The sequence below is a fragment of the Mesorhizobium sp. M0491 genome (genome assembly GCF_040321265.1).
In the GTDB taxonomy this organism is placed as follows: Bacteria; Pseudomonadota; Alphaproteobacteria; order Rhizobiales; family Rhizobiaceae; genus Mesorhizobium.
In genome coordinates, this window is record NZ_JAMYRE010000023.1 from 55756 (window position 1) to 111684 (window position 55929).

Genomic DNA, 55929 nt, shown 5'->3' on the forward strand with positions numbered 1-55929 from the left:
CGCTATCGTGCTGCACAGTTCGTTCCATTCGCAGCCGCCGCAGGCCTTGCGTACAAGGCCAGCCGAAAACGCCTGCCGCATCCGGGCTAAGGTCCCCGTGTCGAGATCGAGGTGGGTGCCGACACGGATTGGCCGCGCCAGCAATTCCTCTACATCCAGCGCGGCGAGCCGGTCCCGCTCGACGACACTCTCGTTGAGACAATGCGGTTCCGGCTCGTCGAGCAAGGGAGCGCAGACATCGTCGGGGCCGGAAACGAGGAGGATGCCCTCGCCCCGGCTCAGGCGCTCCGCGACGCGATCATAATTGGCGATGAAGGCGGGGCTGTATCCCTTGCCCACATAGGTGAGCAGGCAAAGGAGGTGATGGGCGCGCAGCCTGATCGTCACGGATTGGCCGGCTTCGCCTTGCCGCCGGGAAGGGCCATGAGGGTCGCGGCACCCAGCGCTGACTTGAGCAAGCCGCCGACGATGAACGGCAGGAAGCCGAAGGTAACGGCCTGTTCGGCTCCAATCATGACGGCAAGCCATGCTGTGCCAAGCACAAGGCAGGCAAGGTTGCCAAGCAGCATGGCGACGAAGGCAAGCATCACCCTTTTGCCGTTCCAGCCGCGTTCGGCCAGCCAGCCGACCAGTGCGCCGACAAGCGGGAAGGCGAAGAGATAGCCACCCGTCGGCCCGACGAAATGCGCCGCACCCGCTGCCCCTCCGGACAGAACCGGAAAGCCGACCGCACCCTCGACCAGCCAGGCGGCGATGGTGAGCGCGCCAAGCCGCCAGCCATAGAGGGCGCCGATCAGTGTCACCGCAAAGGTCTGCATGTTTACCGGGACCGGCACCATCGGCACCTCGATATAGGACGCCAGCGCCAGGAACAGCGTGCCAAGCACGACGGCTCCAACCTGCCAGGCAAGAGAACGATCCTGGAGCTGGAGCGGACTGAACGACGGCTTGCCGGGTGAGAATGCGACGTCTGTCATTGGGATTCCTTCGATCGATTGCAAATTATAGATAATTTCTGTTTTCGATCTATTATCGAATCCACACTTCCCTGGGGATTGCAAGCCCTGGCTTTGGCGGAGGCCGTCTAACCTACTATGGCGAAGGCTTCGCGCGTCGTTCCGGAAGCCGTCCTGACCGGCTTGCGGCCAATCCATTGGACGTGCCGCCCCAGTGTGACGGCCGCGGATTCGGTGTTTCCCTGCCGCAAGGCGGTGAGGATCGCGCGATGGTCCTGATCGGTGCGCGTCTCCCACTCCGACCGCCATGCCGCGAACAGGAAACGGGCGCTTGCCGCGTGCAGGTCGTCGATGGTCGCGAGCAGGCGCGGCATGCCGCATGGCGACAGGATCAAGCGGTGGAAGGCGCGGTTGGCCTCTTCCCACGACCTGACATCGCGGGACTTGTCGCCGGCCTTGGTCGCCTCCTCGGCGAGATCGAGAATGGCCGATGTCAGATGCGGCGCGGCGTGGCGCAGCGCCAGCACTTCGAGTGCTGCCCGCATTTCGGCGACCTCCTTGACCTCGCCCAGATCGAAAGACGCGACACGCACGCCGCGGCGCGGCTCGCCGATGGCCAGTCCCTGCGCCTCGAGACGGCGGAAGGCCTCGCGCACCGGAACATGGCTGGTTTGGAATTCCTCGGCGATATGATCCTGCCGAAGCCTGGCCCCTGGCTCGATCGCACCGGAAATGATCCGGTCCGCCAGAACCTTGCTGATGCGCACCGCGATGGTGTCGTCCGTGCCCTTTGCCATGTTTATAGATAATTTGCGGCAGGGCAGCTTGTCGAGCCAATTGCAGTCGAAATCGCGAGGCGCCAGAAGCAAGACTCAAGGCTGTGAGACGAAACCGTCGAGTGCAGGCATCGCCACGGTGATCAGGTCATGCAGCCGCTTCTTCGGCACCCCGTCGCGCGCCTGCACAGAGAGGCCAAACAACAGCGTGGTGTAGTAGTCGCCAAGCGCTTCCGGATCAGTATCCGGCTTGAGGTCGCCGTCGCGAACGCCCTTTCTCAGGCGCTCGACAATCAATGCATTGCGCGCCAGTCGGCGCTCGGCCAGCCAGTGCAGCACGTTATCGTTTTCCGTGGCGCAGTTGGTGGCGGCCGAGACGACCATGCAGCCTTTCGGCAAGTCCGGCCTTGTGTAGATTTCGATTGCATCGCGCAGCAACCGCTCGACAAACCGCCTTGCGGTCGGCTCCTCGGCAAGCGCGCTGGTGGCGAAGCTTCCTTCGCTGGTTTCGTAGAGAACAACGGCTTCGCGAAACAGATCCTCCTTCGAGCCAAAGGCGGCATAGATGCGCGCCGATGCCAGACCAAGCATGGACACGAGGTCGGCCATCGAGGTGCCCTCGTAGCCGCGCATCCAGAAGGCATCGCGCGCTTTCTGCAGAGCCTGGGCTCTGTCGAACTCCCTTGGCCGTCCCGCCATCGCCGTCTCCATTTCTTTATCGATCAACAAATAATCCGCTTGACTCCGGATTGCAAACCCAATTCTTTGTCGATCGATAAAGAATCAAAAGGAGATTGGCATGAGTTCACTCGATCAAGGGGTGCCGTTCGGCGCCACTGCGACACAGGGAGGGGTTGGCGCGAAGCGCGGCGCCACGCTGGCATTGCTCGCCTTCGCCCAGCTTATCATCGCTCTCGACATCAACATCGTCTTCGTGGCGCTGCCCGAAATCGGGGCTGGGCTGGGCTTTTCCGGCCAGACCTTGCAATGGGTGGTGAGCGCCTACACCGTGTTTACCGGCGGTTTTCTGCTGTTCGGCGGCCGCGCCGCCGACCTTATCGGTCAGCGCCGCATTTTCATCTTCGCTCTCTGGCTCTATGCGCTTTCGTCGCTGGTCGGCGGCCTCGCCTGGTCGCCGGAAATCATCATCGCTGCCCGCGCTGTACAAGGCATCGGCGGCGCTTTCCTGTTCCCGGCGACGCTCTCGCTGATCAATCGCCTGTTTGCCGAAGGACCGGAACGCAACAGGGCGCTGGCGGTGTGGGGCGGTGCCGGCGCGAGCGGCCTCACCCTTGGCTCACTGGCCGGTGGATTCCTGACAGGCGCCTTCGGCTGGTCGTCGGTCTTCTACGTCAATGTGCTGCTGGCTGGCATAGCCATCATCGCCGCATTTGCCATCATTCCACGCGATCCCAAGCGGCACCAGCGCCGCAACTTCGATCTGCCTGGCGCGCTGACCGTCACTGCGGGCGCCACATTGCTGGTCTTCACGCTGGTCCAGGGACCTGAATATGGCTGGGGTTCGCCAGCGATCGTCGCCAGCGCCGCGCTGGCAGCGATCTTCATCATCGCCTTCGCGCTGATTGAGGCGAAGAGCGCTGACCCGCTGATGCCGCTGCGGCTGTTCCGCAATCGCAGCCTCGTCGCCTGCATGACGATCACCTTCCTGTTCATGGGAACGTTCGGGGCCCTGCCCTATTTCCTCACCGTCCTGTTGCAGACCGTGCATGGCTTCACCGCGCTGGAAACCGGCCTCGCCTTCCTGGTGCCGTCGATCGCCATCGCCGCCGGCACGCAGCTCGGTGAACGCCTGGCAACGCGCTTTTCAACCCGCTCGACCCTGGTCGGCGGCATGGTCATAGGGGCGGCCGGCACGGCGCTGATGGTCCTTGGAGCATCAGCCAACAGCTTCTATCTGGCTCTCGTTCCAGGGCTGATCATCTCCGGTGTCGGACAGGGCATCGTCTGGACCGCCATGTGGATCGCGGCCGCGTCGGGCGTGGCTCACGACGAACAGGGCGTCGCCTCGGGGATGGCCTGCACGACGCTCAACATCGGCAACGCGATCGGCATGGCGACGTTGATCGCGATCGCCAACAGCCATGTCGGCGGATTGAGCGGCGATGCACTGAAGGCCGCGATAGCCGACGGCATACAGATCGCCTTCTGGCTGGCGGCGGCGGGCATCGTTGTCAGCCTGCTTGCCGCAATCGCTTTGCCGGGAAAGGCGAAGTAGCCGGCAACCGGGTGACGCCGCTCAGTTCACCCGGCTGATGCAGAAATCGATGACGTCGATCAGCGCCGATTTCTGCGGCGTCGCTTCCAGCGGCGCCAGCGCGTCGCGGGCGATCTCGCCGAAATGGCGGGCGCGTCCGATCGTGTCGGCAATGGCGCCATGGCGAGTCATCAGGCCGATCGCCTTTTCCAGACCGGCGTCATCGGTGACATTGTCCTCGATGGCACGCTTCCAGAAAGTGCGCTCGGCCTTCGTGCCCCGCCGATAGGCGAGAATGACCGGCAAGGTCACCTTGCCTTCGCGGAAATCGTCGCCGACATTCTTGCCGAGATCCTTGCTGGTGCCGCCATAGTCCAGCGCGTCATCGATCAGCTGGAAGGCAAGGCCGAGATTCATGCCGTAGGAGCGCAGCGCCGCACGATCGTTGCGGGTCGCCTGGGCAATGACGGGGCCGACCTCGGCAGCAGCCGAAAACAGTGCGGCGGTCTTGGCCTTGATGACGGCGAAATGCTCGTCCTCGGTGGTTTCGAGGTTCTTGGCGGCGGCAAGCTGCATAACCTCGCCCTCGGCGATGATGGAGGCAGCACTCGACAGGATATCGAGCGCTTCGAGCGAGCCGACATCGACCATCATGCGGAAAGCCTGGCCGAGCAGGAAGTCGCCGACCAGCACGCTTGCCTGGTTGCCCCAGATCATGCGGGCGGTCTTCTTGCCGCGCCGCATGCCGCTCTCGTCGACGACATCGTCGTGGAGAAGCGTCGCCGTGTGCATGAATTCGACGGAGGTGGCGAGCTTGACGTGGCCCTCGCCGGCATAGCCGAACATCTGCGCGGCGGCCAGCGTCAGCATCGGCCGCAGCCGTTTGCCGCCGGACGAGATCAAATGGTTGGCGACCTCCGGGATCATCTCGACGTCGGAGCCGGCCTTGGACAGGATCAATTCATTGACGCGCCCCATATCCGCCACTGTCAGATCGATCAGATCCTTGATGGAGGCGGGCTCCCGCTTCCCGTTTTCGATGTTGAGAACGACACCCACAACAATCACTCCCGTCTTGGTATAGAGCGTGCGACGGCACCCTTAGTCCCTGCATGGACTCTAGGGCGGCGGACATGGCCACGGCAAGTGGCGAATTGGCGCGGCGTCGATGACGGAATGTCAACGACCCGAGAGGGAACGGGGACCCGAGAGGGAACGGGGCTCTGCCTCGGAATCCCCTCCCCGTTTACATCAATAGCGCAAACTGCGAGTTTCATACGATGATAGAACTTGTCCGCACCAACGATGCCGTGATCATCTCCTTTGTTGAATCGCTGATGCGCGACGCCGGCATCGCCTGCTTTGTCGCCGATCAGAATATGAGCATTCTAGAAGGGTCGATCGGCCTTTTGCAGAAACGCGTCATGGTCGATGCCGACCAGGCCGACGCGGCACGGCGCATCCTCAGGGATGCCGGCATCGCCAACGAAATCCGCGGAAAATAATGTCCGCCGCGCCCGCCGCCCTTGTCCCGGATACGCCGGCCCATACGGTCGACGCTTTCCATCGCGGCCGGTTCTGGCTCGTCCAGCCCAAGCAGGGCGGCCATCGCGCCGGCATGGATGCGATGATGCTGGCGGCCTCCGTGCCATCGACCTTTGGCGGGCGCCTGGCCGATTTCGGCGCCGGAGCCGGAGCTGCCGGACTGGCGGTGCTGTCACGCTGCCCGGCGGCAGAGGCGGTGCTTGTCGAACGCGCGCCGGAAATGGCGGCCTTCGCGGCGGCGACGCTTGCCCATCCCGGCAATGCCCATCTCAGCGATCGCGCATCCGTGCTGGGCGCCGATGTCACCGTATCGGGCCGGGCGCGGGCAGCCGCCGGCCTCGCCGACAACGACTTCGACTTCGTCATCATGAACCCGCCGTTCAATGCTCCCCGGGACCGCGCCACATCGGATCGCCTGCGAAAGGAAGCCCATGTCATGGAGGACGGGCTGTTCGAGAGCTGGATCAGAAGTGCGGCGGCGGTGGTGAGGCCGCGCGGCGGGCTCGCCGTAATCGCCCGGCCCGAACAGCTCGGCGCCATTCTCGATGCGATCGCCGGCCGCTTCGGCGATGCCGAGATGCTCGCCGTCCACCCTCGTCCCGATGCGGCGGCGATCCGCATCGTCGTGCGGGCAGCGCTCGGGGCACGGGGAAAGCTTGCCATACGCCCGCCCCTGATGCTGCACGCGCAATCAGGCAACGGCCCCGACGAGCGCAGCGAAATGATCACCAACGGCCTCGCCTCGCTGTTCGGAGATTGAGCTATTCTGCCCGGCCACATTGCCGTTGGCCGGGAAATCCCTACATGCCTGCAACCTATCGACCGGAGACCGCGCCCTCGTGAAACGACTCATCAACCGCCTGTTGCCGAAATCCTGGCGCTCCACCGTCGTCACCATTCCGGTCATCCGGCTGCACGGCACCATCATGGCAGGCGGTGGCCAGTTTCGGCCGAGCCTGTCGCTGGCTTCCACCGCCGGCCTCATCGAGAAGGCGTTTTCCTACGACGCGCCGGCGGTCGCCATCTCGATCAATTCGCCGGGCGGCTCGCCGGTGCAGTCTAGGCTGATCTTCAAGCGCATCCGTGACCTGGCCACGGAAAAGAACAAAAAGGTACTGGTCTTCGTCGAGGATGTCGCGGCGTCGGGCGGCTACATGATCGCGGTCGCCGGTGACGAGATCTTTGCCGATCCGTCCTCCATCGTCGGGTCGATCGGCGTCGTCTCGGCTTCGTTTGGCTTCCCGGAACTGATGAAGAAGATCGGCATCGAGCGACGTGTCCACACCGCTGGCCAGAACAAGGCGGTGCTCGATCCGTTCAAGCCCGAGAAAAAGGAAGATGTCGAGCGGCTGAAGGCGCTGCAGCTCGAGGTGCACGCAACCTTCATCGACCTCGTCAAGGAGCGGCGCGGCACGAAACTGAAGGACGATCCGGACCTGTTCACCGGCCTGTTCTGGACCGGCATCAAGGGCCTCGAACTCGGGCTGGTCGATGCGCTCGGCGACATGCGCACTGTGCTCAAGACCCGTTTCGGGGCGAAAACCCAACTCAGGCTGATCACGACACCGCGCGGTTTCCTTAGCCGCTTCGGCCTGTTCGGCTCAAGCAAGGGCTTTTCAGCGCCCGATATCGCAGCCGCTGCGGCCAGCGGCGTGATCGATGCGGCGGAAGAGCGCGCATTGTGGTCTCGCTTCGGGCTTTGAAAACCCGGCAAAACCGTCTAGCATGAGAGCTTGAGTTTCATGCATGTCGTGTTCCCAAAAGCGGGTCGACATGCATCAACCGACCCGACCGGCCGCCTTCGCCGGCCCAGCGTGGGAGGAGTTTTGGCATGCCGCAGATCATTTTCTTCGCCGTCGTTGGCGTTGCCGCCTATTTCGGCTACCGCACCTTCATTAGGGAAGCCGAGCGCGTGACCGCCAAGGTGCGGCGCACAGAAAAGCAAACGGCCAACGGCGCGATCGGCACTTTGGTCAAGGATCCGAAGACCGGCGAATACCGGCTGGCCAAGGACTGAGCATCATCCCGCAGACGATTGTGGACACCGACATCGGGTCGCGTAGCTGGCACGCACACGCCAAAATCAATCTTGCGCTGCATGTCACCGGCAGGCGCCCTGACGGCTATCATCTGATCGAGAGCCTGGCGGTGTTCACACGGTTTGGCGACAGGGTCGAAATCGCGCCCGCCGACGGCGATGAGTTTACCGTATCCGGCCGTTACGCCCCGGCCGTTCCTCTCGACGCCAGCAATCTGGTGCTCAAGGCGCGCGATGCCCTGCGGCAGACAGCCGGGCACGAGAGAACACCGCCGGTCGCTATTCGGCTGGAAAAGAACCTGCCGGTTGCCTCCGGCGTCGGCGGCGGTTCGAGCGACGCGGCGACCGTGCTGCGCGGACTGGTGGAGACATGGGCGCTGGACATCGATGGCAGCGAGCTGGCGCGGATCGGCCTTTCGCTTGGCGCCGATGTGCCGATGTGCCTGGCGGCAAAGCCGCTGGTGGCGCGTGGCATCGGCGATGAACTGTCGATGGTGCCGGATTTTTCGGCGCTTGGCTTGGTGTTGGTCAATCCAGGCACCCCGGTGTCGACGGCGGATGTCTTTGCAGCGCTTTCCCGGCGCGACAATGAGGCCTTGCCGCCGCTGCCGCGCAGCATCGATTTTCACAGCCTGCGCAACTGGCTGGAGATCACCCGCAACGATCTCGAGCCCGCGGCGCTGGAGGTGCAACCCGCAATCGGCAGGGCGCTTTCCTGGCTGAACAAGGCCGGATCGGGGTTCTCGCGGATGTCGGGATCCGGCGCGACATGTTTCGGCCTGTTCGAAACCGGCAATGTCGCCAAGCGCGCCGCCGCCGAAATCCGCGGCCGCCAGCCCGACTGGTTCGTTGCCGCGACGCGCAGCATCGCATCGGAGGGCGCAGATGGCCAGAATTGACGAGAGCCGCTCCTTCATTCCCGTGCGCATCGCGGTGCTGACCGTTTCGGATACGCGCAGCCTCGCCGACGACAAATCCGGCCAGACGCTGGCCGACCGCATCACCGAGGCCGGCCATCTGCTGGCGGCCCGCAATATCGTCACCGACGACCGCGAGAAAATCCGCGACACGGTTCTGGCGTGGTCACAGGACAAGAATATCGATGTCGTCATCACCACCGGCGGCACCGGCTTCACAGGCCGTGACGTGACGCCGGACGCGCTGGAGCCGATCTTCGAAAAGCGCATGGATGGCTTTTCGGAAGTGTTCCACCGGATTTCCTACGACAAGATCGGCACCTCGACGATCCAGAGCCGGGCGACCGGCGGCGTCGTCAACGCCACCTTCGTCTTCGTGCTGCCGGGTTCGCCAGGCGCCTGCAAGGACGCGTGGGACGGCATCCTGAAGGCGCAGCTCGACTACCGGCACATGCCGTGCAACTTCGTCGAGATCATGCCGCGCCTGGACGAGCATTTACGGCGCGGCAAATCCGCTTCGTAAAAGCCAGGCAAAGCGTCGGTTCCACGCCGCTTTTGCAGGCAGAACAGCACCGGTGCCTTCGAAACCCCATTCCAACCCGGACCTCGGAAAAGTACCTTGTCTGAAGGCGATCATCGCCATTCACGACAAGGCAGCTACGATGACCGTGCACACCGGTGGATGCCATTGCGGCAACATACGCCTTGGATTTTCAACCGAGCTCGACCCACCGCTAACCGAAGTTCGCGCTTGCCAATGCTCGTTCTGTGTCAGACATGGTTCGCGCGCCGTTGCCGATCCGAAGGGCAGACTGGTCATCTCGGTCAAGGACGAGACGCAATTGCGGAGATATCAGTTCGGGCTGAGGACGGCCGACTATCTGATCTGCCGGGAGTGCGGTGTCTACGTCGCCGCAATCACCGGAGATGACGATGCAAGGGCGATCGTCATCATCAACGCCCTGGACGACCGCGAGCGGTTCAACCAGGAGCCGGTCCGTGTCGACTTCGATACGGAAAACAGGGCGCAGCGCCAAGCCAGACGCCGCACACACTGGACACCTGTCGAGATGAGCTTCGGATAGGCAGCTCTCAGCGGATGACCGGCTCGCCATGAAACCGTCGGCGCGACGGCGGCGATACGCCGAAGCCGACTTCCATCATCAGTCGCGGCGTGCGTGCCGGCACGGTGCCCATATGAAAGCCAAAGGGGTCCTCGACGAAGCCGAGACCGGCCTCGCCGGTCAGCGTAACCGGGCTCTGCTCGCCATAGACATCCAGAACCTGTTGCGCGGGATGGCCGACCAGAAGGGTAAGCTGATGCTTGAGGCTGCGGCGCTTGTGGCTGCCCCTGACATAGACATGCGGACCGGTGTCGGCGTCGACCGGCTTGAGGTAGAAGAAGAATTTCAGCATGCGCCAGTCGTCGAGGTCAAAATGATACTTGCCGAGCGAGGCGAGGTTCTTGTCAGCATCCGAAGCGGCACCTGTGGGAAAACTCCACCAGACCCGCGTCGTGATCAGTTTCGCCTGGCCGCCGAGATAGTGCGCGGCAATATCCAGAAGCAGCGGATCGCGCTGGATGGCAAGCGCCGCCGGGCAGTCGAGGATGCGCTCGAAAAAATGCCCGCTAAGCAGCGAGCGGCCAAGGCGTTTCTCGGCCTCGGCATGTTCCCCCGGCATGAATTCGAGACGGCGGTCGAAATTGCCGAAGCAAGGCGTGCGCCCGGCGAAGTCGGCGATCTCTTCATGGATACCAGGCGGCAGGACCAGGCCTGAGAACAGCCCGTCGGAGCGCAACGCATCGACGACCGTTCCCCGTTCGACACCGGCAAACATCGTATCCCCGGCATTGGCGACCGGGCGGGCGCGCTTTGCGCCGAGCCAATGCATGCGGCGTCCGGGCATGGTGCGCGCCAACACGAACATCGGCAGCCAGGCAGGGTTCTCACGCAGGTCCGTCAGATAGGTTGGAATACGCACGGCGATGCGCCGCAGCAGGCTGCCGTTGCGCGCAATGGCCTCGAGACTGGCCGCGCCGGATGTGTCGGGGGTTGAAAGCTTCATTGGGTCCTCGGCTATGAGAGCACCACCGATGCCGCATCGGTGCTCGCCTCTCGGCATGACCAAACCCAATTCCCGCTTGAACGGAAGATAACCCCGCGTCAAATTTTGTGCAATGCACAATGACCTGAGCAACTGCAAAAAATCACGTCGAGGAGCGGCGCTCCTGCTTGGCCGGCGCCATCCAAATCTCAGCGTCGAGCCGCTTCGTCGCGAGGCCGCGGGCGATGGCCTCGGCACTGCTGGCGCTTTTTGCCGCGGCAGCTGCCTGACGCTTGCTGATCAGCAAGCCGTCGGCCAAGGCGCGGTTTCCCGAAAAGACCCGGGCCAGGAATGGCGTGCGACTGGCTCGCGTGCGCGAAAACCGTGCCGCCATGGTTTGCCTGGCCGTATGGGCGACAACTTCATCGATCCAGCCCTCCACCAGCCGCGCGCCCGGCTCCAGGAGCAGCAACCAATCCCCCTTGGCCTGGCGGATGCCGGCAGCGACACCGCCCGTCACGTACTGACAGCCGGCATGCTCGGCCACATGATGCGTCTGATCGGTAGAGCCTGTGTCGCAGACGATGACTTCACGCACCACGCCTTCGACCGCGCCGCCAATCAGCGAGGCGAGCGTGCGGGCTAGGTCCTCCTCGTCATTGCGGGTTTCGATGAGAACACTGAGCATCCTTAGCCGAATAGCGGAAAGCGCCGGACAGCGCCAGTTTTTGCATCGCACCATAGAAAGTTCTTGCTTTGTTCTCTTCAACGAAATAGGAATAATTTCATGAGCAGAGCGATTCGACACAACAAGGACAGTCCCTGGGAGCGGGCGAAAATGGAACAGATCGTGCGCGCCGACATTGCAGCTTTCGGAGCAGGAAGAGCCGAGATGGCCAATGCGATGGTCGAGCAGAGCGGCATGCGTGTCCGTCCGGACCGCAACCGCGGCAGATCAGCTGGCATCAATCCGTCCGGCCGGTTCGAGCCGGTCAGCCGGCACGTGTTCGACGATGGCTGGAATTCGCTGGAGGAACTGCCGCCCTTCAAGACCGAAGTGCAGGTCGAGAAGCCGCGCACAATCATCACCCGCAACGAATCGCCCGACATTTCCTTCGACCGTTCCATCAACCCCTATCGCGGCTGCGAGCATGGCTGCGTCTATTGCTTTGCCCGCCCGACGCACGCGTTCATGGGCCTGTCGCCGGGTCTGGATTTCGAATCGAAGTTGTTCGCCAAGCCTGATGCGGCGCGCTTGCTTGACAAGGAGCTTTCGAAAGACAGCTACCAGCCGCGCACCATCGCCATCGGCACCAACACCGACCCCTACCAGCCCATCGAGAAGCAATACCGGATCATGCGCGAAATCCTCGAAGTGCTGGAAGCGCGCGGCCATCCAGTCGGCATCGTGACAAAGTCCGCTCTGGTGACGCGCGATATCGATATCCTGTCACGCATGGCCGAACGCGGGCTCGCCAAGGTGGCGCTGTCGGTGACGACGCTCGACCGTATGCTGGCGCGCACCATGGAGCCGCGCGCGTCGACACCGACCAAGCGGCTGGAAGCGATCCGGCAGCTTTCCGATGCCGGCATTCCGGCGTCGGTCATGGTGGCTCCAATCATTCCGGGCCTGACCGATCCGGAGATGGAACGCATCCTCGATTCCGCACGTGCGGCCGGCGCGCGCGAAGCGGGCTACGTGATCCTGCGCCTGCCGCTGGAGGTCAGCCCGATCTTCAAGGACTGGCTGCTGCGCCATTATCCCGACCGATACCGCCATGTGATGTCGCTGGTCCGATCGATGCGTGACGGCAAGGACTACGATTCGGAATGGGGCAAACGCATGAAGGGCGCCGGTCCCTATGCCTGGCAGATCGGCCGGCGCTTCGAGATCACAGCCAAGCGGCTCGGCCTCAATGCCGAACGGCGCACGCTGCGGACCGACCAGTTCGTTGCCGCCGGGAAAGACCAGGTGCAGCTGACGCTGCTTTGAGAGACAATTCGTCGCGGTGGTTTGATCCGTCGCGGCACCAGAATCCCGTCCGGCCTGCCCCGGCCTGCAGACGGTGCCCTCCCGGTCCGGCGCCCCACCCGACCCGGAGGGACTTGCGGAGAATCAGAGCCGATGCGAACCTCGCCGCAACATGGCTCGCGCGCGTTCTGATTCTCCGCCTCTCTTTGAGATCATCGAGAAGCCTGACTTCTCCTTCGAGACGAAGGCGATGGCGGAGGGCCTGTGGCCGGTCGCCGGGATGGACGAGGCCGGCCGTGGCCCCCTGGCCGGGCCGGTGGTCGCTGCGGCGGTGGTGCTCGATCCCGCCAACATTCCGGACGGCCTCGACGATTCCAAACGCCTCAGCCATTTGCAGCGTGAGGCCTTGTTCCTGCGAATTCTCGGCTCTGCGCAGGCGGTCTCAATGGCCTCCATCAGCGCCGAGGGCATCGACGGCAGCAACATCCTCAAGGCAAGCCTGGAAGCCATGCGCCGCGCCCTGGTCGGGCTGTCGGTCCGACCGAAACTCGCCCTTGCCGACGGACGCGACGTGCCACCGGGGCTGCCTTGTGAAGGGCGCGCGCTGATCAAGGGCGACCAGCGTTCGCAATCGATCGCTGCCGCCTCGATCGTCGCCAAGGTAATGCGGGACCGCATGATGTGCGGATGCGGCAACCACCACGACCGCTACGGGTTCGAAGTCCATATGGGCTACGCCACGCTTCGCCATCGCACCGCGATCGAAGCGCATGGCCCGGTGGCGCGGCTGCATCGCGTATCGTTTTCGCCGTTCAGGCTGGGTGGCGCTGAAGTGGTTGAAGAAGAGAGCTTTGCTGGGCTGGATTGAACAACGGCGGCGGCGACAAGCCAATCTCCCCCTTGTGGGGAGATTGACCGCTTCGGCGTCTCACGCACTCTCCAAGCAAAAAAGCCGCCAGGTTGCCCGGGCGGCTTTAATTGTATGAGGGCCGTGAGGGCTCAGTTCAGCTTCGACTTCACGTCCGCGAGCGATGCCTTGAACAGATCGGCACCGGCCTTGGCGTCGATCTTGCCGGCAAGCAGCGCGCGCGCTGCCTCGACGGCGATATCGACGGCGCTGGCGCGGACTTCGCTGATGGCGTCACGCTCGGCCTGGCCGATCTTCTGTTCGGCAAGCGCGGTGCGCCTGACAACATAGTCCTCGGTTTTCTTGTGCGCCTCGGCGGCAAGCATATCGGCTTCGCGCTTGGCGGCGGCGACGATGTCGGCGGCCTCCTGCTCGGCTTCCTTGCGCTTGCGCTGATACTGGCCAAGCAGTTGCTGGGCCTCCTCGCGCAGTCGGCGTGCTTCGTCCAGTTCATTGCTGATCCTGGCGGCGCGGGCGTCGAGCGCCTTGGCGATCAGGCGAGGCACCTTGATGTAGACGGCAATGCCCAGGAAGATGACCAGGGCAACCGTGGCCCAGAGCGTCGCGAGAGATGTGTAATCCATGATGCGCTCCTCACCGGGCCACGGATTTGACCGCGGCCGCGATCTCGGCCTTGCTGGCCTTGCCGCCAACCAGGGCTTCGACGATCGCCGAAGCGGTATCCTCGGCGATGCTGCCGACTTCCTTCATGGCATTGGCCTTGATGGAAGAAATGCGGGCTTCGGCTTCGCCAAGCTTGGCGTCGAGCGCGGCCTCGACCTTCTTGCGCGCGGTGTCGGCCTCGGCCTTGGCCGCGTCGTTGGCCTGCTGGCCGATCGCGTTGGCCTTGGTCTTGGCTTCCGCCAGTTCCTGCTCGTAGGCAGCAACGGCGGCGTCGGCCTCGCCCTTCAACTTGGCCGCCTGATCAAGGTCCTGCGTGATGCGATCGTTGCGGACATCGATGATGCCGCCGACGCGCGGCATCACCACCCGCTTCAGGAAGAGATAGAACAGCCCGAAGGTGATCGCCAGCCACAGAAGCTGCGACGGGAACGTCGCCGGATCGAATGGCGGAAACGTGCCATGCGCTTCAGCAGGCACGCTGGTGCCGGAATGCGTTTCGCCTTCCGTCGCAGCGTGGCTGGTATCGGCTGATGGCGCGGACTCTTGCGCAAAGGCAGATGTCACGAACATGGACTATCCCCGAAATTCAGGCCCGCCGCTTGCGCGGCCGGCCTGTCCAATCTTCCCGAGTGCTCAGCCGAACAGGGCCAGAAGCGCGATGAGAAGCGAGAAGATGCCCAGAGCTTCGGTCACGGCGAAGCCGAAGATCAGGCGGCCGAACTGGCCATCGGCAGCCGACGGGTTGCGCAGAGCGCCCGCCAGGTAGCTGCCGAAGATGTTGCCGAGGCCAATGCCCGCGCCACCCATGCCCAGGCAAGCGATGCCGGCGCCGATGTACTTTGCTGCTTCTGCGTCCATTTGTTCAACTCCTTTGGATCTAAAATTCCGTTGCGATTCCATCCGGCGCCAATGTTGGAAATTCCTGGGCCGGAAACTTTTGGACCTAATGCCCGGGGTGCAGGGCGTCGTTGAGATACATGCAGGTCAACACGGCAAAGACGTAGGCCTGCAGGAAGGCGACCAGCAGTTCCAGTGCCGTCAGCGCCACCGCCATCGCCAGAGGCAGGATAGAGCCGGCGACGCCGACCGCGCCGAGCGCGCTCAGGCTGACCACGAAGCCGGAGAACACCTTCAGCGTGATGTGGCCGGCGAGCATGTTGGCGAACAGACGAACCGAGAGGCTGACCGGGCGCGACACGAAGGAGATCACTTCGATCAGCACCACCAGTGGCAGCAGGAAGACCGGCACGCCATGCGGCACGAACAGTTTCAGGAAGCCAAAACCATGCTTCATGAAGCCGTAGACGACCACGGTTGCGATCACCAGCACGGCAAGGCCGAAGGTGACGATGATGTGGCTGGTGACGGTGAAGAAATACGGGAACAGGCCAAGCAGATTGGCGACGAGCACGAACATGAACAGCGAGAACACGAGAGGGAAGAACTTCATGCCTTGCGTGCCGGCGGCATCGCGCAACATGTTGCCGACGAACTCGTAGGCCATCTCGGAGACCGACTGAAGCCGCCCGGGAACCAGGCTGCGGCTCGACGTCGTGAGAAACAGGAATCCAGCCGCGACGATCACGGTTGCGACCATGAACAGCGCCGAATTGGTGAAAGACAGGTCATAGCCGCCGATGTCGATCGGAATCAGCTTGTTGATATGGAACTGGTGGATCGGATCGACCTTGTCAGCTGCCACGTTCAAACCCCGTCAATGCCGCGTACGGCCTCGTTACCATTACCGCACATGAAGCGCGGTCATTTCTTGTCGTCTTGGTCACGGCGCGATTTATCGCCCTGTCCAAATTCTGCCACAACGCCGGCGGAACGCATCACATTGAGCACTCCGGCGCCAAAACCAAGCAGCAGAAACACGATCAGACCCCATGGCGATGTCCCCGCCAGACGGTCGATGATCCAGCCGATGCCGGCACCCACCACCACCCCGGCGATAAACTCGCTGGAGAGTTTGAGCGCCTGACCATAACCGGCCACACTGCCCGCTTTCGCGTCGTCTTTCCCCTCGAGCCGGCCCGGCCGCCTTGTCGCAAGCGAAGCTTCAAGGTCACGGCGGCGGCGCTCAAGATCGTCGTCGCGGATATCGGGTTCATGCTGATTGCCGCGGCCGGTTTTTCCGGTTCCGTCTGGCCCATTCTTGTCGGCCATCGCAACCCCCCTGCCCGGTCAGACCGTCACCGTCCGTCCGCTTCTAAAGTCGCCGGCAACATAGTTAGAGGGTTTGCGCCCGTCAAGCCACGGGCGGAAGTTCATTGCCATGTATTTTAGGCAATAAAATCAATCAATTAGAAAGGTGCGACATCGTGCCCGCCATGATGACGAGGATGCATGGCGCGAATCCCCTGCGCAATGGCTCTTCGATAGGCTGCGCGCCACATCAAAGATCAGCGGCTGCTCTGCACTCAGCTCCAGCCGCCGCCATAGGTCCGATAGAAGATATGCAGGCCGATCTTGGTCATCTTCTGCATTGTGCGCGCCCAGCCGGGATGGACATATTGGGCATAGTAGTGGGTCGACGATCCGACCTCCGGGATGAAGATCTTGCCGGCAGTGACGGCCATGGCGATCTCCTGGGCGGTCTTGTAGGCGGCTGGGCTATCGATGCGCTTCTTCCTGCCGTCGCAGGCGAAGGAGAACTGGCAGCGGTTGAACCAGCTGTCGTTCTGGTAGACGACGCCGCAGATCGAATTCGGATAGGTCGGATTGCGGACGCGGTTGAGGATGACCTGGGCGACAGCGGCCTGGCCGCGCACGGATTCGCTCCTCGCCTCGAAATAGATGCCGTTGGCAAGGCATGCCTGCTCCTTTTGGGAGAAGACACTGGCGGGCAGCGGGTTCTGGATCCACGAATGATCGCCCTTGGCCATCGGCGGAATGAAGCGGCCCTCATTGGGCTGCTCGTCCTGAAGCAGGGCTTCGAAGGGCGATGCCTTGGCATAATCAGGCTCGGACTGCGCGTAGGCGGTGGCCAGCACGTCCGGATGGTCGTTGTTGACCAGCGCTGCCAGCATGGCCGGCACGCCGGGATCCGGCTTCTTGTCCTCGCGCGCATGGAATGCCGCGGCGATCTGGATTTCCTTGCCTTTGATCTGCGGCTTGGCGAAAGCCATTTTCAGGCCGCTGTCCATGCTGGGCCGCAGCAAGGAGGAGGTGCGCTCGAAGATCGAGCCGGCGTTGAAGTTCTTCGGCGGTGCGACGGGAGACATCTGGACGATGCGCCCTTTCTTCTCGGCGCGCACGACGCGGTCCTCATCGGGCGTGCCGCTGACTTTGCCGCCCTTGCCGCGAAACGACACGTTGCCGACACCGGCCAGGTGGACACCCGATCCGGAGATGGAGCCGGTGACATCAGAATCGGCAAAGGGCATCTCGGCCGCATGGGTCGAGCCGGCGACGGATTTCTCGACATAGGAATTCCAGCGCGTGCTCGATGCTTCGAGGCCGGAAACCAGGCTCGTCATGTCCTGATAGGCGGCGACCGTCGGAAAGCCGATCCAGATGCCGAAACCGATGACGAGCGGAGCCAGAAAGCCACGTTTTCTCTCACCGGCGGCGGCAACCAGCCGCTTCAACACACGTCGATGCACGGAACACTCTCCAGGAACGCGACTGACCCCACTGGAGAGCAAAATGATGCATTAACCTTGATGGGACGTTAACGGCTTCGATCGGGTTTTCCCGGTCGGCCCGAGGTCGTGGTTGCGAAGTCAGGCGATTTTGCGGCCGACTATTCAGGCCGGACGCAGGAAGATCGGCCGGGCGATCAGCGCGCAGATGGCGGCCGCCAGCCAGACGCCGGACCAGGACCAGAGGTGCAAGAGCCCCGGAATGGCCACCGGCACCAGAAAGAAGCCGACAAAAACAAAGGTGTTGGCAAGGCTGAGCGCGGTCCCGACATGGCTGGCCCCGGCAAGGGTGGCAAGCTCGGTGTAGGCGACGCCGTGCCAGGCGGAGACGGAGATGCCTGCGACAATAAGCACGACTGGAAGGACCGCCAAGCAGATGAGCTGGCCGCCCGGAACGGTTGGGCCGAACAGGACCAGCAGCCAAAGCATGGCGAAGGCAAGGGCGCTGAACGCGCTGCACAAGCGAAGAAATTGGCGGCGGTTGCCGTGACAGTCGGTGAAGCGGCCGCTCCAGATGCGCATGACCATGGCGCCGATCTGAACGGCGGCGAGGCTCGCGCTGATCGCCGCCGTTCCCAATCCAACGAAATCGTGCAGGAACACGGAGGCGAAGGTGAGCACGGCCACCTGCGGAAAGCAGAGCAGGCCGATGGCGGTCGCGATACGCCAAACATCGCGATTGCGCAGCGGCGCCGGTCCGGCCACAGAAGCCGCAGCGAGATGATCCTTGCCCGCCGTCGGCGGCTCGTGCAGCCAGCGCCAGGCGAACAGGGCAGACAGAGCGGATGCACCCGCCAGCACCCCGAACACCGCGCCAAAGCCGAAAGCCAGAGCAAGCGAGGGCAGTATGAGGGCCCCAAGGCCGCCGCCGAGCGGCACCGCCGTCTGCCTGATGCTCATTGCAAAGCCGCGCTCGTTTTCCCGGAACCAGCCCATGATGGCGCGGCCGCTCGAACCGTTGACGCTGCCGCCGAGCAGTCCGGTGATGAGCAGGCTCGCGGCGAGCAGCGTGACATCGGGAGTACCGGCCTTTGTCGGCACAACCAGCATCGCCATGACCAGGAGCCACACCGCCGTCGCGCCGAGCCCGATCAGGAGCACGCGGCGGTCGCCCCAGCGATCGGTGAGCAGGCCCCAGGGCAGTTCGCTGAGCGCGACCCCCAGCCCGAGAAGGCCGAGCGCCAGGCCGAGCTCGGCATTGCCCAGGTGATAGCCCTGGCGAAGAACGACCGCCGTCGCCGGGATGCCGGAGAACGTAGCCGAGAAGGCGGCATTGGCGGCGACGCCGATGCCCAGAACCTTCCAGCGATGGCCGGGCTTGAATACCCTTTCGGCGGAACCGGCTGCCGTATCTTCCAGGAGTTCTGACGGCTGCCGGTCGGCGCAATTGACAATGGCGGACATGACTTCATTTCCCGTGCTGGCCAGTGGTCCCGCCTTGACGATCTGTCCCTACCGCCATAATTTCATCCTGAAAATCAGGAAGTTTTTGACATACAATCCTGAAAATCGGGACTTCACACATGCGACGCGTAACTTTCGACCTCGACGTCCTGCGCAGTTTCGTCACCGGTATGGAACTGGGTAGCTTTGCCAAGGCCGCTGACCGGCTTGGCCGGTCGACGTCGGCGGTCAGCGCGCAATTGAAGAAACTGGAAGAACAGGCAGCGACGCCGATCTTCCGCAAATCAGGACGCGGCCTCGCTTTGACCGAGGCCGGCGAGACTATGCTCGGCTATGCGCGCCGGCTGATCGAATTGAATGACGAGGCGGCATCCGCCATCCATGATGTCGAGTTGGAAGGCTGGGTACGGCTCGGCTTGCAGGAAGATTTCGGCGAGGCGGTGCTGCCGGACGTGCTCGGCCGATTTGCCCGGGCGCACCCCAAGGTCAAGATCGAAGCCAGGATCGCACGCAGCCACGACCTTGCCGAAAGGGTCATGTCAGGCAGTCTCGACATCGCGCTCGCCTGGCACTGCGGCGAAACGCTGCCCTACAGCCAGCATGTCGCCGATGTGCCGATGCGTTGGATCGGGCCGGCAAAGCGCATCGAGACCAGCCTGCGCCACGGTGAGCCACTGCCGCTGGTGGCGCTCGAGGCGCCATGCCTTTTGCGTACGGTTGCAACTGAAACGCTCGACCGTGCCGGCCTGTCGTGGCGGATGGCCTTTTCCAGCCCAAGCCTTGGCGGCATCTGGGCCGCGGTTGCTGCGGGGCTGGGGCTGACGATCCGCACCGACATCGGCCTGCCGGCCAGCGTCAGCGCAATGACGCCGGAGATCGCCGGATTGCCCGCCCTGCCCAAGATGGCGTTGTTCCTGCATCGCAAGGACGCCGAGGCGGAGCCGGTGGCGGCCCGCCTCGGCGATATCCTGCTGGACGCCGCACGGCAAGCGCTGCCCGAAAATGCGCGGGTCAGCGACAACGGCCTGCGCAACGTGGCGTGATCATGAAGCGCCAGGTGGGCGCCGACGATCAGCTGCGTTTCTTGTTTGACCTGCCGGCGAACGGGTTGTCCGACGTGCGCAGCGCAATGCGGATCGGCACGCCGGGCATGTCGAAGGCTTCGCGCAGGCTGTTGGAGAGGTAGCGGACATAGGATTGCGGCATCGCGTCGGGCCGCGAGCACTGGACGACGAAGCCCGGCGGACGGGTCTTGGCCTGGGTGACGTACTTGACCTTCAGCCGGCGCCCGGCAACAGCAGGCGGCGGATGGTGCGCCAGGATGCCCTCCAGCCAGCGGTTAAGCTTGCCGGTCGAGACGCGGCTGTTCCACACCTTGTGGGTCTTGATGACGGCATCCATCAGCTTGTCGAGGCCGCGCCCGGTCTCGGCCGAGACGGGTACGGCCTGCATGCCGCGCGCCTGGGGAAGAAGCCGTTCCGTCTTCTCGCGCAGTTCGGCCAGAAGCTCCTGGGGATGGTCGATCAGATCCCATTTGTTGAAGGCGATCACCGGCGCCCGGCCTTCCCTGATGATCAGGTCGGCGATCTGCAGATCCTGCTTCTCGAAGGGGATGGTGGCGTCGAGCACGATGATGACGATCTCGGCAAACCGGATGGCGCGCAGGCCGTCCTGCACCGACATCACTTCCAGCTTTTCGTGGATCCTGGCCTTGCGGCGCATGCCGGCCGTGTCGAACAGTTTCAGGCGGCGGCCATGCCAATCCCAATCGACCGAGATCGAATCACGGGTGATGCCGGCTTCCGGTCCGGTGAGCAGCCGCTCTTCGCCGATCAGCGCGTTGATCAGCGTCGACTTGCCGGCATTGGGACGGCCGACGACGGCGATGCGCATCGGTTTGGTGTCGTCATAGGCGTGCTCGGCATCCGGATCGGCGATATCCTCGCCGATCAGCACCTCGCCGGCAGCGACGTCTTCGTCTTCGCCATCTTCTTCTTCGCCGAAGGCGCGCGCTTCGCCGAGCGCGCCGATCACGGCGTCGCGCAAATCGGGCATGCCCTGGCCATGCTCGGCCGAAACCGGGATCGGCTCGCCAAGGCCGAGCTCCCAGGCTTCCAGCATGCCGCCCTGGGCGCCCTTCGCCTCGGCCTTGTTGGCGACCAGCACGACCGGCTTGCCGGACTTGCGCACGATCTCGGCGAAGGTCCTGTCGTCAGGCAACAGGCCGGACTTGGCGTCGATGGTGAAGAAGATCAGGTCGGCTTCGCGGATGGCGATCTCGGTCTGCGCACGCATGCGGCCGGGCAAGGTCGAGGCGCCAGCGTCCTCGAAGCCGGCGGTGTCGATGACATCGAAATGCAGGTCGTAGAGCTTGGCGGCATGGACGCGACGGTCGCGGGTGACGCCCGGCGTGTCGTCGACGAGCGCCAGCTTCCTTCCCACCAGCCGATTGAAAAGAGTCGATTTGCCGACGTTAGGTCTGCCGATGATGGCGACTTTGAAGGTCACGACGCACTGCCCGACCCGCGGATCAGCTCGGACATCAATGTTGCGCGCTCGCGGGTGTTGCGCGGGGCGCCGTCATCGGCGGCGATCTGGTCGAACAGTTTCAGCGCATCCTGCGTCTTGCCTTCCTTCCAGGCGGAAAGGCCGAGTGCCTCGCGCGCCGTGTGGCGCAGCGTGTTGGTGTCGGATGTGAGCGCTTCGACACGGCTGGAGACGTCGGCAAAGGAGCCGTGGTCGACAAGCAATAGGGCTGCCCGCAGGCGCGCCATGTCGCGAATGCCCTGGGGAATGGCCGTATCGGCGGCGACTTCGTCGAAATCCTTGACGGCGGCGGGGACGTCACCCTTGTTCGCCTTGACGGTCGCGCCGCGCATGCGGGCGAGCAATGGATAAGCGCCGTAGCCATCCTTCTCCAACTGATCGAGCGCGGTCAGCGCCTCGTCGTTCTTGCCGTCATTGGCGAGCTTCAGCGCCTGCGAGAACGCATCGCCCGAGCGGTTGGCGCGCGTCTCGTCCCAATAGCGGTAGCCGACGAAGGCGGCGGTGCCGAGCACCACGAGGATCGCAACGACAATCAGAGCGGGGCCAAAACGGTCCCACAGCGCCTGCGCCTGTTCGCGACGGATCTCGTCGTTGACTTCACGGATGAAACTGTCGTCGGACATCAAATCAAACCATTCCTGCCCCGTCGGGCCTTTGTCAGCCCGCGTTTTAGCGAAATTTTGCCGGCATGGAAGGGGTTCAACCGGAAAATCGCCTATTGTCCGGGGCAAACGGATGTTTGCCCCGGACAAGCAGCCGAAAAGGCTCATCGCACCCACGCCACATTTAGGCGATAGCCGGCTTGCAGACGTTCCCCGAGTGAAGATCAGATTGCCTATGCTTCGTCCGTTCCGCGTTGTTGCGTTTTCGCTTGCCGCGCTCACCACTGGTGGCGGGGCTTTGGCCGATCCGCCGGTGCCGGCAAAGCCGAAACAGGTCGTCATCATCTCATTCGACAGCGCCCGCGATATTTCGCAATGGAAACGCAGCCGGGCATTGGCTGAGCGCACCGGCGCGCATTTCACCTATTTTCTGTCCTGCGTCTTCCTGCTGTCGACGGAGACGCGCAAGGAGTACACCGCACCCGGCAAAAGCGCCGGCAAATCCAACATCGGCTTTGCCGCCTCCAAGCAGGAAGTCACCGAGCGGCTCGAACAGATCGGCCTTGCCGCGCATGAAGGCCACGACATCGCCAGCCATGGCTGCGGCCATTTCGACGGCAAGGACTGGAGCAAGGCGGACTGGCTGAAAGAGTTCAGTTCGTTCGAGCACATTCTCGAAAACGCCTATGCGATCAACGGCATTGCACCCGAACCACAGGGCTGGCGCGATTTCGCGCGGCATGCGGTGGTCGGCTTTCGCGCGCCGTACCTGTCGACCAGCAAGGCGCTTTACGAAGCGCTGCCGGCGGCCGGATATCAATTCGATGCCAGCGGCGTCTCGCAAGGCCCTGCCCGACCGACGGCCAGCAACGGCATCATGCACTTTTCCCTGCCTCAGATTCCCGAAGGACCGAAGTCGCGGCCGGTGATTGCCATGGACTACAATCTCTATGTCAGGCATTCCGGCGGCTTCGAGCGGCCAAGCCAAGCGGGCGAGTTCGCCAACCGGACCTATGCTGCCTTCCGCGCCGCCTTCGACAGGCAGTATGCGGGAAAACGCATTCCGCTGGAACTCGGCTTCCACTTCGCGCTGATGAATGACGGCGCCTACTGGAACGCGCTGGAGCGCTTTGCCGGCGACGTCTGCGTCAAGGCGGATGTCGAATGCATCAGTTTTCGCGACTATGTTTCGCGCCAGGATGCTGGCCAAAGGCAGGTCTCGGTCGGCGGCTGAGCCGCCAACCCGGTTCGATTTCCAACCTCGGTCTTTAGGCCGGATCCTCGGCGCCCTGCCTTGCCAGATAGCGCTGGTCGATTTCAGGCAGCGGCTCGCCTTGGAGCGTCGCCTCGAAGGCGCGCAGGCGCTTGTGGACCGATTGCAACTCGACGATGGTCGACCAGGAGGTGAGCAGAAATTGCAGCGAACCGGTCACCTTGCCGAACGCGTTCGAAATCTGATTCAGCGCGCCGAACGTTATCTTGTGCGCCACCAGCGAGGGACCGAGGATCAGCAGCGAGAAAATGTTGTCGGCCTGCAGGTAGGTGTAACGGACGACGTTGAAATAGATGTAGTGAAAATAGAGCCTGAAATAATTGTGACGAACATTCTCGAACAGCTCGGCGGTGGTGGCCGGCTGGGCCCGGTCCGCATGATCCTCGCCGTAGACGAGTTCCTTGCGGTAGGCGGCTTCGACACGCTGGTTGCGGAACTGCAGCCCTGGAAGCTTCAGACCGGCAACCATGACCGAGATCGTCCCGAACAGACACCAGGCAAGGGCCGCGACAACCAATGGCTGCGGGATCGCGCCGATAATCGGCAACTCGGTGATATGGGCCTGCAACTGGATCATGACCGGCAGGAATGCGATCAACGTCATGATCGACTGGACGAAGCTGGAGCCGAGATCTTCCATGATCTGCGAGAACCGCATCGTGTCTTCCTGGATACGCTGCGAGGCACCCTCGATATGGCGCAGCCTGCCCCAGTTCTCGACGAAGTAGTTGTTCATCGCCGTGCGCCAACGGAAGATCCAGTGACTGACGATGAAGGCATTGACCACCTGCACATTCATGCCGACCAGCGCCAGCCACGAAAAATCGGCCAATCCGATATAAAATTCGCTGTTGGTAGACTTTCCAGTCCCCGACATCAGGCCCTGCACATAGTCGAAGAAAGGCCCATACCAGGCGTTGACGGCGACACTGACCTGCACATTGAAATAGATGAAGAACAGAATGACCGCGGTCATCAGGATCGACCAGCGCTGCCATGGATGCGGCGAATACCAACTCCAGAATGCATAGAAGACGAGCACGCAGAACGCGAAATAGAGATAGAACCAGAGGAACGGCTTCGATACGAGGATGGCGATGCCGATGAGGGGCGGCGCGCCGGCCGCGGCGGGCGGCAATCCGAAAACCGCACCCAATTGTTCACCACCGAAGAACCAGAACAGGATCGCCGCAAGGCTCCAGATGGCGGCCGAAGTGAAAAAGAGCTTCGGCTGCGGGAAAAAGGATACGAACACTGTGGCGAATTCCTCGATCTAGGCGCAAATCAGCTGACGACAGCGGGCATAAAGTCACACATTAGTGGGAAAGAAAATGCCCGTGCCCGATGCCCGGCACAGCAAGCCCACAATCATGGCGATTTTGGCGCAGCCGACCAGGTGATGGCGCCCGAGACGACCAGCATGGTTGCGGCGGTGATCGTGGCGAGGAAGAAATCGCCGGACATTTGCGCCAGAAATCCGGCTGCGACCGGACCGATGATCTGGCCAAGGCCGAACGCAGCCGTCATCAGGGCAAAGATTCGCCGCGGCGCCTCTGGCGCCTGCTGCCGGGCGGCTTGCAGGCCAAAGGCGGTAATGGCAATGAAGGTGCCGCCGAGCAGCACGCCGGCAAGCAGCGGCCCGGTGGCTCCGCCGATGGCGACGCTGGCGGTGACGCCGGCAACTTCGATGAAGCACGCCAGCGCATAGGCGGCATAGAGGCCGGTCCGGGCCGCGATCTTCTGCCAGAGCCAGACGGAGGGAAAGCCCGCAAGACCGGCGACCATCCACACCATGGCCTCGAAGATGCGGCTGCCGCCGCCTTGCCGAACGATGGCGACCAGGAATGTCGCCGTCACCACATAGCCAAAGCCGAACAGGCCGTAGGCGATGATGACCTTGACCAACGACCGGTCCATCCGCAGTGCCGGCTCGCGGGTGACTTCGCCGTTGCCGAGCGGACCCTCATTGACCAACAGAGCGACGAGGACGAAACCACAGGCCGAAATCGTCGCCGACCACAGCCAGCCTGCCGCCCAGCCCGAATGCTCGGCGACCAGCACCGCCATCATCGCCGCCGATGCCGCTATGCCGAGCCCGACGCCGCCGAAATGCCAGGCCTGCAGGTCGTTGCGACCGGCAGCCGCGATATGGCTGAACACGATGCTGGCCATGAACACCATGACGAAGGCGCTGGCCAGACCGGCCAGAAAGCGGATGGCGAGAAAGGCCGCCATCGCTTCGGTCAGCCCCATCAGCGCGGCAAGGACCGCACTGGCGCCAAGCCCCGCCAGCATCAGCAGGCGCTCGCGCCCATGCGCCCAGCCGCCCGCCGCTGCCAACGCGCCGACGAGGTAGCCGAGATAATTGGCCGAGGCGATCCAGCCGGCATCGGCAGGCGACAGATGCAGTTCCTGCATCATCCCGGGCAGGATCGGCGTGTAGACGAAACGGCCGATGCCCATGGCAATCGCCATGGCAATCATGCCGGCGAGAGCGAAACGCAGCGCTGTCGAGGTGGCTGATGTCATTGCACTGCACAATAAGTGCAGGGATCGCTGAAACAATCGCCATCCGTTGGGCCAGTGCGTGCGCGGGACCGTGGTGCTCGCCTCGATTTCCTCAAGCCGGAACGCTTGGCGCCTGCTCAGCAGCGACCGCCGGCGCGCAATGAACCCCTCTCGTGCACTGTCCGCCGTGCCGTCAACCTGAACGGCACATCGCCCAGTTCGCGCTCCGACATGGTGTTCAGCACCGGATGCGAAAGCGGATCGATCAGCCATCTCTGCGTTTCGCTGTCCTGGCGCGGCTCATGCGAAGTACTCGCAGCGAAAAAGACCTTCAGCGATGACGACAATATCCTCAGCATTCCGGCTCCACAGGTCTGTCTCTCCCGAGAAAATCTGCCGTTTCGACATGCCTTTCAATTGAGATTTCAGCCGGATCAGTTTAGAAAAACTCAATGGCCATGCTCAACCGCGTCCATCTCAACGGCCTCCGCGCCGTCGAAACCGTTGCCCGTCTCGGATCGCTGGCGGCGGCGGCCGGTGAGCTCAACGTTTCCGTCAGCGCCGTCAGCCAGCAGATCAGCCGTACCGAAAAACAGCTCGGCCAAGCGCTGTTCGAGCGAACGGCGAGCGGTCTGGTGCTAACCGAATTCGGCTCCGTCTTCGCGGCCCGCCTTGGAGCAGGGTTCCGCGAGCTTGCCCAGGCCGTGGCGCTGGCCGACGAGGCGACGCAATGCACATTGGTGGTTTCGGTGGCGCCGGCCTTTGCCTCGAAGTGGCTGTTGCCCAGGCTATCTCGCCACTTCGACCGGCATCCCAACGTGCTGCTGCGCATCGACGCTTCGGTGCGGCTGGCCAATCTCGATCACTCGGACATCGACATCGCCATCCGGCTTGGCGACGGCAAATGGCCTGGCGGGCGGGCGGAACTGCTCTTGGCGCAGGAAGTCTTCCCGGTCTGCGCGCCGGCGATCGCCCAAAAACTGAAGTCGATCGAGGACCTTGCCCAGACCTGCGCGATCACCGACGAGCGAGCAATGATCAACTGGGAAAGCTGGTTCGAGACGGCCGGTGTCCCACCTGTCACCTTCCTCAAGGGTGCGCGTTTTACCGACCCGATGCTGTGCCTGGAATCGGCGATTGCCGGCCATGGCGTGATGCTGGGCTGGCAATTGCTTGCCGCGGATGCGCTGGCCGACGGGCGGCTGGTGGCGCCTTTCGGAATCCGCGCCCAGAGCGGGCTCGGCTATTGGCTGGTGACCTCCTCCGTCAAGGCGGAAAGCCGCAAGGTCCGGGATTTCAAGCTCTGGATCAGGGAAGAGATCGAGGCAACCATGGCGCGGTTCGGTTCCGCAAACCCAGAACCCGTCGGCGCGATCGCGGTGGAAAGGACGGAGGCACCGAGCTATGTAGAGTCGGACATCAAACTACGACAGGCAGGATCATGACCACACATTCGCGCGGCGTTTCCGCATCGATCGACCCGGTGAAGCTCGACAGGCTGGCGGAAGTCGCCATCAAGGTCGGACTGCAATTGCAGCCAGGGCAGGATCTGGTGCTGACTTCGTCGATCGCGGCACTGCCGTTGACCAGGCGGATCGTCGAGCATGCCTACAAGGCCGGCGCCGGGCTGGTGACGCCGATCTTCAACGATGACGAGATGACGCTGGCCCGCTACCGCTTCGGTGCCGATGCGAGCTTCGACCGCGCCGCCGGCTGGCTTTATGAGGGCATGGCGAAAGCCTTTGCCAACAATGCGGCGCGGCTTGCCGTGCGCGGCGAGGATCCGTCGCTGTTGTCGGCACAGGACCCGGCGAAAGTGGCGCGCGCCAACAAGGCGAATTCGATGGCCTACCAGCCGGCGCTGGAAAAGATCACCGGCTTCGACATCAACTGGAACATCGTCGCCTATCCGGACCTCGCCTGGGCCAAACAGGTCTTCCCCGGCGATGCCGACGATGTTGCGGTCGTGAAGCTTGCCGATGCCATCTTCGCCGCGTCGCGGGTCGATGTGGAGGACCCGATCGGCAACTGGAAAGCGCACAACGCAGCACTTCGCCGCCGCACCGAATGGCTCAACGACCATAATTTCCATGCGCTGCACTTTACCGGACCCGGCACCGACCTGACCGTTGGACTGGCGGACGGCCATGAATGGATGGGCGGCGCCTCGACCGCCAAGAACGGCATCACCTGCAACCCCAACATCCCGACCGAGGAGGTCTTCACCACGCCGCACGCAAGGCGGGTCGAGGGTCATGTTTCCTCGACCAAGCCGCTGTCCTACCAGGGCACGCTGATCGACGACATCTCGGTGCGTTTCGAAGAAGGCAGGATCGTCGAAGCCAAGGCCTCGAAGGGCGAGGACGTGCTGAAGAAGGTACTCGACACAGACGAGGGCGCGCGCCGCCTCGGCGAGGTGGCGCTGGTGCCGCATTCCTCGCCGATCTCGGCGAGCGGGCTGTTGTTCTTCAACACGCTGTTCGATGAGAACGCCGCCTGCCACATCGCGCTCGGCCAGTGCTATTCGAAGTGCTTCGTCGACGGCGCCTCGCTCAGCCAGGACGAGATCGCGGCGCGCGGCGGCAACAAGAGTTTAATCCACATCGACTGGATGATCGGCTCGGACAAGATCGACATCGATGGCGTTCACAAGGACGGCGCCCGCGTGCCCGTCATGCGCAAGGGCGAGTGGGCCTGACCCGCTTACGGAGGGTCCGATGGCCTTCGACCTAGCGGTCAAGCGTATCTACGAGCCACCCGCGCCCGATGACGGGCAACGGGTTCTGGTCGACCGAATCTGGCCACGCGGCGTCAGCAAGGAGGACGCCGCGCTGGCGCTGTGGCTGAAGGACATCGCGCCGAGCGACGATCTGCGCAAATGGTTCGGCCATGAGGCGGCGCGCTGGGCTGAGTTTCAGAAGCAGTACCGAGTTGAGTTGGACGGGAATGAAGATGCGGTGGGTGAATTGCGCGGCCTGCTTCGCCACGGCAAGGTGACACTGCTCTACGGCGCGCATGATGAGAAGCACAACAATGCGGTGGCGCTGGCGGCATTTCTCAGAAAGACGGATTGAAGGGCGCCCACAATCTGTAAGGTCGGCGATTGGCCAATCTCCCCCCTTGCGGGGGAGATGCCCGGCAGGGCAGAGGGGGGTGCTGTCCCGCCGACCTGTCAGCCAATCACCGGCCAAATTCTGAGACGAACAGTCAAAGGGTGGCGATCCTTCACACCCCCCTCTGGCCTGCCGGCCATCCCCCGCAAGGGGGGAGATTGGCAGCGTCGCCTTCTCGCTACGCTACTTCACCGCCGCCTGATAAACATCAGCCTTGAACCCCACCAGAATCCGATCACCGACCTCCAGCACCGGCCGCTTGATCACGGTGGGCTTGGCCAGCATCAACGCCTTGGCCTTCTTTTCATCCAGGCCCTGCTTGTCCTTTTCCGCCAGTTCGCGAAACGTCGTACTCGCCTTGTTGAGCAGCTTTTCCCAGCCGACCTTGCCAACCCAGCCGTCAAGACGCTTGGCGTCCAGCCCCTCTGCCCTGAAATCGTGAAAACGGTAGGAAACATCATGGCCCTCCAGCCAGACGCGCGCCTTCTTGACGGTGTCGCAGGTGGTGAAGCCGTAGATGATGATCGTCAAAACAGCGGCCCTTCCGATTTCGAATCTGACCGCAGATTAAGGACGCTCTGCGCGCTTTGCCAGCGGTCGCACCGGTGTCCCAGTGTTTTTGGGCTTGTCAACACTAAGGAATTTTCCTAAGTATTTTCGAGCCGCTTTCGACGACACCCGGGATGACCAATGACAAGCCTTCAGACCACAACTCCGAGCCGTCCACCGATCGACGGCATCTTTCGCGCACTGTCCGATCCGACGCGGCGACGCGTGGTGGAGCGGCTGAACCGCAGCCCTGCCTCGGTCAGCGAGCTTGCCCAACCGTTCGACATGGCCCTGCCCTCCTTCATCGAACATCTCAAAATCCTCGAAGGTTGCGGGCTGGTGCGCTCGCAAAAGACCGGCCGGGTCAGGACCTATCAACTGGCACCCGAGCCGCTGAAGCTTGCCGAAAACTGGCTGGCCGAACAGCGCACGCTGTGGGAGCGCCGCCTCGACCAGTTCGACGCCTATGTGATGACCCTCCAGGAGACAGAAAAATGATCTATCCCCTCAAGCCGGATCCCAGGCTGGACCTCGTGCTGGAGCGCGTCATCGATGCGCCGCGCGAATTGCTGTGGCGCGCCTTGACGACGCCTGAGCATGTCAAGCAATGGTTCACGCCTAGGCCTTGGATGATCACCGACTGCGAGATCGACCTCAGGCCGGGCGGTCTGTTCCGGACGCGCATGCAGTCGCCCGACGGCAATGAGGTCAACGACCGCCATTGCTGCTATCTCGAAATCGTGCCGAACGAGCGGCTGGTGTGGACGGATGCATTGTTGCCGGGTTACCGGCCGTCAGGGGAACCCTTCATCACCGCTGTCATTTCCTTGCAGCCGGACGGCAAGGGCACGCGCTACACCGCCACCGCCATCCATGGCGACGAGGCGACCCGCAACAACCATGAAGAGATGGGTTTCTTCGACGGCTGGGGCACGGTGGCCGATCAGCTTGCGCAGTACGTGAAGACCATTTGAGCCTCTCACATGGCGGCCTGGGACATCGTCCCGGCCGCCATGCTTATTTTTCAACCTTCAGCGACGAGACCGAGCTCCCGCAAGCCGATGGTATTTCACGGCCTCAATAATAGAAGCGCTCTTCGGTGATCTTGCCGTTTTTGACCGTGTAGAGGCCAACTTCATCCATGGTGACACGCTCGCCGGTAGCCTTGGGCGTTATGTCGAACTTGAAGCGCACCGCGAACTGGTCTCCGTTGACGTAGGGGCCCTCGACCGAGCCGCCATGCACTTCATTGTTCTCCTGCCACCATTGGCCCTTCTGCCTGAGCGCCTCCTTGCCATGGGAGATGGCCATCGGCCCCGCCATGGCTTCGAGACTGATTATATCATCGGCGTTGTACTTCTCGGCAGCAGCTTCGTTATCGCCCTGCTTGAGCAGCTCGGTGAAATCCTTGGCAATTTCCGCGATGGTCATTTGTATTCCTCCTGTCAGACGCACTGCAAATGGGGAACAGCTTGCTGGCCTCCATCGTCGGAACGTGCGGTAGCTGACAATCCGTGTCAGGACGGATCGCCCAGCTTGCGAACTACGATGCCAACGGCAAAGGCCAACGATCCAGGAAGAGGTATTTTGTCAGGCCGCGCAGGCTGTGAACAAAGATGAAGTCATGGGCAACGAAGCTGATCGGTTCGATGGGCTGCCGAGAGATGAACTTTTGATCGTAGGCAAGTGTCAGATGCGGAACGAAATGATCCGACGCTTTGAGCCCATTCCTGAGCATCTCGACACCAAGCAATTTGTGAAGTTCAAAAACCGGTCCATCATCGGCGAGAAGCACAAATGGGCGATGAGGTGGCCTGCCCCTTGTTGCCGGGCGACCGGGAAAGCTGCCGACGTGGCCAAACGTGACCTCGAAAGCAGGCATGTGGACACGCTGACCCGATCGAGATCCCGCAAAGACGGTCTTGGACCGCAGCCGCTTGTAGTCGCCGGCATGTTGCAGGCTCAGATGGAACCGTTCAGCCGACAGCAGCGATTCACCGACTTCATGTCGATGACAAAGCTGCGTCTGCAGATTGGCGAATGAACCATAGTCCTTCGGCTGCAAGAACAACCCGAAGAAGGCACGATCCGGCCGCTTCGGTTGCCACGGAGGCTCTGGTATGCCGAAATCGAATTCACCTTGCCGATACATACCCATACGCCCGGCGAAGAACGCTCCTGTTTCTCATCTACGGTTAGAACAAAACAGGAACAATCCTTGGAGTCAAGCGTGGATTTGATCGATGAAACTAACCTGGTAGCACCGGGCAGTTGGCACCACGGCGCAGGCTGATATGCGCCACGTCGCCGACCTGGAATTGAAAACCCTCGGCTTGGCGCGGCGCGTCTATGACAACAGGTGCGCCCTGCCCGAGTTCAGCGTGCAGACGCAACGTGCGGCCGTGAAAGACGATGCTGTTGACGCGTGCCGGCGCTGTGCCGGGCGCGGCCTCGGTCATCGCCAGGAGATCTTCCGGCCGCACGCCGACGGTGTGCATGGCGTCCTCGGCGAGAGCTTCGCCGGTTTCAGAAATGGCCTCCAGCGGTAGGGCGCCGGCGGCGAAGCGCAGGCGATCGCCGTCTCGGCCGACGAAGCGCGATTGCAGGAGATTCATGGTGCCGATGAAGCTCGCCACAAACTTCGTGGCGGGCCGGTCATAAAGTGTGGCCGGCGGCGCAATCTGCTCGATGCGGCCCTTGTTCATCACGACGATGCGGTCGGAGATCGACAGCGCTTCGGTCTGGTCGTGGGTGACCATGACGAAGGTGGTGCCGAGCCGCGACTGCAGCCGCTTCAGTTCAACCTGCATCTGTTCACGCAGATGCGCATCGAGCGCCGACAACGGCTCGTCGAGCAGTAGCACGCGTGGTTCGCAGACGATGGCACGCGCCAGTGCGACACGCTGGCGCTGGCCGCCCGACAGTTCGGAGACGCGGGCGCCAAGCTTGTCGGCGAGGCCGACCATGTCAAGGGCTTCGCCGGCGCGCTTTGCCTGTTCGGCTCCAGACAGTTTGCGCAGCGATAGGCCAAAGCCGACATTTTCGGCGACATTCATGTGCGGGAACAGCGCGTAATCCTGGAAAACGGTGTTGACCGGCCTGTCGAACGGCCGAAGTGCCGTGATATCGCGACCATCGAGCAACACCTTGCCGGTCGTCGGGCTTTCGAAGCCGGCGATGACGCGCAGGCTGGTGGTCTTGCCGCAACCCGACGGCCCGAGCAGCGTGATGAACTCGCCGCCGACAATGTCGAGATCGACGGCGTCGAGCCCGACGATGCCGCCAGGAAAAATCTTCGAGACAGCCTGTAGCCGCACAAGTGGATCAGGCGCCATCGCGAACCTCGGATGGCTTCGTGGTGTTGACCCAGAGGATCTGGCAACGCTCGGCGCCTGGATTGCGGAAGGCATGCAAAAGCGTGCTCTTGAACGCAAAACTGTCGCCGGTCTTCAGCACGTAATTTGTCGAATCAACCACCAGTTCGACCTCGCCCGACAGCACGAAGCCGAATTCATGACCGGCATGCGCATAGGCCTCCGCGGTGCCGCCGCCGGCTTCCACCGTCACCAGCATGCCGGTCAGCGTCGCGCCCGGCGGCGACAGCAGCGCCTTGGCAATGCCTTCCGACTTGACCGGGATTTGCCGTCGCTTATCGGCACGCACGCAATAGAGATCGTTGACGGCATCGTTGCCGTCGGCGATCAGCGCCGACGGCTCGATGTCGAGGGCGGCGGCGAGCGGCCAGATCACCTTGACGCGCAGCGAGGACATGCCGCGTTCGATCTGGCTCAACGCACCGATCGACACGCCGGCTTTTGCCGCAAGATCGGCCAGCGACAGGTTGCGCTCCAGCCGCAGCGCCCGCACGCGCCGGCCGACCCGCACATCGGCATCGTCCTTCGGCTTCTCAGCAGCTTCGTCCAGTATGTCCATCAATTCCCGACCTCGTTTGCAGTGTCTCGGGTGACACCGCGTGGCTGACGCCGCGCGGTGCTCTAGGGTTCAGCCGCCTGCCTTGACCTTTTCGAACATCTTGGCGAGGTCGTCATTCTGTTTCATCGGTCCGGTGAAGATGGTGGTCTTCAGCATCACTTCCGGGTCGGATGGCAGCTGCAATTTCTCCAGCTCCTCCTTCGGCACGGTGGCAAAAGCGGAGCTCAGCGAACTGCCATAGCCATAGGCCTCGATCAGGTATTTGCCGGAGTCGGCTTCCAGCCGGCTGTTGATGAAGTCATAGGCGAGGTCGACATTCTTGGCGTCCTTGAGCATGACGAAGCCGCAGGCCCAGGTCAGCATGCCCTCCTTCGGCTTCATGAACTCGACCGGCACGCCCTGCTTCTTCAGCGAGGTGGCCGACGCGTTCCAGGTCATGGCGGCGACCAATTGGCCGCTGGCCAGCGCCTGTTCGACGGAGGTCATGTCGGTGGTGTAATTGGAGAGCAGCGGGCGCTGCTCGCGCAGCTTCTCGGCCACCTTGTCCATTTGCTCCGGCGTCATGTCGAACGGATTAACGCCGGCGAGCAGTGCGGCAACGACCGGCGTGTCGTGCACCGCGTCGATCGTCGCCATGCGACCGGCATACTGCTTGTCCCACAAAAGGTTCCAGCTCGCTTCCGGGTTCTTCACCAGGTCGGTGCGGTAGAGGATCGAGGTGTTGCCCCAGTCCCATGGCACCATCCAGACCTTGCCGTCGCCGGCCTGCAGGTCGGGCAGGTTCTTGAACACCGGGAAGATCGAGTCCCAGTTCTTGATCCGCTTGGTGTCGATCGGCTGCAGCAGGCCTTCCTTGTTCCAGCGCGCCACCTTGTCATAACAGGGATGCGCGATGTCGGGGCGGAAGCCGGCCTTGACCTTGGTGAAGGCGTCATCGTCGTCACCGAAGATCGAGGCCTCGACGCCGTCGGGGTGCGCGGCGAGGAAGCTCTTGTTGAAATCGGGCAGTTCATAGCCCGACCAGGTGAAATATTGCAGCTTGTCGCCGGCGAAAGCGACGGTCGACGACAGCGCCAGCGCGAACGCCGTCAATCCAGCGCAAACAGTCTTTGCAGAGATCGATTTCAGGTCGAATGCCATTGCAGTTCTCCTCTCTTGGTTTGTTTTGGTTGTGACGGATCCGCGGGCTTTGGCGCCGTGGCGGACAAGCCGCGATGGCGCAGGATTTCAGCCGCTGCAGCGATGATGAAGGACACAGCCAGGATCGACGTGCCCAGCGCCATCACCGTCGGCAGCGACTTTGGAAAACGCAGCTGGCTCCAGATGTAGAGCGGCAGCGTCGGCTCGGTGCCGGCCAGGAAGAAGACGACAATGAATTCGTCGAAGGAGATCAGGAAGGCCAGCATGAAGGCCGAAACGATGGCCGGCAGGCTGAGCGGCAGCATGATCCGCCGGAACGTCGTCCAGTCGGAGGCGCCGAGATCGAGCGCCGCCTCGCGAATGGTTTTCGGGATGGCGGCGAAGCGGCTGCGCATGATCACCACGGTCGTCGGCAGCGCCACCAATATGTGACCGAGAACGATGGCGATGCGCGATGGCCCCAGACCAATGAGATTGATGAGGATCAGCAGCGATATGCCGACGATGACGCCGGGGATCAGGATTGGCAGCCGGGCGATGGCGCTGATGGTGGCGGCCAGCGGCGAGCGGCCGTAGAGGTCCATGTAGGATACGGTGATGCCGCACAGCGTCGCACTCGTGGCGGCAATGGCGCCGATGACGAGGCTGTTCAGGAGTGCACCGGTCAGCGCCGAATTGCCGAACAAAGTCGCGTACCATTGCAAGGTGAAGCCTTGCAGCGGAAACGCTGCCTGGATCGAGTTGTTGAAGGAAAACAGCGGGATCAGCAGCACCGGCAGATAGAGAAAGACCAGATAGGCGACGACGTAGACGCCGAGCCAGCGGCCGCCTCCCTGCGTGCGTGCAGCGCTCATGTGCGGCTGCCAAATCTGCGGTCGGCGAAACGCGCGACCAGCACCACGCACAGGATGACCAGCATGACGGCGACGGAGAGTGCGGCGCCAAACGGCCAATCGTTGGCCTTGCCGAATTGCGCCTGGATCAGCGTGCCGATCATGGTGCTGGCCGGGCCGCCGACGAGCGCCGGCGTGACATAGTCACCGACCGTCGGCACGAAGACGACAAGGGCTGCCGCCAGCACGCCCGGCATCGAATTGGGCAGCACGACACGGCGGAAAGAGGTGAAGGGCCGCGCGCCGAGATCGGAAGCGGCCTCGATCAGCGATTTCGGGATGGTGTCCAGCGCCACGTAGATCGGCAGGATGGCAAAAGGCGCGTAGGCGTGCGCCAGCGTGACGACGACGGCGGCCGGCGTGTTGAGAAAGGCCAATGTCGGCTCGGACCAGATGCCGCTTTCGATCAGCGCCGAGTTCAAAACGCCATTGTAGGCGAGCACGATCTTCCAGGCGAAGACGCGCAGGAGATAGCTGGTCCAGAATGGCAGCGTCACCAGAAACAGCAGAAGGCCGCGCCGCCGGCCGGCGTGGAAGGCAAGATAGTAGGCGACGGGATAGGCAGTGACGACGGTCGCCAGCGTGACCAGAGCGGCAATGATCAGCGAACGCAGCGTCACCGTCCAGTACAGCGGATCGGACACCACAGTTGCGAAGTTCGCCAAGCTGAAACCGGCACCGAGCAGCGAACCGTCATTGTTGCGGAAGGCGAGGAAAAGCACGAGGCCGAGGGCAAACAGGATCAGCAGGAAAGTGACCAGAGCGCCCGGGAGCAGCATGGCGACCCGGAAGCCCTGAGAAGACCGGGCCTCTGGCGCTGATGTTGCAACTAGGGTCGACATCGACCTGCCTATCGGAATTTGAAATTGGCTTAGAGTTTTTCATATCCATGAAACTGTCAAGCGGAATCCCAAACGGAAACCCATTGACAGGAATTGCTTTGGTCAGCGCTCCAACGCATCGAGCAGCCGGTACCAGGCGATGGTCGCGGCGACGCCGACTTGGCGGAAGGCGTGAAACGGGATCGGTCGGATCGGCGAGACCGGGAAGGGCAAATGCCTGGCGTCGCCACTTTGGAGATAGCCGGCGATGCGCTCGCCAAGAGCGGTCATCAGGCCGACACCACGACCCTGGCAGCCGACCACGGCGAGCAGGCCCTGCTCCGGCTCGTGGATGTGCGGCAGATGGTCCGGCGTCATCGCCACGCGGCCGAACCAGCGCTTCTCGATGGCGATGCCGGACAGCATGGGATAGAGCCGCCGCAGCGCCCGCTCGAGATGCGCCCAGTCGCTGGCGCTCGTCGGCAGCGCCATGCGACCCCGCCCGCCAAGCACCAGCCGGCCGTCGGCGCTCTTGCGGTAGTAGACGAGGATGCGCCTGGAGTCCGACACCGCCTGCCCTTCCGGCAGGATCGGGGCCGCCTGACCGGACGACAGCGGTGCTGTGGCGATCTGAAAAGAATGCAGCGGCACGATCGTCTGCGCAAGGCCGGGGATCAGACCGTCCGTATGGGCGTTGGTCGCCAGAACGACCGCCTTTGCCTGCAATTCCAGGCCATTTTCGGTCGAAATACGCCAAACGCCGGCGGTCTTGGTGAGCCGCACGACCTTTTCGCGCTCGGCTACCCTCACGCCAGCCGCGGTCGCGACACGGGCGAGTTCAGATGTGTAAGCGAGCGGATCGATAACACCGGCGCGGCGATCGAGCCAGCCGCCGAGATAGCCCTGCGCACCGGTCTTGGCCGCGATCTCCGCTGCGTTCAGCAACTGGACATCCGCGCCCCGTGCGCGCCATTGCCGGTCACGGTTTCCCGCCGCCTTCAGCGCGGCCTCGGTGTGCGCCGCCTGGATCCAGCCATTGCGAACGAACGGCACCGCCAGCTTCTCGTCGCGGATCAGCTCGAACACCGCATCGGCGGTCGACGCCGCAAAATTGACAAGCGCCTCGCCGCGCTCAAGGCCAAAATGCTCCAGCAGCCATTCCGGATCGTATTTCAGGCCGGGAATGACCTGACCGCCATTCAAGCCTGATGCGCCCTGGCCGATCTCGCCGGCGTCCAGCACCTGCACCGACAGGCCAAGCCGGGCGGCATGCAAGGCGGTCGATAAGCCCATGATGCCACCGCCAACAATGGCGAGATCGACACGTTCGCCATTGGGAAGCGATTGAAACGTGGAAGCTGCCTGTGGCTTGAGCCAGATCGGATCGGAGAATGCTGTCGCCAAGGGTCACCTGAATGCGCTGCGATTGGTGAAAATCCTAGTCAGAATTTCACATTTTTGAAAGAGCACTCCGGCTTTCGTCTGTGGACTGCCGCCGAGGCGATCGGAGACCCAGAGTTCCGATCGCCTGCGACGGGATAGACCTTTGACGGGAATCCGGTGAAAGTGCCGCGCCGATCCGGCCGCCCACATTGACGATCACTTCGCCACATTGTCGATCACTCAGAGGACAGAGCGCTATGACGAACCCGACCCACCTGCCCACCGAGGGCCTTTTTGTCGGACGCGCCAGAGGTAGCGATGCCGCATACCCGCTGGTCGTCACGGTGCGCGATGGCACGGTCTTCGACATCACCTCGCGTGCGGCACCAACCATGCGAGACCTTTGCGAGATGGCTGACCCCGCTGGGCATGTCCGCTCGGCCGAGGGCAGACCGATCGGATCGCTCGATGACATCGCCGCCAACAGTTTTGAGACCGGGCGCGATCCAGCAAAACCCTACCTGCTCTCCCCGGTCGACCTGCAGGCGGTCAAGGCATCGGGCGTCACCTTCGTCGTCAGCCTGCTGGAACGGGTGATCGAGGAACAGGCGCGCGGTTCGGCTGAAAAAGCCGACGCCATCCGCGCCGACATCGCAGGACTGATCGGCCACGATCTGTCGAAGCTGAAACCCGGTTCGCCCGAAGCGATGGAGATCAAGGCCAAGCTGATTTCGCGCGGCGCCTGGTCGCAATATCTGGAAGTGGGCATCGGCCCCGACGCCGAGATCTTCACCAAGTGCCAGCCGATGGCCTCGGTGGGCTTCGGCGCCGATGTCGGGCTGCACCCGGTGTCGACCTGGAACAATCCGGAACCCGAGATCGCCATGATCGCCGCCTCCAGCGGCAGGATCGTCGGCGCCACCATCGGCAACGACGTCAATCTGCGCGACGTCGAAGGGCGTTCGGCGCTGCTGCTCGGCAAGGCCAAGGACAACAATGCCTCGGCCTCGCTCGGTCCCTTCATCCGCCTGTTCGACGACAAATTCTCCATCGATGACGTCAAGCGCGCCGTCGTGCGCCTGAAAGTCGAGGGCGAGGACGGGTTCTCGTTGGAGGGCGCAAGCTCGATGGCCGAGATCAGCCGCTCGCCGGAGGAACTGGTCGCCGCGGCCATGGGGCCGCACCACCAGTATCCGGACGGGCTGGCGCTTTATCTCGGCACCATGTTCGTTCCGTCCAAGGATCGAGGCGAGAAGGGCAAGGGGTTTACTCACAAGGTCGGCGACATCGTCACCATCTCGTCGGAGAAATTCGGTGCGCTGGTCAACCGGGTGCGGCTCTCGCCCGACTGCCCGCACTGGACCTATGGCGCCAGCCATCTGATGCGGGAGCTAGCCAGAGCCGATCTGATCTAGCAACTGGTATCGTCGACGCCCTGCCAGGGCGCTACGGACCTGGTCCCGTGGGCGTAGGATGATCGCCGGCGTGACCCTTGTCGACGCAGGCCGCGTTCGCGCGACCCGAAACAATCACACCAATTATCCGACAGTCGGAAAATCACCTCAACTGATGCAATCTGATGGGGCAGCTGATGACGACCCGTCAGGCGCCCACTACACCTGCAAATGGAGGCTTGCCATCCGTCGAAAAAGGGGATGCTCTGACGCATTCAACCGGCGCTGGCAAAAGATGCTGAACAAGGGACGGATTTTGAACTGACCATCTACAACGGGAGGAAATCAAATGCTGACACGGCTAAGACTTGTTCTATACGGCCTGTTGGTGGCGCTGATGGTGATACCAGCAGCGGCACAGGCCAAGACGTTCTACTGGATTTCGCATGGCGGCCCGGCCGATCCGGTCTGGACCTACTTCCTGGCCGGCGCCAAGCAATGGGCCAAGGATACCGGCAACACGGTCAACACCTCGTTCCACAATGGCGACGTCGCCTCACAGCAAGAAGCGGTTCGCGCCGCCCTCTCCGCCAAGGCCGATGGTATCGTCACCACGAGCCCTGATCCGGGCAGCCTGATCGAGATCGTCAAGGAAGCGCGGGCGGCGAAAGTGCCGATCATCAATTTCAACACGCCCGACCCGAAAGCCGACTTCAACGCCTATGTCGGCGGCGACAATGTCACCTTCGGCAAACACTGGGCGCAGTATCTGGTCGACAAAGGCCTGGTGAAGAAGGGCGACTTCGTCTGGATGCCGGTCGAGATCCCCGGCGCCACCTATGGCGTGCAGGAAGAGGAAGGCATCAAGAGTGTCTTCGAGCCGCTCGGCATCGCCTATGAAATCACCGAAGCGACGCTCGACCAGGCTGAAGTGATCAACCGCATGGTCGACTACCTCACTGCCAACAAAGCCAAGGTCAAGGCGATCATCGGCCTGGGCGATCTCGTCACCGGCTCGATCAAGCGGGTGTTCGACCAGGTCGGCATCAAGCCGGGCGAAATCCCGGTTGTCGGCTGGGGCAACTCGCTCGACACCACCCAGGAAGTGCTGAACGGCTATGTCAATGCCGGCCAGTGGCAGGACCCGCAGGCGACCAGCTATGTCGCGCTTTCGCTGGCCAATATGGCCGCCGGCGGCATTCCTCCGGGCTTCAACGTCATCACCGGCGCGCTCTACGAAAAAGACACCGCGCAGATCTACGACGACATCCTGTCCGGCAAGTAACATCCAATCTCAACAGTCGCGGCCGCCCAACGGTCGCGACTGGCTCTCCATTTCGCCGAGCCCTTCGCACGCGATGTGCAACGCTCAGCCTTCCACTCATGTCGCGGATTGCCTGTGGAAAATCATTCGCTCGTCCAACGCCTGATCGCACGGCCGGAATTCGGCCCTTTCGTGCTGCTCGTCGTCGAGATCGCCGTTTTCTGGAGTTTCAACCACGACTTCCTGTCGCCGCAGAATATCTCCAATACGCTGGCCTTCACGGTCGAGCTCGGCCTGATCGCGCTGGCGATGACGCTGTTGATGACGTCGGGCGAGTTCGACCTCTCGGTCGGTTCCCTGTTCGGCTTCTCGCCGGTCTTGATGTGGACCCTGTTCAACAGCGGCCTGACCTCCCTTGAGGTCGGCTTTGTCGCCGCGCTGCTGGTCGCCGCCATCATCGGGCTGGTCAATGGCTGGTTCGTGACGCAGCTCAAGATCCCATCCTTCCTGGTGACGCTCGGCATGCTGCTTGTGGTGCGCGGCACCGCCCTTTTCGTCACCGACGGTTTTCCGCAGCGCACCTGGAGTGCGGAGGGCAGCTGGCTGGCCGAAGCGCTGGTCGGCGATTTCTTCATCGGACCGTTCCGCATCTACATGTCGCTGTTCTGGTTCATCGCCGCGGCGATCGCGCTCGGCTATGTGCTGACGCAAAGCCGCACCGGCAACTGGATCCAGGCGGCCGGCGGCAACCCGAGTGCTGCAAGGGCGCGCGGCGTCAATGTCAGCGGCGTCAAGATCGGCCTGTTCGTGCTGTCGTCGGTCATGGCTTCGCTTGCCGGCGTCATCTCGTCGCTGCGCACCTCGGCGGCCAACCCCAACAGCGGCACCGGCTATGAACTGGAAGTCATCGCCATGGTGGTGATCGGCGGTACCGCGCTGACCGGCGGGCGCGGCACGATCATCGGCACCGTGCTCGGCATCCTGATCCTGCGCGTGATGCGCAACGGCATCGTGCTGATCGGCGTGCCCGGTCTTGCCTACAACATCTTCATCGGCGCCATCATCCTTGGCATGATGGCGCTGCATTCATGGCTGGAACGCCGGCATCAGGCAGGGACTTGAACCATGGCCGAGCCACTGATCCGCATGACGAACATCCGCAAGTCCTACGGCCGCGTGCAGGCGCTGGAGGATGCCAATTTCCACGTCAATGAACGGGAGATCGTCGGCTTGCTCGGCGACAATGGCGCCGGCAAGTCGACGCTGATCAAGGTGCTCTCGGGTGCCGTTCCGCTGACCAGCGGCGACATCTTCATCCGCGGCAACAAGGTGAGCCTGCGCAGCACCAGCGACGCCATCGCCCACGGCATCGAGACCATCTACCAGGACTCGGCGCTGGTCACGCAACTGTCGATCGCCCGCAATCTGTTCCTCGGACGCGAGCCGATCAAGTCGCCGCGCTTTCTCAACCGGATGGACCAGGACGCGATGAACACGGTTGCCCGCGACTTGCTCAAGCAGGTCGGCATCTCGAAGAACATCCCGCCGACGACGCCGATCGGCTCGCTCTCCGGCGGCGAGCGCCAGGCGGTGGCGATCGCGCGCGCCATGCATTTCGACAGCGACCTGATCATTCTCGACGAGCCGACCAACAATCTCGGCGTCGCCGAAACACAGGGTGTGCTGAGCTTCGTGCGCAGCGCCCGCGATTCCGGCCATTCCTGCATTTTCATCGCCCACAACATCCACCATGTCTTCCAGGTGGTCGACCGCATCGTCGTCATGCGCCGGGGCAAGGTGGTTGCTGACGACATAGACCCCAAGAAGACCAGCGTGGCGGAGGTCGAACGGATCATTACCGGCATGTCGGACAAGGAGATCCGCGATGCCATCGCCGATGGCAAGCCATCGCACTGAGAATGGTGATGGGCGGCAATCACCCGTCACCTCAGATCGCATCGCTTGTCTGACGCGCCATCGCATGGCGAACAGGATTGCAGCATGAAAGCCACAGTCTCGGATACCGCACGCAACTGCGGGCTGTGGGTTACGGCATGAAAGCCACTGTCTCCGATATCGCTCGTAGCTGCGGGCTATCGACCGCAACGGTCGACCGGGTGCTCAACAACCGGCCGGGTGCGAGTGCGGCCAACCGCCAGCGCGTCATGGAGGCGGCCAAGCAAGTCGGCTATCTGCCGGTCGCCGATCAGGTGACGCTACCCTCGCGGCCCGCCCACCTTGAATTCCTGCTGCCGATCGGCAGCAATGCCTTCATGCGCGATCTCGCCGGGCACATCGAGGACTACGCCGCGCGCCTGCCGCTTGTTGCCTCGTGCCGGATCCATAACCTCGCCGGTATCTCGCCGAACGCGCTGCAGAGCGCTGTCGAAAACCTTTCGCTCAGGGCCAATGGCGTCGGTGTCATCGCCGTCGATCATCCGCGTACGCGCAACATCCTGCACGACATCGTCGATGCCGGCATGCGCCTGGTGACGCTGGTGTCCGATGTTCCGGCGGCACCGCGCGCGGCCTATGTCGGCACCGACAACCGGGTGGCGGGACGAACGGCGGCGCTGCTGATGGGACGCTTCCTTGGCGGCTGAATCGGTCATCTGGCGATGGTCGTCGGCTCACGTTCCTATCGCGGCCACGAGGAACGCGAAATGGGTTTCCGCTCGGTGCTCAGTGAGGAGTTTCCCAATCTGACCGTCAGCAGCGCCGTCGAGGTCAACGACGAGCCCGATGCCAGCTACACCGAGACCATGAAGGCGCTGCACGACGAGCCGGAGCTGCTCGGCATCTATTGCGTCGGAGCTGGGCATTCGGGCGTTGCAAAGGCGATCCGCGAGGCCAGGCCGAACCGCAAGCCGGTGTTCATCTGCCACGACTTGACCAAGGACACGCGTGGTCATCTCGTCGACGACCTGCTCGATGTCGTCATCGACCAGAATGCCAGGCTGATCGCGGAACAGTCGGTCATTCGCCTGCTCGGCTCGATTGCCTCCTCGGCACCCTATCTGACGCGCAAGTTCATCGAACCGCGCTTGATCTTCAGGGAAAACGTCCCCGTGCAGTAATGCGAAATGGCTTGGCTAAACCGGGTTTCCGGATTTGTACGATAATTGGCACGGCAAATCTGCACAGCAGCTATGCAAGTTTCTTTGTTGCCGAATCGTTGGGCAACTCGTAGGTTCTGGTTGTCGGCCATCTACTCCTCCCAGATGCGATGCCGACGCTGAATGGGGTGCACCTCCTCCCGCGCCACATTCGAAAATCGAGCCCGCTGCCACCTCCTCCCGGCAGCGGGCTTTTTTCGTTTGGCCGGCAGGAATGGCGGTACAGCGACACCAAAGCACGCCCAGTCATCGCAGATGGAATGACGCACGTTGACAGGCCACGGGTCCCGTCAACCGGCGGCGGCGCCCCGGAAAGAAGCGATCAATCCTTCAGCCATGCGCACGAACTGCGTGCTCGGACCTTCCGAACCCACGGTCTGTACACTAACCCGCGCACCCTCGAGCAGAAGCGACAGCGTATCGGCGAGCAGTTCAGCCTGGCCGATGCCCGCGTCCCGACATAGCGTCACAAGGCGCTCGCGCTGGGCTTCTTTGAGTTCCTTGATCACCAGCCTGGCCGGATGGTCCGGCTCGGTCAGTTCAGCGGCGGCGTTGGCCATGTCGCAGCCGCGCCCGTCCGCATTGAGCATGGCAGCCGCCTTACGAACCCAGGCATGCAGCTGGGCAAGCTTGTCACCAGGAAATTCGGCATCGAACGCATCCCACATAGCGCCGGCCTTGGCCGCATTGGCGCGCAGGCATTCGACGATCAGTTCGTCCTTGGATTCGAAGTGACGATAGAGCGTCATCTTGTTCGTGCCGGCAGCTTCGGTGATGGCGTCGACGCCGACGCCCTTGATGCCATGCTTGTGGAACATGTCGCGTGCCGTCTCCAGGATCCGATCCCGGGGACGAGAGCGCTCCACGATGCCGTCTGTCATCATGATCTCCTTTGTTTCCAAAAAACCCTCGGCCACCTCTTGACTAGGGTGTTACCGGTCTGTAACTTCCAGAATGTTACTTACTGGTAACACCTATATCGTCCACCGTCAATAACAAGGCCGTGAACGGCCCTGCCAGACGAGAGGGGCGAGAAACTGCCAATCATGCGGCCTCGGCCGGTGAAGAGATTAAAAACGGTTCGCGAGCATGGGCTGCGAATCGACAGACAAGGAGCCGGCCAATGCCACAGCGCCGCGATCTTACCATAGATGAGGCCGTCCGGGATCCGATGATCCGGCTGGTCATGAAAGCCGATGGCGTCGACCCGCGCGCCTTCGAGACGATGCTGCGCTCGCTTGCCGATGCGCAGCGCAACGAGGTGCCGTTGCTGCATTCGCGGGACGACCTCGGTGACAAGCGCGGTCAAAGACTGTCCAGCGTCGCCAGCGCCTTCGGGCGGGCAAGAGCAGCCGGGGAGGCTTGCGTCTCGTGGTAAACTTTTTCATCCACCGTCCGATCTTCGCCTCGGCGATCGCCATCATCATGGTGCTCGCCGGGTCGATTTGTTATTTCCTGCTGCCCGTCTCGCAGTTTCCCGACATCACGCCACCGCAGGTCGTGGTCAGCGCCCACTATCCAGGCGCCAGCGCACAAGTGGTGGCCGATACGGTGACGACGCCGCTGGAGCAGCAGATCAACGGCGTGCAGGGCATGACCTACATGTCGTCGACGAGCTCCAATGACGGCTCCTCGACCATTACCATCACCTTCGATGTCGGCTATTCGCTGAGCACCGCCGCCGTCGACGTGCAGAACCGCGTCTCGCAGGCGGCTTCGTCGCTGCCGGCGATCGTCAACCAGGGCGGCGTGACGATCAAGAAGCAGAATCCGAACTTCGTCCTCATCGTCAACCTGACCTCGCCCGACAGTTCGGTCGATCCGGTGGCACTGAGCAACCTTGCCTATCTGCAGGTGGTCGATCCGCTGAAGCGGCTGCCCGGCGTCGGCGATGTGCAGATCTTCGGCGAGCGGCGCTATTCGATGCGCGTCTGGCTCGATCCCGACAAGCTCGCCAATCTCGGCATCACCGCCGTCGATGTGCAGAACGCCATCGCCGAGCAGAATGTCCAGGTGGCGGCCGGCAAGATTGGCCAATCGCCGGCCCCGGCCGGCACCGCCTTCGAGATGCAGGTCAACGCCGTCGGCCGGTTGAGCGATCCAAAGGAATTCGGCGACATCGTCGTGCGCGCCAATACCGACACCGGCTCGCTGGTCAGGCTGCGCGACGTCGCCCGCATCGAGCTCGGCGCGCTGCAATATTCGTCGTCGGCCTTCTTCGGCAAGGACCCGACCGTGGTGCTTGCCGTCTACCAGATGCCCGGCTCCAACGCGCTCGATCTGCAGCAGCGCGTCAAGGACAAGATGCAGGAGCTGTCGGGCCGCTTCCCGAAGGGCGTGTCCTATGCGATGCACTACGACACGACGCGCTTCGTCTCGGCATCGATGCATGACGTGCTGATCACGCTCGGCGAAGCGCTGGTGCTGGTCGTCGCCGTGGTGTTCCTCTTCCTGCAAAGCTGGCGCACGACGATCATCCCGACCATCGCCATTCCGGTGTCGCTGGTGGCGACGCTGGTCGTCATGGAGATGCTCGGCTTCTCGCTCAACATGCTCTCCCTGCTCGGCATGGTGCTGGCGATCGGCCTCGTCGTCGACGACGCCATCGTCGTGGTTGAGAATGTCGAACGACAGCTGGAGGCCGGGCTCAAGCCGCTTGCGGCGACCAAGGCCGCAATGCGCGAGGTCACCGGACCGATCATCGCCACCACCGCGGTGCTGATGGCGGTGTTCGTGCCGGTCGCCTTCATTCCCGGCGTCTCCGGCAAGCTCTACAACCAGTTCGCGCTGACCGTGGCGATCTCCGTCGGCATCTCCGCCTTCAACTCATTGACGCTCAGTCCCGCGCTCAGTGCGGCCTTCCTGCGCCATCGCGGCGAGACGCAGTTCGCCCCGTTCCGCTGGTTCAACGCCGGCTTCGACAGGCTATCGCACGCCTACGCCAATGGCGTACGCATTCTCATCCGCTTGCGCTGGATCATGCTCGGCCTGTTCGCGGCCGGCCTGGTCGCCACCTACTTCGTCTGGCAGCGGCTGCCCTCGACCTTCCTTCCGGTCGAGGACCAGGGCTATTTCTTCGTCGTCATCCAGTTGCCCGACGGCGCGTCGCTGGAACGCACCGACGCGGTGGCGCAGAAGGCGCGCGACATCCTGCAGGCGACGCCCGGCGTCGAGATTGTCGGCTCGATCAGCGGCCTGAATTTCCTGACCAGTGCGGCGCAGTCGAATTCGGCGGTCGAATTCGCCATCCTGAAGCCCTGGGAGGAGCGCGGCCCCGACCAGAGCGCATCGAAACTCGTCGCCGACGTGCGCGGCAAGCTGATGCAGATCCCGGAAGCTTTCGCCCTGAGCTTCGATCCGCCGTCTATCCCGGGTATCGGCACCACAGGCGGCTTCGAATTCGTCGTCGAGGATCTGACCGGCCGCGGCAGTTCAGCCCTCAACGATGCGACGCAAGCCGTGATCGCCGAGGCGCGCAAGCAGCCGGAAATCAACCCGCAGCAGCTGTTCTCGCCGTTCTCGACCTCGACGCCGCAGTTCAACTACGACCTCGACCGCAGCAAGGCCAAACTGCTCGGCCTCAACCTGCCCGATGTCTTCAACACGCTGCAGATCTATCTCGGCTCGCTCTACGTCAACGACTTCAACCTGTTCGGCCGCACCTTCCGGGTGACGATCCAGGCCGACAAGGATGCACGTGCTGGCGCCGCCGACATTTCGAGGCTCTATGTGCGCAATGCCTCCGGCGGCATGGTGCCGCTCTCGACGCTGGGCAAACTCGTGCCCTTCGTCGGCCCGGAAACCGTGCCGCACTACAACAACAACGCCTCGGCCTCGATCAATGGCGGTGCGGCACCCGGCTTTTCCTCAGGCCAGGCGGTTGCCGCGATGGAACGGGCCGCTGCCATTGCGCTGCCAAGGGATTTCGGTTTCGAATGGACCGGCATCACCTTCCAGGAGCTCAAGGCAGGATCGATCGCGTCCGTCGTCTTCGGCCTCGCCATCGTCTTCGTCTTCCTGATCCTGGCGATGCAGTATGAGAGCTGGGCGATGCCGTTCATGGTGCTGCTGGCGGTGCCACTGGCCCTGTTCGGCGCCTTCGTGGCCTTGTTGCTGCGTGGCATGCAGATCGACGTCTACTCGCAGATCGGCTTCGTCATGCTGATCGGCCTGGCGGCCAAGAACGCGATCCTGATCGTCGAGTTCGCAAGACGACGGCGCGAGGAAGGTCTCAGCATCGTCGACGCGGCGATGGAAGCGGCACGGCTCAGGCTGCGGCCGATTCTGATGACGGCCTTCGCCTTCATCCTCGGCGTGCTGCCGCTGATGTTCGCGACGGGCGCCGGTGCTGCAAGCCGGCAGTCGATCGGCACCACCGTGTTCGGCGGCATGGTCGCGGCGACCATCCTGTCGCTGGTGTTCGTGCCGGTCTTCTACGCGGTCATCGAACAGCTGCGCGAACGCCGCGGCAATGACGACCCCGCCTCTCAAGACAATGAACCAACGACCAAGCCCGCCTTGCCGCCCCTGGCGGAAGCGGCCGAATAAGATTGGAGACTGATCATGCGTAAATGGAAAATCGCGTTGGGAACGGCTGTCGCGCTGGGAGCGATCTCGGTGGCTAGCGTCCATCTGCTCGACATGGGCAACCTCAGCCTCAATGCCGGCACGGCCGCGGCGACGCCTGCTCCGGCGGCATTCGTCATGCCTGTGCCGGTGGTCAGTGTCGTCAAGAAGACGATCCCGATCTACCTGGACTATGCCGCGCGGACGGAACCGATCCGCAGCATCACCTTGCAGGCCAGGATTCCGGGCTATCTGCAGGAGCAGACCGCAGCCGACGGCGTCGACGTCCGGCAAGGCGACCTTCTCTACAAGATCTCGCCTGACGACTTCCAGGCGGCTCTCGACCAGGCCAAGGCGCAAGTGCAGCGCGACACGGCGACGCTCGACTATGCCCGGTCCAATCTCGGTCGCGGCACCGAGCTCGCCAAGAGCGGCTACCTCGCCAAGGACGGGTTCGACCAGCGCACCAGCACCTTGCGCGAAGCGCAGGCGTCGCTGGCGGTCAACCAGGCGGCGGTCCGCACGGCAGAGCTCAATCTGGGCTATGCCGAAATCCGCGCGCCGTTTGGCGGGCGCCTGGGCCGCAACCAGGCCTCGGTCGGAACGCTGGTCAGCGTTGCCGGTACCGTGCTCAACACGCTGGTGCAGCTCGACCCGATCTACGTCACCTTCAACCCGAGCGAGACGGATCTGGCCGAGATCGAGCAAGCCCGTGCCAACGGCCCGATCGAAGTGGAGGTCCTGCTCCCCGGCCAGACCGAGGCCAGCCAAAAGGGTGAGCTTACCTTCATCGACAATTCGATCGACCGCTCGACCGGCACCATCACCGCGCGCGCGACGATCGGCAATGGCAAGTTCACGCTGCTGCCGGGCCAATATGTTCGTGTCCGGCTGCATGTGAGAGAGCAGGCCGACGCGCTGATGGTGCCGCAGACGGCGCTGGGCTCGAGCCAGCTCGGCAAATATCTCTATGTCGTCGGCAAGGGCAACACCGTCGACCAGCGGCTGGTTTCGCTAGGACCGACGAGCGGCGATCAGGTCGCCATCCTCAGCGGCGTCGCCGAGGGCGACCAGGTGATCACGGGCAATCTGCAGAAGATCGGACCCGGAGCGCCTGTATCGCCGATACCGGAAAAGCCGGCCACCTGAACACCCCCGTCAGGACCCGGCTTCAGCGCGGCGCCCCGCCCTTCCCACAGGTCGCGGGCGCCGCTCGACTGAGCAGTTCCACCAGACCGGCAACATCGGCGCGGTCGGCCTTGGCCGGCGGCATAAACGCACAGTAGGGATGCCCGAGGCGCACCGAGACGGAGGAGAGCGCAATCAGCCGACCGGCCTCCAGATCGGCGCGCGCCATGACCCGCTGGCCAAGGGCGATGCCCAGACCCAGTCTTGCCGAGGCGATCGCCAGGCTGGACAGGCCGACGCGCCGCCCGTGCGACGGGTCGGGCGAGCGACTGCCGCCGGATGCCGCGAACCAGTCCGCCCAGGTCGGGTGCGAGGCATAGTTCGGCCCCCAATTGGTGTGGATGAACTGGCTCTCGTGCAAATCCGCCAGACTGGGATCGCCATTGCCGTGCCGGTGCCAGAATTCCGGTGCACAGACCGGCAGGACATCGTCATGGACGAGACGAACAAGTTTCAGCCCGGGATAGTGATAGTCGCCATAGCTGATGCGCAGATCGATGTTCTGGCGCATCAGGTCGACCGGATCGTCCTCGACCCGAACGTCGATCGCCATCTGCGGAAAGGCATCGAGAAGTACCGCCAGCCTCGGCGCCAGCCACAGTTCGGCCAACGAGAATGGCACACTGACGACCAGACGCGTCCGCACCCCGCCCTCCAGCATGCGCTGGCCTATGGTGGCGATGTCTCCCAAAGCTTTCGCTGTCTGCGGATAGATGGCGTGGCCGGCGTCGGTGAGCGCGATGCGATTGCCGCTACGCACAAACAGCTGCTTGCCGAACCAGCTCTCGAGGTTGCGGATCTGCTGGCTGACCGCCGCCGACGATACGCCGAGTTCAGAGGCGGCCAAAGTGAAGCTGCCGGCACGCGCCGCAACCTCGAAAGCCTTGATCGCATTCAGCGGCGGCAACCGTTCCACATCGAGTCCGTAAGTTTTTCTTGGCCAATCCTAACTATTTTCGACGTTGAGAGAAAGATTTTTTTGCCGTCTCATAAGCTCACAACCTTCGGAGCCATGACGATGAAAGACATCCTCGATCTCAACCGCTATCCGCTCGACCGCGAAGGCAGCGCCGAATGGCAGCGCCTTGTCGAACAATCCGTCGCCGCGCTCGAAGCCGACGGCATGTTCAATCTGGAAGGGTTTTTGCGCCCCGGCGTGGCGGAACAAGCCGTGCGCGAAATCCAGCCGGTGATGGCCGCGCGCTCGCATGCGCACAAGCGCATGCACAACATCTACTTCAAGCCTGACATTCCCGAGCTTGCACCCGACCATCCGGCGCTGCGCAAGGTGGAGACCATCAGTCACACCGTCTGTGCCGACCAGATTCCTGGCAGTGTCGTGCTCGCCATCTACGAATACGAACCGCTACTGCGCTTCCTGGCAGCGACGATGGGCAAGCCCAGATTGCATGTCATGCAGGATCCCCTGGCCCGTACCAACGTCATGGCCTATCGCGCCGGCGAGGCTTTGAACTGGCATTTCGATCGTTCCGAATTCACGACGACGCTGTTGTTGCAGGCAGCGGAGCGTGGCGGCGACCTCGAATACCGCACCGATCTGAGGTCGGACGACAATCCCAACTATGACGGCGTCGCAAGGCTGCTGGAAGGGCGCGACCCCGATTCCAAGATCCTGTGCATGAAACCGGGCACACTCAATGTCTTCCGCGGCAAGAACACCGCGCATCGCGTCACCACCGTCGAAGGCGAGCGAGAGCGCATGATCGCGGTGTTTTCCTACTATGAGAAGCCCGGCGTGATGTTTAGCGCCGAGGAGCGCGTCGGCTTCTACGGCCGCGCCGCCTGAGACCGAAGAGGCAATATGCCAGCGGCCCCAAGAATCCGAAGATGACCTCTTGTTAGATTGTCGACAATCTGCTTGTCTTGCTTTCGATTTTCCTGGGAGCGGCCGAATGGCGAAAGCGGATTTCAGTCCGATTGCGGACACGACGCGACGCGCCGAGATCGTCGCGCTGTTGCGGCGCGCGATCCTGACCGGGCAGCTCGCACCCGGCCAGAAGCTCAACGAGCTGCGGATTTCCGAACAAATGCGGGTCAGCCGCGCGCCGTTGCGCGAGGCAATGCGCGAGCTGGTGCAGGAAGGCATCCTGACCAGCATTCCCTATGCCGGCACCTTTGTCATCGAGGTCACAGCCAAGGACATCGACGATGCCTATTCGTTCAACAAGGTGATGGACGAGCTGGCCATCGAGCGGGCGTGGCCGCTGCGCGACCAGCGCTTCTTCGACGAGCTCGACCGGCGCCACGAAGCCGTGAAGCAGGCGACCCGTGCGTTGGACACGACACGCCAAATCGAAACCGCGCTGCAACTGCATGGCCTGATCTACGAACGGGCCGACAATTCGGTGCTGCTGGAAACCTGGCGACGGCTGACCAGCCGGCTGCAGATGTATTTTGCGCTCCACCAACATGCCCGCAATGAGCCGGTTCCGGCCGAAGACGTTCACGAAACCTATGTGCGGTTGCTGAAGGGCAAGGACATGCGTGCCGCCCAGCGCCATGCCAGGGAGCACATCGATCTCGATTTCGAGGAGTTGCTTGCCTACGCGCGCGGCCTCGAACAACGCCCGTCGAGGGGCGCCTGACCCGTTCCCAACATCACAGACAGCGGACAAGACACGTGCAGATCGAAACCATCAAGGCCTACCATGTCGTGCAGCCCTTCGTGGACGGGCCATACCGCATGTCGAAGGGGCGCGAGGCCAACGCTTTCGACGCGGTGATCGTGTCGATCACCTCCGACAGCGGCCTTACCGGCTGGGGCGAGATGGCGCCGCTCGGCAATTTCTATTCGGCAGCCTTCCCGGCCGGCACCCGCGCCGGCGTGCCCGAAATCGCGCCGCACCTTATCGGCCACGATCCGCGCGGGCTGGCAAGCATCGGGCGGCTGATGGATACGGTGTTCAAGGGCCATTCCTACATCAAGTCGGCGCTCGACATGGCCTGCTGGGATCTGGCGGCACGAGCCGCCGACGTGCCGCTGGTAACGCTGCTGGGCGGCAAGGAGAGCGAGACGGCCGAACTCTACAAGGTCGTCACGCACGGCAGCGTCGACGCCATGGCCGCGCTGGCCAAGCGCATCGTCAAGGATGGTTTCCACCGGCTGCAGGTCAAGGTCGGCGGCAATGTCCATGACGACATCGAACGCGTCGCCGCGGTCGCCGCCTCGGTGCCGAAAGGCACGGTCATCTTCTGCGATGCCAACGCCGGCTGGACCCCCTACCAGGCGCGCCAGTTTGCCGACGCGACGCGCAGCATCGACTACACGTTCGAGCAGCCCTGTACGACGATCGACGAGAACATGTCGGTTCGCCGCATGCTCGACAAGCCAATGGTGCTCGACGAATCCGTCACCTCGCTCGAGGAGATGCTGGAAATCCATCGTCGGGGCGCGGCCGACGGGCTAACGCTGAAGATCTCGCGGCTGGGCGGCGTGACCAAGACCCGTCAGATCCGCGATGTTGCCGTCGATTTGGGCTTCATGATCACGGTCGAGGACACTGGTGGCGCCGAGATCGACACCGCTGCGATGGCACACCTGTCGCTGTCGACGCCCGAGGAGCGCCGGCTGCATGCGATCGCCTTCCATGAGTGGGTGACGGTGCGCACGGCGTCGAACATGCCGCCGGTCACCGGCAGCCGCATGGGCATTCCGGACGGGCCGGGCCTTGGCATCGATGTCGTTCCCGATCTGCTCGGTGCACCTTTCTTCGAAGTCGGCCGCTGAGATGAAAATCCGAAGCATCAAAGCCACGCCGATTAATCTGCGCCTCGAGGCGCCCTACGCCTGGGTGTTCGGCGAGCTCGACGGATTTTCGCCGACCATCGTCGAAGTCGAGACGGAGGATGGCCTGATCGGCCTTGGCGAGGCGCCGACGCCAGCGGCGGCGGCGATCATCAACGATGTCCTGGCGCCACGGCTGGTCGGGTGCGATGCCTTCGACATCGCCGGCGCCGAGCATGTCTGCCTGCCCTTCTGGACCGGCGTGCAGTCGATCAATGACCGCACCCGCATCATGGCTTTCGGCGCCATCGAGATGGCGTTGTGGGACCTGCGCGGCAAGGCGTGGAACCAACCGCTCTACCAGTTGCTTGGCGGCGCCGTGCGCAAGGACATCCCGTTCACCGACTATTTTTCGCTGCGCGGTGATGGACCAAAGGTGAAGGGCGAGACGACGCCGGAAGAAGTCGCCGATTATTGCGTCGAATTGCACGAGACGCACGGAACGACCTTCTTCGAAGGCAAGTTCTCGACCGATGATCCGAAAGTCTCGCTCAGGATGGTCGAGCTGATCCGCAAGAAACTCGGCGACGATGCGATGATCCGTATCGATTCCAACCAGGCCTATTCGCTCAGCACCGCGCGGCGGCTGGCGCGGCCGCTGGAAGACCTCGGCGTGCGCAACTGGGAGGACCCGGTGGCAACCATCGAGGAGATGCGCGAATTGCGGCGCCATTGCTCGATCCCGTTCTCGACCCACAACATCGACATTGCGCGCGCCGTGGAAACCAAGGTTCCGGACGCGTTCGTCGGCAACCCGACGACGCATGGCGGCATAGGCCGGCTGCTGCGCTTCGTGGGCGCCTGCGAGCACGCCGGCATCGATTTCTGGTGCTACAGCGGCGACAGCGGTATCGGCAGTGCCGCCTATCTGCACCTGTGCGCGGCACTCGGCTGGATCAGGGAGCCGAACCAGTCGCTGTTTCGCATGCTGCCCATGGATGTCACCGAGGAAGGGCCGTTTTCGCCGAAGAACAATTTCGTGCGCGTTCCGGAAGGTCCCGGTCTCGGCGTCACCTTGTCGCGCGAAAACCTCGCTGCCTGTCACAGAGACTTTACCGAGAAAGGACCGTGCAACAAGTATCATGACCCGGCAAAGCCCGGAACCTATCGCCGTTTGCCGCTGAACTAGATGACGGCAAGACCGACGGCCAGGCACGAGAAGCCAACCACCGCGACTTCGGCCGGGAAGGTTGGACAAAGACGATGGAAGCAGTGCAGCCAGCAATCCGGCGCGTCCGTGCCACGACTAGATACCGGGCAAAACCGCATGCTAAGATTCCGATCGACAGGCCTCTCTGGCGATCCGAAATGGAGCAATCCACGAAATTTCGTCAACCATAAGAAATAGGGGAAAGGGTAAAAACCCATGAGCAAGAACTACACCATTCTCGACCTGATCCGGCGCAATCGCACGCCGATTGAAAATCACCTGATCGACGGCCTTGTCGACGGTCGTGTCAGCCGCCGCGACTTCGTCCGTCACGGCAGCCTGCTCGGCCTGTCGCTGCCGCTGCTGGGCCGTATCGGCATGGCAGCCGGCCTCAGCGGCATGCCGTCGCTGGCGCGCGCCCAAGGCGCGCCCGGCGCCACCATCCGCGTCGCCAGCAGCGTGCCGGCAGCGACAATCGACCCGGTCACCATCGCTGACGCAGGCGGCCTGCTGGTCATGCAGCAGGTTGCCGAATTCCTTTGCGTCGACGGCCCTGACCTCGTTCTTCAGCCGGCCTTGGCCGAAAGCTGGAAGCCGAACGACAATGGCACCGTTTGGACCTTCAAGCTGCGCAAAGGCGTAAAATTCCACAGCGGCGGCGAGATGAAAGCCGACGATGTCGTGGCCAGCATCGACCGCCTTGCCGATCCGGCCAATTCGTCCAATGCGCTGTCGGTGTTCACCGGCATCCTGCAGAAGGGCGCCTCGAAGAAGGTCGACGACTACACGGTGGAATTCCACCTCGATGCGCCGAACGGCAACTTCCCCTACATGCTGTCGTCCGACAACTATAACGCCGTCATCATCCCGGCGAGCTACAAGGGCGACTATGAAAAGAGCTTCGACGGCACCGGGCCGTTCAGAATAGAGAAATACACGGCAAAGGTCGGTGCGTCCTTCGTCCGCAACGAGGACTATTGGGGGCCGAAGGCGCTGCCGGAACGCACCGAGTTCACCTTCTTCACCGACATGCAGCCGCAGATCCTGGCGCTGCAGGGCGGCCAGGTCGACATCGTCAACCAGATGCCGGTGCTGGCCGGCGTCGCTCTGCTCAACGATCCGAACGTCGACATCATCAGCTTGAAGTCGTCAGCCCATCAGCAACTGCACATGCGCTGCGACGAGGGCCCGTTGAAGGATGCGCGCGTGCGCCGTGCCATTGCGCTCTGCCTCGATCGCGACAAGCTGGCCGCCGGCCTCATGAAGGGACGCTCCGCTCTGGGCAATGACAGCCCATTCGCCGCCGTCTATCCTTCGACCGATACGAGCGTGCCGCAACGCAAGCAGGATATCGCCCAGGCCAAGCAGCTCATGGAAGCAGCCGGCTTTGGCCAGGGCTTCAAGATAACCCTGACCACCGAACGCTACCTAGAAATCCCTGAATACGCCCAGCTCATCCAGAACTGGGTCAAGGAGATCGGTGTTCAACTCGACCTCAATATCCTCGACCAGAGCGGCTATTACGGAGACGCGGTGTTCGGCAAGTCGAACTGGCTGGATTCGGTGATGGGCATCACCGACTATGGTCACCGCGGCGTGCCGAATGTCTATCTCGCGGCACCGCTGAAGAGTGAAGG

Annotated in this window: 59 protein-coding genes and 1 pseudogene (2 of these 60 cut by a window edge); 30 read left to right on the plus strand and 30 right to left on the minus strand. The window is 63.0% G+C overall.

What is annotated here, in order from left to right; genetic code table 11:
* The 4 genes from NKI69_RS26015 to NKI69_RS26030 form a co-directional block, all read right to left on the minus strand.
* Nucleotides 1-387, minus strand: partial view of a DUF1284 domain-containing protein gene (locus NKI69_RS26015; RefSeq protein ID WP_352722800.1) — the 5' portion only. 57 nt of this gene lie to the left of the window's left edge; only the first 387 of its 444 coding nucleotides appear in the window; its start codon is at nucleotides 385-387; its stop codon lies beyond the left edge, outside the window.
* Entirely contained in the window at nucleotides 384-977 is a 594-nt protein-coding gene (locus NKI69_RS26020; RefSeq protein ID WP_023808659.1) for a biotin transporter BioY, read from the minus strand. Before NKI69_RS26020 ends, NKI69_RS26015 begins: the two co-directional genes overlap by 4 nt.
* A gap of 107 nt (nucleotides 978-1084) precedes the next feature.
* Complete coding sequence (locus NKI69_RS26025) at nucleotides 1085-1753, minus strand: GntR family transcriptional regulator (protein ID WP_127290934.1); 669 nt, start codon at nucleotides 1751-1753, stop codon at nucleotides 1085-1087.
* A gap of 75 nt (nucleotides 1754-1828) precedes the next feature.
* Nucleotides 1829-2458: a TetR/AcrR family transcriptional regulator gene (locus NKI69_RS26030; protein WP_245273037.1), complete on the minus strand. Its 630-nt coding sequence runs from the start codon at nucleotides 2456-2458 to the stop codon at nucleotides 1829-1831.
* 73 nt (nucleotides 2459-2531) lie between these two features.
* On the opposite strand from NKI69_RS26030, the gene NKI69_RS26035 reads away from it, so the two are divergent.
* Nucleotides 2532-3968: an MFS transporter gene (locus tag NKI69_RS26035; RefSeq protein WP_352722801.1), complete on the plus strand. Its 1437-nt coding sequence runs from the start codon at nucleotides 2532-2534 to the stop codon at nucleotides 3966-3968.
* Between the two features lie 21 nt (nucleotides 3969-3989).
* Here NKI69_RS26035 and NKI69_RS26040 read toward each other — a convergent pair whose 3' ends face one another.
* Nucleotides 3990-5006, minus strand: a complete 1017-nt coding sequence (locus NKI69_RS26040; RefSeq protein WP_023808663.1) for a polyprenyl synthetase family protein — start codon at nucleotides 5004-5006, stop codon at nucleotides 3990-3992.
* Between the two features lie 221 nt (nucleotides 5007-5227).
* On the opposite strand from NKI69_RS26040, the gene NKI69_RS26045 reads away from it, so the two are divergent.
* From NKI69_RS26045 to NKI69_RS26075, 7 genes are all read left to right on the plus strand, one after another.
* Entirely contained in the window at nucleotides 5228-5452 is a 225-nt protein-coding gene (locus NKI69_RS26045; RefSeq protein ID WP_063167652.1) for a putative signal transducing protein, read from the plus strand.
* Entirely contained in the window at nucleotides 5452-6252 is an 801-nt protein-coding gene (locus tag NKI69_RS26050) for a tRNA1(Val) (adenine(37)-N6)-methyltransferase (protein ID WP_352722802.1), read from the plus strand. Before NKI69_RS26045 ends, NKI69_RS26050 begins: the two co-directional genes overlap by 1 nt.
* A gap of 79 nt (nucleotides 6253-6331) precedes the next feature.
* A complete protein-coding gene (locus tag NKI69_RS26055; RefSeq protein WP_023808666.1) occupies nucleotides 6332-7195 on the plus strand; it encodes a S49 family peptidase in 864 nt (287 codons plus the stop codon).
* A 128-nt stretch (nucleotides 7196-7323) separates the two neighbouring features.
* Nucleotides 7324-7509 carry a membrane protein gene (locus NKI69_RS26060; protein WP_023808667.1) on the plus strand — a complete coding sequence of 62 codons (186 nt, stop codon included), beginning with the start codon at nucleotides 7324-7326 and terminating at the stop codon, nucleotides 7507-7509.
* A 20-nt stretch (nucleotides 7510-7529) separates the two neighbouring features.
* Entirely contained in the window at nucleotides 7530-8429 is a 900-nt protein-coding gene (locus NKI69_RS26065; RefSeq protein ID WP_023808668.1) for a 4-(cytidine 5'-diphospho)-2-C-methyl-D-erythritol kinase, read from the plus strand.
* Complete coding sequence (gene moaB / locus NKI69_RS26070; RefSeq protein ID WP_352440004.1) at nucleotides 8416-8970, plus strand: molybdenum cofactor biosynthesis protein B; 555 nt, start codon at nucleotides 8416-8418, stop codon at nucleotides 8968-8970. Before NKI69_RS26065 ends, moaB begins: the two co-directional genes overlap by 14 nt.
* 52 nt (nucleotides 8971-9022) lie before the next feature.
* Nucleotides 9023-9532, plus strand: coding sequence for a GFA family protein (locus NKI69_RS26075; protein WP_352722803.1), 510 nt, complete (start codon nucleotides 9023-9025; stop codon nucleotides 9530-9532).
* A gap of 7 nt (nucleotides 9533-9539) precedes the next feature.
* On the opposite strand, the gene NKI69_RS26080 is transcribed toward NKI69_RS26075, so the two are convergent.
* Nucleotides 9540-10514: a hypothetical protein gene (locus NKI69_RS26080; RefSeq protein WP_352722804.1), complete on the minus strand. Its 975-nt coding sequence runs from the start codon at nucleotides 10512-10514 to the stop codon at nucleotides 9540-9542.
* 142 nt (nucleotides 10515-10656) lie between these two features.
* A complete protein-coding gene (locus NKI69_RS26085) occupies nucleotides 10657-11181 on the minus strand; it encodes a glycosyltransferase (RefSeq protein WP_352722805.1) in 525 nt (174 codons plus the stop codon).
* A gap of 150 nt (nucleotides 11182-11331) precedes the next feature.
* Between NKI69_RS26085 and NKI69_RS26090 the strand changes: the two genes are divergently transcribed.
* Both NKI69_RS26090 and rnhB read left to right on the plus strand, forming a co-directional pair.
* A complete protein-coding gene (locus tag NKI69_RS26090) occupies nucleotides 11332-12486 on the plus strand; it encodes a PA0069 family radical SAM protein (RefSeq protein WP_023808673.1) in 1155 nt (384 codons plus the stop codon).
* 151 nt (nucleotides 12487-12637) lie between these two features.
* Complete coding sequence (gene rnhB / locus NKI69_RS26095) at nucleotides 12638-13333, plus strand: ribonuclease HII (RefSeq protein ID WP_023808674.1); 696 nt, start codon at nucleotides 12638-12640, stop codon at nucleotides 13331-13333.
* Between the two features lie 131 nt (nucleotides 13334-13464).
* Here the strand turns inward: rnhB and NKI69_RS26100 are convergent, their stop codons facing one another.
* From NKI69_RS26100 to NKI69_RS26130, 7 genes are all read right to left on the minus strand, one after another.
* Nucleotides 13465-13956: a F0F1 ATP synthase subunit B gene (locus NKI69_RS26100; protein ID WP_023808675.1), complete on the minus strand. Its 492-nt coding sequence runs from the start codon at nucleotides 13954-13956 to the stop codon at nucleotides 13465-13467.
* A 10-nt stretch (nucleotides 13957-13966) separates the two neighbouring features.
* Nucleotides 13967-14566, minus strand: coding sequence for a F0F1 ATP synthase subunit B (locus NKI69_RS26105; RefSeq protein WP_127290956.1), 600 nt, complete (start codon nucleotides 14564-14566; stop codon nucleotides 13967-13969).
* Nucleotides 14567-14629: 63 nt separating this feature from the next.
* On the minus strand, nucleotides 14630-14854 hold the full coding sequence (locus tag NKI69_RS26110) for a F0F1 ATP synthase subunit C (protein WP_006206606.1): 225 nt from the start codon (nucleotides 14852-14854) through the stop codon (nucleotides 14630-14632).
* A gap of 85 nt (nucleotides 14855-14939) precedes the next feature.
* Nucleotides 14940-15698: a F0F1 ATP synthase subunit A gene (locus NKI69_RS26115; RefSeq protein ID WP_023808677.1), complete on the minus strand. Its 759-nt coding sequence runs from the start codon at nucleotides 15696-15698 to the stop codon at nucleotides 14940-14942.
* A gap of 59 nt (nucleotides 15699-15757) precedes the next feature.
* A complete protein-coding gene (locus NKI69_RS26120; RefSeq protein ID WP_023808678.1) occupies nucleotides 15758-16165 on the minus strand; it encodes an AtpZ/AtpI family protein in 408 nt (135 codons plus the stop codon).
* Nucleotides 16166-16419: 254 nt separating this feature from the next.
* The gene (locus tag NKI69_RS26125; protein WP_023808679.1) at nucleotides 16420-17604 is read right to left on the minus strand and encodes a cell wall hydrolase; all 1185 of its coding nucleotides are present in this window, start codon (nucleotides 17602-17604) and stop codon (nucleotides 16420-16422) included.
* A gap of 144 nt (nucleotides 17605-17748) precedes the next feature.
* Nucleotides 17749-19047 carry an MFS transporter gene (locus NKI69_RS26130; RefSeq protein WP_352722806.1) on the minus strand — a complete coding sequence of 433 codons (1299 nt, stop codon included), beginning with the start codon at nucleotides 19045-19047 and terminating at the stop codon, nucleotides 17749-17751.
* A gap of 119 nt (nucleotides 19048-19166) precedes the next feature.
* Between NKI69_RS26130 and NKI69_RS26135 the strand changes: the two genes are divergently transcribed.
* Entirely contained in the window at nucleotides 19167-20090 is a 924-nt protein-coding gene (locus NKI69_RS26135; RefSeq protein WP_352440007.1) for a LysR substrate-binding domain-containing protein, read from the plus strand.
* A gap of 28 nt (nucleotides 20091-20118) precedes the next feature.
* On the opposite strand, the gene der is transcribed toward NKI69_RS26135, so the two are convergent.
* Together der and NKI69_RS26145 are read right to left on the minus strand one after the other, a co-directional pair.
* Complete coding sequence (der, locus tag NKI69_RS26140; protein WP_352440008.1) at nucleotides 20119-21555, minus strand: ribosome biogenesis GTPase Der; 1437 nt, start codon at nucleotides 21553-21555, stop codon at nucleotides 20119-20121.
* Nucleotides 21552-22217 (minus strand): tetratricopeptide repeat protein, encoded by a 666-nt coding sequence (locus NKI69_RS26145; protein WP_023808683.1) that lies wholly within the window; start codon nucleotides 22215-22217, stop codon nucleotides 21552-21554. The genes der and NKI69_RS26145 overlap by 4 nt, the downstream gene beginning before the upstream one ends.
* A 214-nt stretch (nucleotides 22218-22431) precedes the next feature.
* On the opposite strand from NKI69_RS26145, the gene NKI69_RS26150 reads away from it, so the two are divergent.
* Nucleotides 22432-23430, plus strand: a complete 999-nt coding sequence (locus tag NKI69_RS26150; protein WP_023808684.1) for a polysaccharide deacetylase family protein — start codon at nucleotides 22432-22434, stop codon at nucleotides 23428-23430.
* Between the two features lie 34 nt (nucleotides 23431-23464).
* On the opposite strand, the gene sbmA is transcribed toward NKI69_RS26150, so the two are convergent.
* The 3 genes from sbmA to NKI69_RS26165 form a co-directional block, all read right to left on the minus strand.
* On the minus strand, nucleotides 23465-24724 hold the full coding sequence (gene sbmA / locus NKI69_RS26155; protein WP_128302466.1) for a peptide antibiotic transporter SbmA: 1260 nt from the start codon (nucleotides 24722-24724) through the stop codon (nucleotides 23465-23467).
* Between the two features lie 113 nt (nucleotides 24725-24837).
* Nucleotides 24838-25998: a YbfB/YjiJ family MFS transporter gene (locus tag NKI69_RS26160; RefSeq protein ID WP_352722807.1), complete on the minus strand. Its 1161-nt coding sequence runs from the start codon at nucleotides 25996-25998 to the stop codon at nucleotides 24838-24840.
* Between the two features lie 116 nt (nucleotides 25999-26114).
* A complete protein-coding gene (locus NKI69_RS26165; protein ID WP_352722808.1) occupies nucleotides 26115-26336 on the minus strand; it encodes a hypothetical protein in 222 nt (73 codons plus the stop codon).
* A 93-nt stretch (nucleotides 26337-26429) separates the two neighbouring features.
* Here NKI69_RS26165 and NKI69_RS26170 point away from each other — a divergent pair, with 93 nt between their 5' ends.
* Genes NKI69_RS26170 through NKI69_RS26180 form a run of 3 tightly spaced genes read left to right on the plus strand, consistent with a single transcriptional unit; the run spans nucleotide 26430 to nucleotide 29051 of the window.
* The gene (locus tag NKI69_RS26170) at nucleotides 26430-27422 is read left to right on the plus strand and encodes a LysR substrate-binding domain-containing protein (protein WP_352722809.1); all 993 of its coding nucleotides are present in this window, start codon (nucleotides 26430-26432) and stop codon (nucleotides 27420-27422) included.
* Nucleotides 27419-28675: an aminopeptidase gene (locus NKI69_RS26175; RefSeq protein WP_352722810.1), complete on the plus strand. Its 1257-nt coding sequence runs from the start codon at nucleotides 27419-27421 to the stop codon at nucleotides 28673-28675. Before NKI69_RS26170 ends, NKI69_RS26175 begins: the two co-directional genes overlap by 4 nt.
* Before the next feature lie 19 nt (nucleotides 28676-28694).
* The gene (locus NKI69_RS26180; RefSeq protein WP_128302461.1) at nucleotides 28695-29051 is read left to right on the plus strand and encodes a DUF488 domain-containing protein; all 357 of its coding nucleotides are present in this window, start codon (nucleotides 28695-28697) and stop codon (nucleotides 29049-29051) included.
* 222 nt (nucleotides 29052-29273) lie between these two features.
* Here the strand turns inward: NKI69_RS26180 and NKI69_RS26185 are convergent, their stop codons facing one another.
* The gene (locus tag NKI69_RS26185; RefSeq protein WP_352722811.1) at nucleotides 29274-29621 is read right to left on the minus strand and encodes an ArsC family reductase; all 348 of its coding nucleotides are present in this window, start codon (nucleotides 29619-29621) and stop codon (nucleotides 29274-29276) included.
* Nucleotides 29622-29780: 159 nt separating this feature from the next.
* Between NKI69_RS26185 and NKI69_RS26190 the strand changes: the two genes are divergently transcribed.
* Nucleotides 29781-30137 (plus strand): ArsR/SmtB family transcription factor, encoded by a 357-nt coding sequence (locus NKI69_RS26190; RefSeq protein ID WP_023808692.1) that lies wholly within the window; start codon nucleotides 29781-29783, stop codon nucleotides 30135-30137.
* Nucleotides 30134-30613 carry an SRPBCC family protein gene (locus NKI69_RS26195; RefSeq protein ID WP_023808693.1) on the plus strand — a complete coding sequence of 160 codons (480 nt, stop codon included), beginning with the start codon at nucleotides 30134-30136 and terminating at the stop codon, nucleotides 30611-30613. The genes NKI69_RS26190 and NKI69_RS26195 overlap by 4 nt, the downstream gene beginning before the upstream one ends.
* 103 nt (nucleotides 30614-30716) lie before the next feature.
* Here NKI69_RS26195 and NKI69_RS26200 read toward each other — a convergent pair whose 3' ends face one another.
* From NKI69_RS26200 to NKI69_RS26235, 8 genes are all read right to left on the minus strand, one after another.
* Nucleotides 30717-31070: a nuclear transport factor 2 family protein gene (locus NKI69_RS26200; protein ID WP_023808694.1), complete on the minus strand. Its 354-nt coding sequence runs from the start codon at nucleotides 31068-31070 to the stop codon at nucleotides 30717-30719.
* A gap of 112 nt (nucleotides 31071-31182) precedes the next feature.
* Nucleotides 31183-31791 carry a 2'-5' RNA ligase family protein gene (locus NKI69_RS26205; protein WP_128302459.1) on the minus strand — a complete coding sequence of 203 codons (609 nt, stop codon included), beginning with the start codon at nucleotides 31789-31791 and terminating at the stop codon, nucleotides 31183-31185.
* A gap of 97 nt (nucleotides 31792-31888) precedes the next feature.
* Entirely contained in the window at nucleotides 31889-32974 is a 1086-nt protein-coding gene (locus NKI69_RS26210; protein ID WP_128302458.1) for an ABC transporter ATP-binding protein, read from the minus strand.
* The gene (locus NKI69_RS26215; RefSeq protein WP_128302457.1) at nucleotides 32964-33572 is read right to left on the minus strand and encodes a cupin domain-containing protein; all 609 of its coding nucleotides are present in this window, start codon (nucleotides 33570-33572) and stop codon (nucleotides 32964-32966) included. The genes NKI69_RS26210 and NKI69_RS26215 overlap by 11 nt, the downstream gene beginning before the upstream one ends.
* 69 nt (nucleotides 33573-33641) lie before the next feature.
* Nucleotides 33642-34712 carry an ABC transporter substrate-binding protein gene (locus tag NKI69_RS26220; protein ID WP_023808698.1) on the minus strand — a complete coding sequence of 357 codons (1071 nt, stop codon included), beginning with the start codon at nucleotides 34710-34712 and terminating at the stop codon, nucleotides 33642-33644.
* A complete protein-coding gene (locus tag NKI69_RS26225; protein WP_023808699.1) occupies nucleotides 34697-35566 on the minus strand; it encodes an ABC transporter permease in 870 nt (289 codons plus the stop codon). Before NKI69_RS26225 ends, NKI69_RS26220 begins: the two co-directional genes overlap by 16 nt.
* Nucleotides 35563-36447, minus strand: coding sequence for an ABC transporter permease (locus NKI69_RS26230; RefSeq protein WP_023808700.1), 885 nt, complete (start codon nucleotides 36445-36447; stop codon nucleotides 35563-35565). The genes NKI69_RS26225 and NKI69_RS26230 overlap by 4 nt, the downstream gene beginning before the upstream one ends.
* A 102-nt stretch (nucleotides 36448-36549) precedes the next feature.
* Complete coding sequence (locus NKI69_RS26235; RefSeq protein ID WP_023808701.1) at nucleotides 36550-37830, minus strand: NAD(P)/FAD-dependent oxidoreductase; 1281 nt, start codon at nucleotides 37828-37830, stop codon at nucleotides 36550-36552.
* 236 nt (nucleotides 37831-38066) lie between these two features.
* On the opposite strand from NKI69_RS26235, the gene NKI69_RS26240 reads away from it, so the two are divergent.
* From NKI69_RS26240 to NKI69_RS26260, 5 genes and pseudogenes are all read left to right on the plus strand, one after another.
* The gene (locus NKI69_RS26240; RefSeq protein WP_023808702.1) at nucleotides 38067-39224 is read left to right on the plus strand and encodes a fumarylacetoacetate hydrolase family protein; all 1158 of its coding nucleotides are present in this window, start codon (nucleotides 38067-38069) and stop codon (nucleotides 39222-39224) included.
* Between the two features lie 328 nt (nucleotides 39225-39552).
* On the plus strand, nucleotides 39553-40488 hold the full coding sequence (locus NKI69_RS26245) for a substrate-binding domain-containing protein (protein ID WP_352722812.1): 936 nt from the start codon (nucleotides 39553-39555) through the stop codon (nucleotides 40486-40488).
* 114 nt (nucleotides 40489-40602) lie between these two features.
* Nucleotides 40603-41589, plus strand: coding sequence for an ABC transporter permease (locus tag NKI69_RS26250; RefSeq protein ID WP_128302453.1), 987 nt, complete (start codon nucleotides 40603-40605; stop codon nucleotides 41587-41589).
* A gap of 3 nt (nucleotides 41590-41592) precedes the next feature.
* Nucleotides 41593-42384 carry an ATP-binding cassette domain-containing protein gene (locus NKI69_RS26255; RefSeq protein WP_023808705.1) on the plus strand — a complete coding sequence of 264 codons (792 nt, stop codon included), beginning with the start codon at nucleotides 41593-41595 and terminating at the stop codon, nucleotides 42382-42384.
* Nucleotides 42385-42521: 137 nt separating this feature from the next.
* Nucleotides 42522-43544 (plus strand): annotated as a pseudogene (locus NKI69_RS26260) (LacI family DNA-binding transcriptional regulator).
* A gap of 329 nt (nucleotides 43545-43873) precedes the next feature.
* Here the strand turns inward: NKI69_RS26260 and NKI69_RS26265 are convergent.
* Complete coding sequence (locus NKI69_RS26265; RefSeq protein WP_023808707.1) at nucleotides 43874-44464, minus strand: TetR/AcrR family transcriptional regulator; 591 nt, start codon at nucleotides 44462-44464, stop codon at nucleotides 43874-43876.
* Nucleotides 44465-44706: 242 nt separating this feature from the next.
* On the opposite strand from NKI69_RS26265, the gene NKI69_RS26270 reads away from it, so the two are divergent.
* The 3 genes from NKI69_RS26270 to NKI69_RS26280 are packed head-to-tail and all read left to right on the plus strand — an operon-like array spanning nucleotide 44707 to nucleotide 49298.
* Nucleotides 44707-44961, plus strand: coding sequence for a hypothetical protein (locus NKI69_RS26270; RefSeq protein WP_023808708.1), 255 nt, complete (start codon nucleotides 44707-44709; stop codon nucleotides 44959-44961).
* Nucleotides 44955-48131 (plus strand): efflux RND transporter permease subunit, encoded by a 3177-nt coding sequence (locus tag NKI69_RS26275; protein WP_352722813.1) that lies wholly within the window; start codon nucleotides 44955-44957, stop codon nucleotides 48129-48131. The genes NKI69_RS26270 and NKI69_RS26275 overlap by 7 nt, the downstream gene beginning before the upstream one ends.
* A gap of 15 nt (nucleotides 48132-48146) precedes the next feature.
* Nucleotides 48147-49298 (plus strand): efflux RND transporter periplasmic adaptor subunit, encoded by a 1152-nt coding sequence (locus NKI69_RS26280; protein WP_352550921.1) that lies wholly within the window; start codon nucleotides 48147-48149, stop codon nucleotides 49296-49298.
* Between the two features lie 22 nt (nucleotides 49299-49320).
* Here the strand turns inward: NKI69_RS26280 and NKI69_RS26285 are convergent, their stop codons facing one another.
* Nucleotides 49321-50253: a LysR substrate-binding domain-containing protein gene (locus NKI69_RS26285; RefSeq protein ID WP_352722814.1), complete on the minus strand. Its 933-nt coding sequence runs from the start codon at nucleotides 50251-50253 to the stop codon at nucleotides 49321-49323.
* Between the two features lie 102 nt (nucleotides 50254-50355).
* Here NKI69_RS26285 and NKI69_RS26290 point away from each other — a divergent pair, with 102 nt between their 5' ends.
* From NKI69_RS26290 to NKI69_RS26310, 5 genes are all read left to right on the plus strand, one after another.
* On the plus strand, nucleotides 50356-51144 hold the full coding sequence (locus tag NKI69_RS26290; RefSeq protein WP_023808712.1) for a HalD/BesD family halogenase: 789 nt from the start codon (nucleotides 50356-50358) through the stop codon (nucleotides 51142-51144).
* Between the two features lie 106 nt (nucleotides 51145-51250).
* Nucleotides 51251-51943, plus strand: a complete 693-nt coding sequence (locus tag NKI69_RS26295) for a GntR family transcriptional regulator (RefSeq protein ID WP_352722815.1) — start codon at nucleotides 51251-51253, stop codon at nucleotides 51941-51943.
* Between the two features lie 35 nt (nucleotides 51944-51978).
* On the plus strand, nucleotides 51979-53085 hold the full coding sequence (locus NKI69_RS26300; RefSeq protein WP_352722816.1) for a mandelate racemase/muconate lactonizing enzyme family protein: 1107 nt from the start codon (nucleotides 51979-51981) through the stop codon (nucleotides 53083-53085).
* Between the two features lies 1 nt (nucleotide 53086).
* A complete protein-coding gene (locus NKI69_RS26305) occupies nucleotides 53087-54271 on the plus strand; it encodes a mandelate racemase/muconate lactonizing enzyme family protein (RefSeq protein WP_352609388.1) in 1185 nt (394 codons plus the stop codon).
* A 237-nt stretch (nucleotides 54272-54508) separates the two neighbouring features.
* Nucleotides 54509-55929, plus strand: the 5' portion of a protein-coding gene (locus tag NKI69_RS26310; protein WP_352722817.1) for an ABC transporter substrate-binding protein. 244 nt of this gene lie beyond the right edge of the window; 1421 of the gene's 1665 nt are visible here — the first part of the coding sequence; its start codon is at nucleotides 54509-54511; the stop codon falls past the right edge of the window.

Coding starts and splice junctions, on each gene's coding strand:
- NKI69_RS26020 (WP_023808659.1), bottom strand. CDS start 977: ATGACAGACGTCGCATTCTCACCCGGCAAGCCGTCGTTCAGTCCGCTC.
- NKI69_RS26025 (WP_127290934.1), bottom strand. CDS start 1,753: ATGGCAAAGGGCACGGACGACACCATCGCGGTGCGCATCAGCAAGGTT.
- NKI69_RS26035 (WP_352722801.1), top strand. CDS start 2,532: ATGAGTTCACTCGATCAAGGGGTGCCGTTCGGCGCCACTGCGACACAG.
- NKI69_RS26045 (WP_063167652.1), top strand. CDS start 5,228: ATGATAGAACTTGTCCGCACCAACGATGCCGTGATCATCTCCTTTGTT.
- NKI69_RS26050 (WP_352722802.1), top strand. CDS start 5,452: ATGTCCGCCGCGCCCGCCGCCCTTGTCCCGGATACGCCGGCCCATACG.
- NKI69_RS26060 (WP_023808667.1), top strand. CDS start 7,324: ATGCCGCAGATCATTTTCTTCGCCGTCGTTGGCGTTGCCGCCTATTTC.
- moaB (WP_352440004.1), top strand. CDS start 8,416: ATGGCCAGAATTGACGAGAGCCGCTCCTTCATTCCCGTGCGCATCGCG.
- NKI69_RS26080 (WP_352722804.1), bottom strand. CDS start 10,514: ATGAAGCTTTCAACCCCCGACACATCCGGCGCGGCCAGTCTCGAGGCC.
- NKI69_RS26085 (WP_352722805.1), bottom strand. CDS start 11,181: ATGCTCAGTGTTCTCATCGAAACCCGCAATGACGAGGAGGACCTAGCC.
- NKI69_RS26090 (WP_023808673.1), top strand. CDS start 11,332: ATGGAACAGATCGTGCGCGCCGACATTGCAGCTTTCGGAGCAGGAAGA.
- rnhB (WP_023808674.1), top strand. CDS start 12,638: ATGGCTCGCGCGCGTTCTGATTCTCCGCCTCTCTTTGAGATCATCGAG.
- NKI69_RS26100 (WP_023808675.1), bottom strand. CDS start 13,956: ATGGATTACACATCTCTCGCGACGCTCTGGGCCACGGTTGCCCTGGTC.
- NKI69_RS26105 (WP_127290956.1), bottom strand. CDS start 14,566: ATGTTCGTGACATCTGCCTTTGCGCAAGAGTCCGCGCCATCAGCCGAT.
- NKI69_RS26110 (WP_006206606.1), bottom strand. CDS start 14,854: ATGGACGCAGAAGCAGCAAAGTACATCGGCGCCGGCATCGCTTGCCTG.
- NKI69_RS26120 (WP_023808678.1), bottom strand. CDS start 16,165: ATGGCCGACAAGAATGGGCCAGACGGAACCGGAAAAACCGGCCGCGGC.
- NKI69_RS26130 (WP_352722806.1), bottom strand. CDS start 19,047: ATGTCCGCCATTGTCAATTGCGCCGACCGGCAGCCGTCAGAACTCCTG.
- NKI69_RS26135 (WP_352440007.1), top strand. CDS start 19,167: ATGCGACGCGTAACTTTCGACCTCGACGTCCTGCGCAGTTTCGTCACC.
- NKI69_RS26145 (WP_023808683.1), bottom strand. CDS start 22,217: ATGTCCGACGACAGTTTCATCCGTGAAGTCAACGACGAGATCCGTCGC.
- NKI69_RS26150 (WP_023808684.1), top strand. CDS start 22,432: ATGCTTCGTCCGTTCCGCGTTGTTGCGTTTTCGCTTGCCGCGCTCACC.
- NKI69_RS26160 (WP_352722807.1), bottom strand. CDS start 25,998: ATGACATCAGCCACCTCGACAGCGCTGCGTTTCGCTCTCGCCGGCATG.
- NKI69_RS26165 (WP_352722808.1), bottom strand. CDS start 26,336: ATGCTGAGGATATTGTCGTCATCGCTGAAGGTCTTTTTCGCTGCGAGT.
- NKI69_RS26170 (WP_352722809.1), top strand. CDS start 26,430: ATGGCCATGCTCAACCGCGTCCATCTCAACGGCCTCCGCGCCGTCGAA.
- NKI69_RS26175 (WP_352722810.1), top strand. CDS start 27,419: ATGACCACACATTCGCGCGGCGTTTCCGCATCGATCGACCCGGTGAAG.
- NKI69_RS26180 (WP_128302461.1), top strand. CDS start 28,695: ATGGCCTTCGACCTAGCGGTCAAGCGTATCTACGAGCCACCCGCGCCC.
- NKI69_RS26190 (WP_023808692.1), top strand. CDS start 29,781: ATGACAAGCCTTCAGACCACAACTCCGAGCCGTCCACCGATCGACGGC.
- NKI69_RS26195 (WP_023808693.1), top strand. CDS start 30,134: ATGATCTATCCCCTCAAGCCGGATCCCAGGCTGGACCTCGTGCTGGAG.
- NKI69_RS26200 (WP_023808694.1), bottom strand. CDS start 31,070: ATGACCATCGCGGAAATTGCCAAGGATTTCACCGAGCTGCTCAAGCAG.
- NKI69_RS26205 (WP_128302459.1), bottom strand. CDS start 31,791: ATGTATCGGCAAGGTGAATTCGATTTCGGCATACCAGAGCCTCCGTGG.
- NKI69_RS26210 (WP_128302458.1), bottom strand. CDS start 32,974: ATGGCGCCTGATCCACTTGTGCGGCTACAGGCTGTCTCGAAGATTTTT.
- NKI69_RS26215 (WP_128302457.1), bottom strand. CDS start 33,572: ATGGACATACTGGACGAAGCTGCTGAGAAGCCGAAGGACGATGCCGAT.
- NKI69_RS26220 (WP_023808698.1), bottom strand. CDS start 34,712: ATGGCATTCGACCTGAAATCGATCTCTGCAAAGACTGTTTGCGCTGGA.
- NKI69_RS26225 (WP_023808699.1), bottom strand. CDS start 35,566: ATGAGCGCTGCACGCACGCAGGGAGGCGGCCGCTGGCTCGGCGTCTAC.
- NKI69_RS26230 (WP_023808700.1), bottom strand. CDS start 36,447: ATGTCGACCCTAGTTGCAACATCAGCGCCAGAGGCCCGGTCTTCTCAG.
- NKI69_RS26240 (WP_023808702.1), top strand. CDS start 38,067: ATGACGAACCCGACCCACCTGCCCACCGAGGGCCTTTTTGTCGGACGC.
- NKI69_RS26245 (WP_352722812.1), top strand. CDS start 39,553: ATGCTGACACGGCTAAGACTTGTTCTATACGGCCTGTTGGTGGCGCTG.
- NKI69_RS26255 (WP_023808705.1), top strand. CDS start 41,593: ATGGCCGAGCCACTGATCCGCATGACGAACATCCGCAAGTCCTACGGC.
- NKI69_RS26265 (WP_023808707.1), bottom strand. CDS start 44,464: ATGACAGACGGCATCGTGGAGCGCTCTCGTCCCCGGGATCGGATCCTG.
- NKI69_RS26270 (WP_023808708.1), top strand. CDS start 44,707: ATGCCACAGCGCCGCGATCTTACCATAGATGAGGCCGTCCGGGATCCG.
- NKI69_RS26280 (WP_352550921.1), top strand. CDS start 48,147: ATGCGTAAATGGAAAATCGCGTTGGGAACGGCTGTCGCGCTGGGAGCG.
- NKI69_RS26290 (WP_023808712.1), top strand. CDS start 50,356: ATGAAAGACATCCTCGATCTCAACCGCTATCCGCTCGACCGCGAAGGC.
- NKI69_RS26295 (WP_352722815.1), top strand. CDS start 51,251: ATGGCGAAAGCGGATTTCAGTCCGATTGCGGACACGACGCGACGCGCC.
- NKI69_RS26305 (WP_352609388.1), top strand. CDS start 53,087: ATGAAAATCCGAAGCATCAAAGCCACGCCGATTAATCTGCGCCTCGAG.